Source organism: Phyllobacterium lublinensis (assembly GCF_020164435.1).
Taxonomy (GTDB): Bacteria; Pseudomonadota; Alphaproteobacteria; order Rhizobiales; family Rhizobiaceae; genus Phyllobacterium; species Phyllobacterium lublinensis.
In genome coordinates, this window is the sequence record NZ_JAIUDQ010000001.1 from 285,083 (window position 1) to 340,104 (window position 55,022).

60 protein-coding genes (2 of these 60 running past the window's edge) are annotated in these 55,022 nt (G+C 57.6%); 31 read left to right on the plus strand and 29 right to left on the minus strand.

From position 1 onward, the window contains the following. On the plus strand, nt 1-610 hold the 3' portion of the coding sequence (gene ttcA / locus K9U38_RS01350) for a tRNA 2-thiocytidine(32) synthetase TtcA (RefSeq protein WP_224492537.1). 233 nt of this gene lie to the left of the window's left edge; only the last 610 of its 843 coding nucleotides appear in the window; its start codon lies off the left edge, out of view; the stop codon is at nt 608-610. A 444-nt stretch (nt 611-1,054) separates the two neighbouring features. Here ttcA and K9U38_RS01355 read toward each other — a convergent pair whose 3' ends face one another. Together K9U38_RS01355 and grxD are read right to left on the minus strand one after the other, a co-directional pair. Beyond that, nucleotides 1,055-2,260 (minus strand): multidrug effflux MFS transporter, encoded by a 1,206-nt coding sequence (locus K9U38_RS01355; RefSeq protein ID WP_255606906.1) that lies wholly within the window; start codon nt 2,258-2,260, stop codon nt 1,055-1,057. 147 nt (nt 2,261-2,407) lie between these two features. Beyond that, nucleotides 2,408-2,740 carry a Grx4 family monothiol glutaredoxin gene (grxD, locus tag K9U38_RS01360; protein WP_224492538.1) on the minus strand — a complete coding sequence of 111 codons (333 nt, stop codon included), beginning with the start codon at nt 2,738-2,740 and terminating at the stop codon, nt 2,408-2,410. Between the two features lie 212 nt (nt 2,741-2,952). Between grxD and K9U38_RS01365 the strand changes: the two genes are divergently transcribed. Continuing rightward, on the plus strand, nt 2,953-3,663 hold the full coding sequence (locus tag K9U38_RS01365) for a phosphodiester glycosidase family protein (protein WP_224492539.1): 711 nt from the start codon (nt 2,953-2,955) through the stop codon (nt 3,661-3,663). Nucleotides 3,664-3,677: 14 nt separating this feature from the next. On the opposite strand, the gene K9U38_RS01370 is transcribed toward K9U38_RS01365, so the two are convergent. After that, nucleotides 3,678-3,911, minus strand: coding sequence for a BolA/IbaG family iron-sulfur metabolism protein (locus K9U38_RS01370; RefSeq protein ID WP_099998651.1), 234 nt, complete (start codon nt 3,909-3,911; stop codon nt 3,678-3,680). A 12-nt stretch (nt 3,912-3,923) separates the two neighbouring features. Then, the gene (gene purL / locus K9U38_RS01375; RefSeq protein WP_224492540.1) at nt 3,924-6,155 is read right to left on the minus strand and encodes a phosphoribosylformylglycinamidine synthase subunit PurL; all 2,232 of its coding nucleotides are present in this window, start codon (nt 6,153-6,155) and stop codon (nt 3,924-3,926) included. A 205-nt stretch (nt 6,156-6,360) separates the two neighbouring features. On the opposite strand from purL, the gene K9U38_RS01380 reads away from it, so the two are divergent. After that, a complete protein-coding gene (locus K9U38_RS01380; protein ID WP_224492541.1) occupies nt 6,361-7,125 on the plus strand; it encodes an SDR family NAD(P)-dependent oxidoreductase in 765 nt (254 codons plus the stop codon). 117 nt (nt 7,126-7,242) lie between these two features. Then, a complete protein-coding gene (locus tag K9U38_RS01385) occupies nt 7,243-7,569 on the plus strand; it encodes a DUF1330 domain-containing protein (protein ID WP_224492542.1) in 327 nt (108 codons plus the stop codon). Between the two features lie 9 nt (nt 7,570-7,578). Here K9U38_RS01385 and K9U38_RS01390 read toward each other — a convergent pair whose 3' ends face one another. The 3 genes from K9U38_RS01390 to K9U38_RS01400 form a co-directional block, all read right to left on the minus strand. Beyond that, on the minus strand, nt 7,579-7,860 hold the full coding sequence (locus K9U38_RS01390) for a helix-turn-helix domain-containing protein (RefSeq protein ID WP_224492543.1): 282 nt from the start codon (nt 7,858-7,860) through the stop codon (nt 7,579-7,581). Further along, nucleotides 7,860-8,183: a type II toxin-antitoxin system RelE/ParE family toxin gene (locus K9U38_RS01395; RefSeq protein WP_224492544.1), complete on the minus strand. Its 324-nt coding sequence runs from the start codon at nt 8,181-8,183 to the stop codon at nt 7,860-7,862. The genes K9U38_RS01390 and K9U38_RS01395 overlap by 1 nt, the downstream gene beginning before the upstream one ends. Before the next feature lie 112 nt (nt 8,184-8,295). After that, a complete protein-coding gene (locus tag K9U38_RS01400; RefSeq protein ID WP_224492545.1) occupies nt 8,296-9,711 on the minus strand; it encodes an aminotransferase-like domain-containing protein in 1,416 nt (471 codons plus the stop codon). A 92-nt stretch (nt 9,712-9,803) separates the two neighbouring features. Between K9U38_RS01400 and K9U38_RS01405 the strand changes: the two genes are divergently transcribed. Beyond that, nucleotides 9,804-10,037: a DUF1127 domain-containing protein gene (locus tag K9U38_RS01405; protein WP_224492546.1), complete on the plus strand. Its 234-nt coding sequence runs from the start codon at nt 9,804-9,806 to the stop codon at nt 10,035-10,037. Between the two features lie 67 nt (nt 10,038-10,104). Continuing rightward, the gene (locus tag K9U38_RS01410; protein WP_224492547.1) at nt 10,105-10,317 is read left to right on the plus strand and encodes a DUF1127 domain-containing protein; all 213 of its coding nucleotides are present in this window, start codon (nt 10,105-10,107) and stop codon (nt 10,315-10,317) included. A 53-nt stretch (nt 10,318-10,370) separates the two neighbouring features. Here the strand turns inward: K9U38_RS01410 and K9U38_RS01415 are convergent, their stop codons facing one another. From K9U38_RS01415 to purC, 6 genes are all read right to left on the minus strand, one after another. Then, on the minus strand, nt 10,371-10,802 hold the full coding sequence (locus tag K9U38_RS01415) for a hypothetical protein (RefSeq protein WP_370631799.1): 432 nt from the start codon (nt 10,800-10,802) through the stop codon (nt 10,371-10,373). A 72-nt stretch (nt 10,803-10,874) separates the two neighbouring features. Then, nucleotides 10,875-11,534 (minus strand): glutathione S-transferase family protein, encoded by a 660-nt coding sequence (locus tag K9U38_RS01420; protein WP_224492548.1) that lies wholly within the window; start codon nt 11,532-11,534, stop codon nt 10,875-10,877. Nucleotides 11,535-11,612: 78 nt separating this feature from the next. Continuing rightward, on the minus strand, nt 11,613-12,281 hold the full coding sequence (gene purQ, locus K9U38_RS01425) for a phosphoribosylformylglycinamidine synthase subunit PurQ (RefSeq protein ID WP_224492549.1): 669 nt from the start codon (nt 12,279-12,281) through the stop codon (nt 11,613-11,615). Beyond that, nucleotides 12,278-12,514 (minus strand): hypothetical protein, encoded by a 237-nt coding sequence (locus K9U38_RS01430; protein WP_224492550.1) that lies wholly within the window; start codon nt 12,512-12,514, stop codon nt 12,278-12,280. The genes purQ and K9U38_RS01430 overlap by 4 nt, the downstream gene beginning before the upstream one ends. A 20-nt stretch (nt 12,515-12,534) precedes the next feature. Continuing rightward, nucleotides 12,535-12,774, minus strand: a complete 240-nt coding sequence (purS, locus tag K9U38_RS01435; RefSeq protein WP_224492551.1) for a phosphoribosylformylglycinamidine synthase subunit PurS — start codon at nt 12,772-12,774, stop codon at nt 12,535-12,537. A 19-nt stretch (nt 12,775-12,793) separates the two neighbouring features. Continuing rightward, nucleotides 12,794-13,558, minus strand: coding sequence for a phosphoribosylaminoimidazolesuccinocarboxamide synthase (purC, locus tag K9U38_RS01440; protein ID WP_224492552.1), 765 nt, complete (start codon nt 13,556-13,558; stop codon nt 12,794-12,796). Between the two features lie 328 nt (nt 13,559-13,886). Between purC and K9U38_RS01445 the strand changes: the two genes are divergently transcribed. Together K9U38_RS01445 and K9U38_RS01450 are read left to right on the plus strand one after the other, a co-directional pair. After that, a complete protein-coding gene (locus K9U38_RS01445) occupies nt 13,887-14,204 on the plus strand; it encodes a DUF1476 domain-containing protein (protein ID WP_224492553.1) in 318 nt (105 codons plus the stop codon). 481 nt (nt 14,205-14,685) lie between these two features. Next, complete coding sequence (locus tag K9U38_RS01450) at nt 14,686-15,450, plus strand: HpcH/HpaI aldolase family protein (protein ID WP_224492554.1); 765 nt, start codon at nt 14,686-14,688, stop codon at nt 15,448-15,450. 20 nt (nt 15,451-15,470) lie between these two features. Here K9U38_RS01450 and K9U38_RS01455 read toward each other — a convergent pair whose 3' ends face one another. Continuing rightward, nucleotides 15,471-15,779, minus strand: a complete 309-nt coding sequence (locus K9U38_RS01455; protein ID WP_224492555.1) for a hypothetical protein — start codon at nt 15,777-15,779, stop codon at nt 15,471-15,473. Between the two features lie 167 nt (nt 15,780-15,946). Between K9U38_RS01455 and K9U38_RS01460 the strand changes: the two genes are divergently transcribed. Then, nucleotides 15,947-17,395: a LuxR C-terminal-related transcriptional regulator gene (locus K9U38_RS01460; RefSeq protein ID WP_224492556.1), complete on the plus strand. Its 1,449-nt coding sequence runs from the start codon at nt 15,947-15,949 to the stop codon at nt 17,393-17,395. Between the two features lie 13 nt (nt 17,396-17,408). Here the strand turns inward: K9U38_RS01460 and K9U38_RS01465 are convergent, their stop codons facing one another. Beyond that, complete coding sequence (locus K9U38_RS01465) at nt 17,409-17,957, minus strand: RBBP9/YdeN family alpha/beta hydrolase (RefSeq protein ID WP_224492557.1); 549 nt, start codon at nt 17,955-17,957, stop codon at nt 17,409-17,411. Between the two features lie 156 nt (nt 17,958-18,113). On the opposite strand from K9U38_RS01465, the gene K9U38_RS01470 reads away from it, so the two are divergent. Next, nucleotides 18,114-19,097 (plus strand): NAD-dependent epimerase/dehydratase family protein, encoded by a 984-nt coding sequence (locus tag K9U38_RS01470; RefSeq protein WP_224492558.1) that lies wholly within the window; start codon nt 18,114-18,116, stop codon nt 19,095-19,097. A 93-nt stretch (nt 19,098-19,190) separates the two neighbouring features. Here the strand turns inward: K9U38_RS01470 and K9U38_RS01475 are convergent, their stop codons facing one another. The 6 genes from K9U38_RS01475 to K9U38_RS01500 all read right to left on the minus strand — a co-directional run bounded on the left by K9U38_RS01475 (nt 19,191) and on the right by K9U38_RS01500 (nt 25,505). Continuing rightward, nucleotides 19,191-20,000 (minus strand): VOC family protein, encoded by an 810-nt coding sequence (locus tag K9U38_RS01475; RefSeq protein ID WP_224492853.1) that lies wholly within the window; start codon nt 19,998-20,000, stop codon nt 19,191-19,193. A gap of 520 nt (nt 20,001-20,520) precedes the next feature. Then, nucleotides 20,521-21,837: an adenylosuccinate lyase gene (gene purB, locus K9U38_RS01480; RefSeq protein WP_224492559.1), complete on the minus strand. Its 1,317-nt coding sequence runs from the start codon at nt 21,835-21,837 to the stop codon at nt 20,521-20,523. A gap of 102 nt (nt 21,838-21,939) precedes the next feature. After that, nucleotides 21,940-22,677 (minus strand): DUF2259 domain-containing protein, encoded by a 738-nt coding sequence (locus K9U38_RS01485; protein WP_224492560.1) that lies wholly within the window; start codon nt 22,675-22,677, stop codon nt 21,940-21,942. A 5-nt stretch (nt 22,678-22,682) separates the two neighbouring features. Continuing rightward, the gene (gene rpe / locus K9U38_RS01490; RefSeq protein ID WP_224492561.1) at nt 22,683-23,351 is read right to left on the minus strand and encodes a ribulose-phosphate 3-epimerase; all 669 of its coding nucleotides are present in this window, start codon (nt 23,349-23,351) and stop codon (nt 22,683-22,685) included. Between the two features lie 70 nt (nt 23,352-23,421). Then, entirely contained in the window at nt 23,422-24,429 is a 1,008-nt protein-coding gene (locus K9U38_RS01495; protein WP_224492562.1) for a P1 family peptidase, read from the minus strand. Then, nucleotides 24,429-25,505, minus strand: a complete 1,077-nt coding sequence (locus K9U38_RS01500; protein WP_224492563.1) for a branched-chain amino acid ABC transporter substrate-binding protein — start codon at nt 25,503-25,505, stop codon at nt 24,429-24,431. The genes K9U38_RS01495 and K9U38_RS01500 overlap by 1 nt, the downstream gene beginning before the upstream one ends. A gap of 226 nt (nt 25,506-25,731) precedes the next feature. Between K9U38_RS01500 and K9U38_RS01505 the strand changes: the two genes are divergently transcribed. From K9U38_RS01505 to K9U38_RS01540, 8 genes are all read left to right on the plus strand, one after another. Continuing rightward, complete coding sequence (locus tag K9U38_RS01505; RefSeq protein WP_224492854.1) at nt 25,732-26,187, plus strand: flavin reductase; 456 nt, start codon at nt 25,732-25,734, stop codon at nt 26,185-26,187. A 14-nt stretch (nt 26,188-26,201) separates the two neighbouring features. Next, nucleotides 26,202-27,128, plus strand: a complete 927-nt coding sequence (locus K9U38_RS01510) for an AAA family ATPase (RefSeq protein WP_224492564.1) — start codon at nt 26,202-26,204, stop codon at nt 27,126-27,128. Between the two features lies 1 nt (nt 27,129). Then, nucleotides 27,130-28,386 (plus strand): vWA domain-containing protein, encoded by a 1,257-nt coding sequence (locus K9U38_RS01515; RefSeq protein WP_224492565.1) that lies wholly within the window; start codon nt 27,130-27,132, stop codon nt 28,384-28,386. 17 nt (nt 28,387-28,403) lie between these two features. Continuing rightward, nucleotides 28,404-28,742, plus strand: a complete 339-nt coding sequence (locus K9U38_RS01520; protein WP_224492566.1) for an XdhC family protein — start codon at nt 28,404-28,406, stop codon at nt 28,740-28,742. Nucleotides 28,743-28,744: 2 nt separating this feature from the next. Continuing rightward, a complete protein-coding gene (locus K9U38_RS01525) occupies nt 28,745-29,458 on the plus strand; it encodes an XdhC family protein (RefSeq protein ID WP_224492567.1) in 714 nt (237 codons plus the stop codon). Beyond that, nucleotides 29,455-31,074: an NTP transferase domain-containing protein gene (locus K9U38_RS01530; protein ID WP_224492568.1), complete on the plus strand. Its 1,620-nt coding sequence runs from the start codon at nt 29,455-29,457 to the stop codon at nt 31,072-31,074. The genes K9U38_RS01525 and K9U38_RS01530 overlap by 4 nt, the downstream gene beginning before the upstream one ends. Before the next feature lie 10 nt (nt 31,075-31,084). Continuing rightward, nucleotides 31,085-31,960 (plus strand): alpha/beta hydrolase family protein, encoded by an 876-nt coding sequence (locus K9U38_RS01535; protein WP_224492569.1) that lies wholly within the window; start codon nt 31,085-31,087, stop codon nt 31,958-31,960. A gap of 118 nt (nt 31,961-32,078) precedes the next feature. Then, nucleotides 32,079-32,504: a hypothetical protein gene (locus K9U38_RS01540; protein ID WP_370631800.1), complete on the plus strand. Its 426-nt coding sequence runs from the start codon at nt 32,079-32,081 to the stop codon at nt 32,502-32,504. Nucleotides 32,505-32,553: 49 nt separating this feature from the next. Here the strand turns inward: K9U38_RS01540 and K9U38_RS01545 are convergent, their stop codons facing one another. Together K9U38_RS01545 and K9U38_RS01550 are read right to left on the minus strand one after the other, a co-directional pair. Beyond that, complete coding sequence (locus K9U38_RS01545; RefSeq protein WP_224492571.1) at nt 32,554-33,465, minus strand: diacylglycerol/lipid kinase family protein; 912 nt, start codon at nt 33,463-33,465, stop codon at nt 32,554-32,556. 90 nt (nt 33,466-33,555) lie between these two features. Further along, a complete protein-coding gene (locus K9U38_RS01550) occupies nt 33,556-34,848 on the minus strand; it encodes a glucoamylase family protein (protein ID WP_224492572.1) in 1,293 nt (430 codons plus the stop codon). A gap of 154 nt (nt 34,849-35,002) precedes the next feature. Between K9U38_RS01550 and K9U38_RS01555 the strand changes: the two genes are divergently transcribed. The 4 genes from K9U38_RS01555 to K9U38_RS01570 all read left to right on the plus strand — a co-directional run bounded on the left by K9U38_RS01555 (nt 35,003) and on the right by K9U38_RS01570 (nt 40,664). Beyond that, nucleotides 35,003-35,698 carry a fumarylacetoacetate hydrolase family protein gene (locus K9U38_RS01555; protein ID WP_224492573.1) on the plus strand — a complete coding sequence of 232 codons (696 nt, stop codon included), beginning with the start codon at nt 35,003-35,005 and terminating at the stop codon, nt 35,696-35,698. Between the two features lie 296 nt (nt 35,699-35,994). Continuing rightward, nucleotides 35,995-36,474, plus strand: a complete 480-nt coding sequence (locus tag K9U38_RS01560) for a hypothetical protein (protein WP_224492574.1) — start codon at nt 35,995-35,997, stop codon at nt 36,472-36,474. Nucleotides 36,475-36,666: 192 nt separating this feature from the next. Continuing rightward, complete coding sequence (gene mprF, locus K9U38_RS01565; RefSeq protein ID WP_224492575.1) at nt 36,667-39,291, plus strand: bifunctional lysylphosphatidylglycerol flippase/synthetase MprF; 2,625 nt, start codon at nt 36,667-36,669, stop codon at nt 39,289-39,291. Next, nucleotides 39,288-40,664, plus strand: a complete 1,377-nt coding sequence (locus K9U38_RS01570; RefSeq protein WP_224492576.1) for a virulence factor family protein — start codon at nt 39,288-39,290, stop codon at nt 40,662-40,664. The genes mprF and K9U38_RS01570 overlap by 4 nt, the downstream gene beginning before the upstream one ends. Nucleotides 40,665-40,684: 20 nt before the next feature. Here the strand turns inward: K9U38_RS01570 and K9U38_RS01575 are convergent, their stop codons facing one another. Beyond that, complete coding sequence (locus tag K9U38_RS01575; protein ID WP_224492577.1) at nt 40,685-41,656, minus strand: bile acid:sodium symporter family protein; 972 nt, start codon at nt 41,654-41,656, stop codon at nt 40,685-40,687. Between the two features lie 114 nt (nt 41,657-41,770). Continuing rightward, a complete protein-coding gene (locus K9U38_RS01580) occupies nt 41,771-42,505 on the minus strand; it encodes a DUF1868 domain-containing protein (RefSeq protein WP_224492578.1) in 735 nt (244 codons plus the stop codon). A 240-nt stretch (nt 42,506-42,745) separates the two neighbouring features. On the opposite strand from K9U38_RS01580, the gene K9U38_RS01585 reads away from it, so the two are divergent. The 4 genes from K9U38_RS01585 (at nt 42,746) to K9U38_RS01600 (ending at nt 47,266) form a co-directional block, all read left to right on the plus strand. Then, on the plus strand, nt 42,746-43,813 hold the full coding sequence (locus tag K9U38_RS01585) for an ABC transporter ATP-binding protein (protein ID WP_224492579.1): 1,068 nt from the start codon (nt 42,746-42,748) through the stop codon (nt 43,811-43,813). Nucleotides 43,814-43,933: 120 nt separating this feature from the next. After that, nucleotides 43,934-44,956, plus strand: a complete 1,023-nt coding sequence (locus K9U38_RS01590) for a Fe(3+) ABC transporter substrate-binding protein (protein ID WP_224492580.1) — start codon at nt 43,934-43,936, stop codon at nt 44,954-44,956. 42 nt (nt 44,957-44,998) lie between these two features. After that, nucleotides 44,999-46,672: an ABC transporter permease gene (locus tag K9U38_RS01595; RefSeq protein WP_370631801.1), complete on the plus strand. Its 1,674-nt coding sequence runs from the start codon at nt 44,999-45,001 to the stop codon at nt 46,670-46,672. Nucleotides 46,673-46,870: 198 nt separating this feature from the next. Beyond that, nucleotides 46,871-47,266, plus strand: coding sequence for a UCP034077 family protein (locus K9U38_RS01600; RefSeq protein ID WP_224492581.1), 396 nt, complete (start codon nt 46,871-46,873; stop codon nt 47,264-47,266). 24 nt (nt 47,267-47,290) lie between these two features. Here K9U38_RS01600 and K9U38_RS01605 read toward each other — a convergent pair whose 3' ends face one another. Both K9U38_RS01605 and K9U38_RS01610 read right to left on the minus strand, forming a co-directional pair. Beyond that, nucleotides 47,291-48,622: a PQQ-dependent sugar dehydrogenase gene (locus K9U38_RS01605; protein WP_224492582.1), complete on the minus strand. Its 1,332-nt coding sequence runs from the start codon at nt 48,620-48,622 to the stop codon at nt 47,291-47,293. Further along, nucleotides 48,519-49,013, minus strand: a complete 495-nt coding sequence (locus K9U38_RS01610; RefSeq protein ID WP_224492583.1) for a hypothetical protein — start codon at nt 49,011-49,013, stop codon at nt 48,519-48,521. Before K9U38_RS01610 ends, K9U38_RS01605 begins: the two co-directional genes overlap by 104 nt. 151 nt (nt 49,014-49,164) lie before the next feature. Here K9U38_RS01610 and K9U38_RS01615 point away from each other — a divergent pair, with 151 nt between their 5' ends. The 5 genes from K9U38_RS01615 to modC all read left to right on the plus strand — a co-directional run bounded on the left by K9U38_RS01615 (nt 49,165) and on the right by modC (nt 53,253). After that, nucleotides 49,165-49,728, plus strand: coding sequence for a L,D-transpeptidase (locus K9U38_RS01615; RefSeq protein ID WP_224492584.1), 564 nt, complete (start codon nt 49,165-49,167; stop codon nt 49,726-49,728). Between the two features lie 414 nt (nt 49,729-50,142). Further along, on the plus strand, nt 50,143-50,400 hold the full coding sequence (locus K9U38_RS01620; RefSeq protein ID WP_224492585.1) for a DUF982 domain-containing protein: 258 nt from the start codon (nt 50,143-50,145) through the stop codon (nt 50,398-50,400). 223 nt (nt 50,401-50,623) lie between these two features. Next, nucleotides 50,624-51,421: a molybdate ABC transporter substrate-binding protein gene (modA, locus tag K9U38_RS01625; RefSeq protein ID WP_255606874.1), complete on the plus strand. Its 798-nt coding sequence runs from the start codon at nt 50,624-50,626 to the stop codon at nt 51,419-51,421. Between the two features lie 57 nt (nt 51,422-51,478). Continuing rightward, nucleotides 51,479-52,180 (plus strand): molybdate ABC transporter permease subunit, encoded by a 702-nt coding sequence (gene modB / locus K9U38_RS01630; RefSeq protein ID WP_224492586.1) that lies wholly within the window; start codon nt 51,479-51,481, stop codon nt 52,178-52,180. Beyond that, nucleotides 52,177-53,253: a molybdenum ABC transporter ATP-binding protein gene (modC, locus tag K9U38_RS01635; protein ID WP_224492587.1), complete on the plus strand. Its 1,077-nt coding sequence runs from the start codon at nt 52,177-52,179 to the stop codon at nt 53,251-53,253. The genes modB and modC overlap by 4 nt, the downstream gene beginning before the upstream one ends. Here modC and K9U38_RS01640 read toward each other — a convergent pair. Together K9U38_RS01640 and K9U38_RS01645 are read right to left on the minus strand one after the other, a co-directional pair. Continuing rightward, a complete protein-coding gene (locus tag K9U38_RS01640) occupies nt 53,247-53,627 on the minus strand; it encodes a winged helix-turn-helix domain-containing protein (protein WP_224492588.1) in 381 nt (126 codons plus the stop codon). The two genes, modC and K9U38_RS01640, sit on opposite strands and share 7 nt — an antisense overlap. A 136-nt stretch (nt 53,628-53,763) precedes the next feature. Then, on the minus strand, nt 53,764-55,022 hold the 3' portion of the coding sequence (locus tag K9U38_RS01645; RefSeq protein ID WP_224492589.1) for a bifunctional diguanylate cyclase/phosphodiesterase. 958 nt of this gene lie beyond the right edge of the window; only the last 1,259 of its 2,217 coding nucleotides appear in the window; the start codon falls outside the window, past its right edge; its stop codon occupies nt 53,764-53,766.

Genomic DNA, 55,022 nt, shown 5'->3' on the forward strand with positions numbered 1-55,022 from the left:
TCTGTTGCCGGTGGAATTGCTCGCGTGCAATCTCGACCAGGGCCAGCCCAATTTTCCAAAACACATCCTGCCGGATTTCCTCAAAGCGCACGGCATCGAGCATCGCATCGAATATCGCGACACCTATTCGGTGGTGACAGACAAGATTGCCGAAAACCAGACCTATTGCTCACTCTGTTCGCGGCTGCGTCGCGGACATCTTTATCGTGTGGCCCGGGAAGAGGGGTGTTCGGCGCTGGTGCTCGGCCACCATCGCGAGGACATCGTCGAAACCTTCCTCATGAACCTTTTCCATGGCGGGCGCCTCGCTGCCATGCCGCCCAAACTCGTCAATGACGAGGGCGATCTGATGCTGCTGAGGCCGCTCAGCTATTGTGCCGAGGACGATCTTGAGAAATTTGCCGCGGCCATGCAATTTCCGATCATTCCCTGCGACCTCTGCGGGAGCCAGGATGGGCTGCAGCGCAACATGATGAAGGCGATGCTTGCCGATATTGAAAAGCGCATGCCGGGCCGCAAGGAAACAATGATCCGGGCCCTGGCCAATACCCGCCCCAGCCACCTGCTCGACCGCAGGATCTTCGACTTTGCTGGTTTGGGTGAGAAATAATCACCAGATCTGGCAAAACTGCCATTGCGTGGTTCGTAGCTCGACAGGCTCGCTATGATGAAGCTTACCATGAGGGAGGTGGTGGGCTCGTATTAGGGGAATAGTTTGACGATGGCTGCAATGGCCGCAACTGTTGCCACGGAAGTCTCAAAGAAAAACCCGCCCACGCGCACTGTAAGATGGAGCGTTAGCAACTCCAGCGCGGTATTGAGATCGGATTTCGTTACGAGTTCGGGATGATGAAATCCCTTGCGGCTTCTGCCTGCGCCTTGGCGAGAGCGGGGCTAAACCCGCCTTGTTCCAATCTCAACGCGTAACCCAATGTATCAAATGAGATCGTCCTGATCAGCCCTTCATAACATTTGTGTGTTAGGCAATGGACTTGCGGCCAGCAATTCAACCAAAGTCGGTTTTCTCAATCGTGGCTCGGATGCGGCCACAGTCTCAAACCGGCCTGTGGTGCGCCTGGAACAGTTTACCCCGCTCTGCGACCAGCACGAAGACCAGCGCGATCAGCGACAACACGAAAAAGCCCATGACCAAGGGCAGTGTCGTGCCATCGAAAGCCTGGCCGATCAGTGCGCCAATAGCGCCGCCGCCTGCCGTGCTCATGAAGCCCAATACGGAGGAAGCCGTACCCGCCACGTGGCCCAGCGGTTCCATGGCCAGCGCATTGAAGTTGGAGCCGATCCAGCCGAACTGAAACATTGCCAGGGCGAACAGCAGCAGGTAGAGCGCAAACGGTGTCGGATGCGGTCCGAACAGGGTCAGCAGCAGCCAGATCCCGGAGATGCCGAGGAAGGCAAGGAGTGCTCCATGTGACAGGCGCCGCATGCCAAAACGACCGACAAAGCGCGAATTCACAAAGGCGGAGAACGCCATCATGATCGCGACGGCGGAGAAGGCGACGGGAAACCAAACGCCGAGTTCATAGATGCCGACATAGATCTGCTGCGCCGAGTTTATGAAACCGAACAGGGCGCCGAAGATGAAGGAATTGGCCAGCGTATAGCAGAGCGCCACGCGATTGGTGAGGACGATCCTGAACCCCTGTGCCACTGATTTCAGCGTAAAGGGACGCATGTCCGCGGGGTCGAGTGTTTCCGGCAGCCGGAGACACACCCAGATCAGGACTGCAGTGGCAACGACTGCCATGAAGATGAAGATCAGGTGCCAGTTGCCAAACAGCATGACCGCCTGTCCGGTGCCGGGCGCTATGACAGGAACGATCATGAAGACCATCATGATGAGCGACATCACCTCGGCCATGCTACGGCCGCCATAGACGTCGCGCACGATGGAAATGGTGATAACGCGTGTTGCCGCTGAACCAATGCCCTGCAGCAGCCGGAAAAACAGCAACGACGTAAAACTGGGGACAAAGACGCAGGCGAGCGCCGAGACGACATAGACGATCAGCCCGGTGAACATCGGCACTCTGCGGCCGAACCGGTCGGAAATCGGACCATAGAACAGTTGTGATACGGCAAAGCCCATCAGATAGGCAGAGATCACGTATTGTCGGTGGTTTTCGCTGGCCACGCCGAGGCTGGCGCCGATCTGCTGCAGGCCGGGAAGCATGATATCGATGGCAAGGGCATTGATCGCCATCAGCATCGCCATCATCGCGATGAATTCAGCCTTGCCCATCCCCTTGAGGCGCGCGGCAGATGTTTCAGCGGAGGCATCCATGATCAAAACCTGCAAAAGCAAACAAAGACAAAGGCGTCGGAACGGCCGACGCCTTTCGAAACGAGGTTCCGGACCAATCCGGAACCAGTTGAATTTATTGCGTAATCAGGCGGCCTTGGTGGCGACGCCCTTTTCGCTGAGGAGGGTCTGCAACTCGCCCGCCTGGAACATTTCGCGGATGATGTCGCAACCGCCCACGAATTCACCCTTCACATAAAGCTGCGGGATGGTCGGCCAATTGGAATAGTCCTTGATGCCCTGGCGCAACTCGCTGGAAGACAGCACGTTCACGCCCTTGTAATCGACTCCGACGTAGTCAAGGATCTGCACGACCTGACCGGAAAAGCCGCACTGCGGAAAACCGGGCGTGCCCTTCATGAAGAGAACAACGTCGTTGCTCTTGACCTCGTTGTCGATGAATTCATTGATACCGCTCATTTCGGCAACCTTTCACCCCAGGTTGTGACGACTCGTCACTTCATGGTTCAATTGTTTTCTTCTTTTACAGATAGCGCTTCAATTTTGTCAAAACAAGGCTGGTCACGGTGTCATTTCGTATCATTGTCGCCGTTAGCGCATTCACTGCCACAGTTGCGGCGGGGCTATTCGCGATAACGGGGCATTGGCGGCCAGTTCCGTCCGGAGATTCCATGACTTCGCTTCCATTCGACCGCAAAGACCTGCCGCTTCCTTGCCGGACCCTCGATTTCGAGGGTAGTGGCCATGTCGTCTGCGAACTCGATCTTCGTTCATATGACATACGCCTTGCGCTCAACGGGATTGATGGCAAGCCCTATGGCTCGCTTGCTTCGTTCATCGCGGGGCAACGGCTATCAGCACCGCTTGTCCTTTCGATGAATGCCGGCATGTACGAGCCGGATATGAGGCCGGTCGGCCTTCATGTCGAGGACGGGCGAACCATCGCACCCCTCAACACCAATCCCGGGGAGGGCAATTTCTACATGGAGCCGAACGGCGTGTTCTTCGTCAGGCATGACGGCACGGCCGGTATTCTTTCGACCCGCGCCTATGCCAAGGATAGGCCCAACGCCCGCATGGCCACGCAGTCGGGACCAATGCTGGTTATCGAGGGCAAGCTGCACCCTCGCTTCGAGCCGAACGGCACGTCACGTTTCATTCGCAACGGCGTGGGCGTCCGCGATGTGCATACGATCATCCTCGCCATATCAACCGAGACGGTCAGCCTCGGACGTTTTGCGCGTCTGTTCAGGGACGAACTCGGTTGCTCCGATGCGTTGTTCTTCGATGGGATGATTTCTGCCCTGTCCAACGAGCGGAAGACGTTGATTGGCGGAGCCGATCCAGTTGGGCCGATCCTCGCGGTCTATGGAAAGGGGTAGGCGGAAGCCGTACTCTATTCCGGCGCGCTCGTCTGCAAGGCGAGCGCATGCAGAACGCCGCCCATGTTGCCCTTCAACGCGTCGTAGACCATCTGATGCTGCTGCACGCGTGATTTGCCGCGAAAGCTCTCCGCGACAACTTCGGCTGCATAGTGGTCGCCATCGCCCGCCAAGTCACGGATCGTTACTTTTGCGTCCGGAATGGCGTCTCGAATCATTTTTTCGATATCGCGCGCGTCCATTGCCATCTCGTTCTCTCCTCAGGCGGCCTGTGTCTTTTCGTCCGCCCGACCGCTCATATAGTCAGGGAACCACGATTCGTGTGCTTGTGTCAGGTCTGCTACAGATATGGAGAGCAGGCGCGCGATCGTCAATGCATTGCCGCCAACCGTTCCGAGTTTGCGGAACGGAACGCCGCATCCTTCGGCATTCAGAAGTACCGTATTGGCAATGTCGGGCGCGGCGGCGACGAGGTAGCGCGCCTGGTCTTCGCCGAAGAGCAACGCATGCGGTGCACCCTCGCCAATGTCGACATTAGCACCCTTGCCGGACGCGATGCACATCTCGCCGAGCGCAATGGCAAGGCCGCCATCGGACAGGTCGTGGCAAGCCGTCACCTGTCCGTTGCGGATGGCGGAACGGACGAAATTCCCGTTGCGCTTTTCGCACGCCAGATCAACCGTTGGAGCCGGGCCGTCCGCGCGGCCATGCAGATCGCGCAGGTAGATCGACTGGCCGAGGTGCGTGCCATCGCCGCCGAGTAGGATCAACACGTCGCCCTCCCGCATGCCGCCGATCTTTGCGGTCTTGCTCCAGTCAGGAATGAGGCCGACGCCGGCAATGGTCGGGGTTGGCAGGATTGCCTGGCCATTGGTCTCGTTGTAGAGCGAGACATTGCCCGAGACGATGGGGAAGGCGAGTGCACGGCAGGCATCGCCGATGCCGCCGACGGCCTTCACCAGCTGGCCCATGATCTCGGGCCGCTCGGGATTGCCGAAATTGAGGTTGTCGGTCGCGGCAAGCGGTTCGGCGCCGACAGCGGTCAGGTTGCGCCAGCATTCGGCAACGGCCTGCTTGCCACCCTCATAGGGGTCGGCCTCGCAATAGCGCGGCGTCACATCGGAGGAGAATGCCAGAGCCTTGGTCCTGTGGCCCTCGACACGTACCACGCCGGCATCGCCGCCCGGTACCTGCAGCGAATTGCCCTGGATCAGCGTGTCGTATTGCTCATAGACCCAGCGGCGCGAGGAAAGGTCGGGCGATCCGATCATCTGCAGCAGCGCTGCACCATAGTCTTCGACTTCCGGCACATTGGCGGCAGGCAGCGGCGCGTGCTTGCCCGGTTCCATCCAGGGGCGGTCATATTCGGGAGCCTGGTCGCCGAGATCCTTGATCGGCAGATTGGCGACTTCCTCGCCATCGTGCAGCACACGGAAGCGCAAATCGTCGGTCGTGTAGCCGACAATGGCAAAGTCGAGGCCCCATTTCCTGAAGATGGCCTCGGCCTCTTCCTCTTTTTCGGGCCGCAGCACCATCAGCATGCGTTCCTGGCTTTCGGAAAGCATCATCTCGTAGGCGGTCATGCGCTCTTCGCGCACCGGCACGGAATTGAGGTTGAGTTCGATGCCGAGATTGCCCTTGGCCCCCATTTCGACGGCCGAGCACGTCAGGCCGGCAGCGCCCATGTCCTGAATGGCGATGACAGCACCGGAGGCCATCAGCTCGAGCGACGCCTCGAGCAGGCACTTTTCGGTGAAGGGATCGCCCACCTGGACAGTCGGCCGCTTCTCGTCAATCGCATCATCGAATTCGGCGGAGGCCATGGTTGCACCGCCAACGCCATCCCGGCCGGTCTTGGCGCCGAGATAAACGACGGGGAGGCCAACGCCCTTGGCTTCCGACAGGAAGATCGCATCGGTCTTGGCAAGGCCGGCCGCAAATGCGTTGACCAGAATATTGCCGTTGTAGCGCGCGTCGAAATTGACTTCGCCGCCAACGGTCGGCACGCCGAACGAATTGCCGTAGCCGCCGACGCCTTCCACCACGCCGGAGACGAGGTGACGGGTCTTCGGATGCGACGGCTCGCCGAAGCGAAGCGCATTCATCGCCGCAATCGGCCGTGCACCCATGGTGAAGACATCGCGCAGGATGCCGCCGACGCCCGTTGCCGCGCCCTGATAGGGCTCGATATAGGACGGGTGATTGTGGCTCTCCATTTTGAAGACGACGCAATCGCCATCGCCGATATCCACGACGCCGGCATTCTCGCCCGGTCCCTGGATGACCTGCGGGCCCGTGGTCGGCAATGTCCGCAGCCACTTCTTCGAGGATTTGTACGAGCAGTGTTCGTTCCACATGGCGGAAAAGATGCCAAGTTCGGTAAAGCTCGGCTCGCGCCCGATCAGATCGAGGATGCGTTGGTATTCGTCCGGCTTCAGCCCGTGCGAGGCAACGAGTTCCGGCGTGATCTTGACAGTGTTGGAAATGGTCATGGGTCCTGGAATTTCCGTGCGCGGTTCGACTAGCTCACCTTAGGGGCGGCTTTTGCCCTTCTTTAACGCATGTAGTGCTGCGGCGCGACAGGAAAATGGGTGCAATCAACAAAGAGGGTTGCGGCGTAACGGAGCGGCCTTGCCCGGTTGGCATGGCGGGCATAAGGTCCACTTTCAGGGAGTATCGGGTGGAGGAGTTCGAAACATGGGCAGGCTGGCTGGCAAGGTGGCAATCGTTTCCGGCGGTGCGACAGGAATGGGCGGCGCAGCGTCAAAACTCTTCGCGGCCGAGGGGGCGAAAGTCGCCATTGTCGACCGTAATGTCCAGGCGGCCGCGGCAACCGTGGCAGAGATAACCGCCGCCGGGGGTGTCGCCGATTATTTCGTCGCTGACGTTTCCGATGAAGCGCAGGTGCAGAAGGCAGTTGCTGATACGGCGCGGAAGTTTGGCAATGTGACCGTTCTGTTCAACCATGCCGGCACGATCGTCATCAAGCCGTTCCTTGAAACCACGCTGGAAGAATGGGAGTGGCTGCACGCCGTCAATGTGCGCTCCATGTATCTGATGACACGCGCCGTCATCCCGCAAATGCTGGACGCCGGCGGCGGTTCGATCGTGTGCACCTCTTCCATTTCAGCGGTTGCTGCCACGCCGATGGAGGTGCTCTACGATACGACCAAGGGCGCGTGCCACATGTTCGCCCGGGCCATTGCGGTGGAGTTCCGCGACCGCAAGATCCGCTGCAACGCCGTTTGCCCGGGTTTCATACGCACGCCGCATGGCCTGCGCGAGGTCGACGAGCTGCAGAAGCGGGGCGTCGATGTCTCGGACGAGGCGATAATGGCGGCCCAGGGGCGGATCGGCGAGCCGGAGGAGGTGGCCCGTGCCGCATTGTTCCTGGCCAGCGACGAGGCAAGCTTCATTACCGGCACGCATCTCTTCGTCGACAATGGATTTACCGCGATCTGAGCAGGTTTCTGCACGTGGTACAGATCCGGTACTGGATAATCCCGCCCTTCTCGTGTGAAACTGTCATCGGGTCACCGGGAGTGCAGGTCGAAAGACCTGATCTAGGGAGAGACGACAATGCCAGCTTTCTTAATTGCTGACGTCAAGATAACAGATGATAAATGGGTGCCGGAATATGCAGCCGCAGTGCATGACATTGTTCACAAGCATGGCGGCAAGTATCTGGCACGCAGTGGCAATATCGAGGTTGTGGAGGGCAAGCCGCTGGAGACGACCCTCATCGCAATTTTGCAATTCCCCTCCACTGAAGCCGCACGCGCTTTCGCCAACGATCCTGACTATGCCCGCTTTGCCAAGGCTCGACAGGACGGCAGCGACAGCCGCTTCCAGCTCATCGACGATACGGACATTGCCGGAACAATCCCTTATCTTGGCAAGGGGTGAGTTGCCGGTTTAATCGGCCTCGAGCTGAACCCGCAGGCGCGAGCCTGTGGCTTCAGCGACCTTTGCCAATGATTTGGTAGAGGGCATCGTCGTGCCTCTCTCCCAACGAGCCACCATCGCTTGGGAAGAACCGATCCTGGCTGCCAGCTGCGCTTGCGTGAGATTCGCGCGATGGCGTGCTTCGGCAATCGCAAAGGCGATTTCCATCTCCGGCCCAATCTTGTGATAAGCTTCTCGAAATGCTGGATCAGAATTCCAGCGTTCTTTCAAAGTTTTGAACGGAATGGTCATCAGGTCACACTTTTCGCCCGTTCCTCCGCCAGATCAAGCCATCTTTGCGGCGTTTTTTGTCCCTTTTTTATGAATGCTGCAACAATCACGATTCGGGAACTTCTCGCGGTGACGTATAGAGCCCGCCCTTCCTTTCCGCTGGCACCGGGACGCATTTCCCATATTTTGCCACGGAGGTGTTTGACATGCGGCTCTCGCAATCTTGCCAGTCCCACCAACTCCATCCGTTCAACTATCCTAACAAGCGCGGCCCGCACATCGACCGGCCACGCATCAAGTTCGTCTGAAATGGCGTCGTTCAGAATTTCAACTCGCCATCTCATAGGGCAACATCTAATATCAAAAAAAGCATAAAGGCAATCTGGAAGAATCAAGTGCTTGTTGAAATCAATGCACAATAGCGATCAGGCTAATGTTGAACAATTAGCTGATAGTTCAAGAATAACTGTCGTAGCTCGCATTGTCCGTCTCCATGAGGCGTCGCAGGATTGTGAATCCTTGCTTCAACTCGTCGCGCGTCGTCGGAATGGTGATGCCCAGCCTTACGCGATGGAACACCTTCTCGGTACGTCCCGGCTTGAACTCGTCTTCATCGTCGATGAGCACGCCTTCGTTCAGCGCGGCGTTCTTGAACGTCCCTGAAAGCCATGGGTCAGGCAGCTTCATCCAGAGGAACGGAGCCAGCGGCTGCGACGTGAAGTCCATTCCGGCGAATGCCGACCTCGCAATCGCCTCGCGCACCACAATCTCCTCGCATACCTTGGTGCGGATTGCATCCGCATCGCCGGAATTGACGATCTCGGCGGCAAGTTCCGCCATCATGAATGGCATGCCGCCGGAAACCATCTTGTGGGCGGTCAGGACGCGTGCAGCAAGATGCGGCGGGCAGGCGACCCAGCCGCCGCGCACACCAGCAGCAACGGATTTTGACAGGCCGCCAATGTGGAATGTCCGCTCGGGCGCTAGATCGGCAATCTTGACGTGATCGTGCATCATCAAAGATCCGTAAATCTCGTCCTCGATGATCCAGACATTGTAGCGGCGGGCAATCTCGACAATCGCGCGGCGATCCTCCTCAGGCATGGTGGCAGCTGTAGGGTTGTGAAGCGATGGCATCAGGAAGACCAGCTTCGGGTGCTGCTGGGCACAATGCCGCTCGAAATCGTCCGGCGTGAGACTGCCATTTTGCGTCTGCATGATGATGCTGCGGCGGCCCATCAGGTTCACGCTTCGGGCTGCGGAACTGTAGGTCAGGTCCTCGAAGGCAATCCTGTCGCCAGGAACGGTAATTGCCGCGATCACGGCCAGGATCGCCGAATGCGCACCCAGGGTCGGCACGACGGAAGACGGTTCGGGCACCCAGCCGGCGGCTGAAAGCCATTTGCTGCCTGCCTGCTGCCAGGATGCGGGTAGGGTGCGCGAATAGCTGGCGATCTCGCTCGGATAACGCTTGGTAATTTCCGCCAGGAGCCGTTGCATGGTTGCCGATTGGCCAACCTCGATCGCCGCCGTGCTGTCCATGCGAATCCTGCCGGGCTGGATCGTGGCGCTACGGGTGCCGCCGAAGGGCTCCGTACGTGTGACGGGCAGAGCCAGCGACGTTTCCCTTGGGTCAGTCACATAGGTTCCGCGCCCTACCTCGCCGCTGACCAGACCGCGCTCGCGGATAAGGTTGTAGGCACGGCCGACCGTGCCGATCGTCACGCCGATATCGAAGGCGAGGTTGCGCTGCGGCGGCAGTTTAGTACCGGGCGCAAGAATGCCTTCGGCAATGTCGGTTTCAATTCGATCGGCAAGCTGCAGGTAAAGCGGGCCTTTGCCAGGTTCAAGTTCAGGGAGCCAATTTGTCATGGTGACAATTATAATATTGCGATTCCAATTGAGTCAATTCATATAACAATCGCACCCAAAAAAGTCAATGTGACCTCCCAAGGACAATGACAATGAGCACAATAGATACAATTAGAGCGTCGGATAGCGCTTCGACTGGCGTTCCTTCAACGGAAAATCGCGGATTGTTCCATTTGTCTTCCAGGCTGATTGAATGGTTGAACAATGCAATGGTCAAGCACCGGACACGCCAGCACCTTAGCGAATTGAGCGATGACATGCTTGACGATGTCGGGATTGCCCCATCGCAGGCTCGTCGCGAAATCAAGCGGCTGTTCTGGGATTGATGCCAGCAAAGGCCGGCCCCCTGCTTCACACCGATGAACGTTTATCGAGAATTCCATGGAGGCGAATATGGGTCGATATCTTGATCCCCCCAAGGCCCCTCATGCGGGGTTGGTACATACTGTTCACGGCGCCACATTTGGCCGTTTTGCCGGCTGGCTGGAGCGTGCGGCGTCTAGGCGCCGCACCAGGCTTGAGCTTGGTCGTCTCGGAGATGACGGTCTTAAAGACCTCGGCCTGACGCGCGACCACGTCGAAGCCGACCTTGGCAATTACTTCTAGAAGCTGGGGCGCATTTTCCGCACAATGCCAACGCATCATCTTTTGGTGCGGAGCTAAGCGCGTCCTCCGCAGGATGAATCGCCACCTGCCCAGCGGCGCACGTCGGCTGCAATGCGGTTGCCCGCAGGATTGCTCATCAGGGGGCCGAAGGCTTCGACCTTGGCTGGATTGCCTTCGGCGTGGACAACGAGCAGCGGACGTCCGCCTGGATTGCTCGCCGGCACGACCAGAATGCGTGGTCGTCCGGAAAATGAGTTCAGTTCCGGCGCAAGCCGATAGGGCTTGAAGCTTGAATCTCCGGATTTGAACCAGCAACTGTTGGCGGCAAGCGCGACGCGCTCCATAGTCGGAAGCGCAGCTTTGTCCGAACTGAACGCCAGCGAACCCGGGCCCGGCTTGCTGGCCGTCTGGCATCCGGTAAGTGCCGCAAGCGAAATCAATAGGGCTGCAGAGCACACTGCAGTGCCAGCAATTGGCATCTTCATTCTCATTCTCCACTCATGCACCGCGCGTCCCTCGGAAAACAAGGGACGCGGCGGCGCTGCAAAATCGGGGATTCACGCAGACTCGAGTTCACTCTCGAACACTTTGAGTCCGTCCGTCATTTCGTACCAGACCAGCGATAGCACCGGATCCTGAACAATCAGTTGCTGATAGGCATCAAAATTGGGGAATGGCTCGAGCAGGTCGTTGCGACCCGACAGCTTGCGGAAATTGTTGAAGACGAAACGGGTCGGGGTGAGCCAGGCATCGGCCAGCGTCATTTGCTCGCCGAGGGCGTAGGGGCCGTGACCAAGGCGTTTTTCGACCTCCGTCAGGCCAATCTCCATCTGCTTGTAAAGCTTGGAGATCCGCGCCTCATCCTTGGACTTGAAGTAAATCAGCTCGAACAGTTCCATGACCGGCGCAAGGACCTCAAGCTCGGCAGCGCGTGCCGTCATGCGCACGATGGCGCGATCCCGGGAATCGGCGGGCAGCAGCGACGGTTCAGGGAAATGTTCCTCCAGATATTCCGCGATCACCGAGGCCTCGATGATCGTGAGGCCGGAGCCCGTGATCAATACGGGGATCCGGTTGAAAGGCGATATGGCGCGAAATTCTTCCGGAATCGGGACACCCGGCGGCGGCGCAACGATCTTGATGGGGGCTTGTTTGTAATAGGCGATGCAGCGGACGATGGAGGAATAGGGAGATAGCGGCCGCGAGTACAGTTTCATTCCGGGGGTCCTCCATTTGAGCGCCGTTCCAACGCACTCCCCGTTGAAACGGCATTTTTCAAACGTATAGGATTTTGCTCAGGCGGCAACCCCAAGAACGCCAGCAAACAATGCACGCCCGTCGGTGCCGCCATGCGCAGCCTCGATCAAGTTCTCCGGATGCGGCATGAGCCCGAGAACGTTGCCGCTCTCGTTGATGATGCCTGCAATATCATTGATCGAGCCGTTCGGATTCGCGCCTTCCGCATAGCGGAACACGACCTGACCATTGCCTTCGATGCGCGCCAGGGTCTCTTCATCGGCAAAGTAGTTGCCGTCATGATGGGCGACCGGGGTGCGTATGATCTGGCCGTGCGAATAACCGCGGGTAAAGGCCGTGTTGGCGTTCGTCACCTCGAGCTTGACCTCGCGGCAGACAAACTTCAGCGAGGCGTTGCGCATCAACGCGCCGGGCAACAGGCCCGCTTCGACCAGGATCTGGAAGCCGTTGCACACGCCCATCACCATCACACCCTTGGCGGCCTTTTCACGGATCGCCTGCATGACAGGCATGCGGGCAGCAATCGCGCCGCAGCGCAGATAGTCGCCGTAGGAAAAGCCACCGGGGATGACGATCAGGTCGACATCGGGAATGTCCGTGTCTGTTTGCCAGACCGTTTGCGGCGCGACGCCGGAAATGTTGGTCAGCGCCGCGATCATGTCGCGGTCACGGTTAAGGCCGGGAAGGAGAACGACTGCTGATTTCATGGGTGTGGTTCAAACCTTGCTTGTGCTTCTGCGAGTTCCCGAAGATCGAGGCGATCTACAATTTGGCCGACAGTACCATGCAGGTTATTGACGTCACCCTGCAGCAAATGAAGATGATTGCGGATGCTGACATTATCCTGTCGCAGCTCGCGAACGTTACCCTTCAAATTGGATACATCGCCCTGAATATTCCTGAGAACCTCGTAAATCAAATCCTGCGTCACTTCGACCATGGCGAATCCTTGAAACGTCATCAATCAATGGCGAAACTATAATCTTCGATCACGGTATTTGCGAGGAGCTTTTCGCACATCGCCTTGAGGCTTTCCTCCGCCTTGGCGCGATCCTTCGTGTCGAGTTCGACATCGAAGACCTTGCCCTGGCGCACGGATCCGACGCCATCGAAACCAAGGCTGCCCAGCGCACCGACAATTGCCTTGCCCTGCGGATCAAGAACGCCATTCTTCAAGGTTACAGTGACACGTGCCTTCATCGACTTGTCTTCTCCAGTGCTATTTGACCAATACCGGTCCGGTCGGGCGGTTGAGTTCGTTTTCATTCATGATGCCGAGACGGCGCGCAACCTCCTGATAGGCCTCGATGAGGCCGCCCATGTCGCGGCGGAAACGGTCCTTGTCCAGCTTTTCGGCAGTCTGGCTGTCCCAGAGCCTTGCGGAGTCCGGCGAGAACTCATCGGCGAGCACGATGCGCATCAGGTCGCCTTCATAAAGACGGCCGCATTCGATCTTGAAGTCGACGAGCTGGATGCCGACGCCCAGAAACAGGCCACTGAGGAAATCGTTGACGCGGATGGCGAGCGCCATGATGTCGTCGATCTCCTGCGGAGCCGCCCAGCCGAAGGCGGTAATGTGTTCTTCCGACACCATCGGATCGTCGAGCTCGTCATTCTTGTAGTAGAACTCGATGATCGAGCGCGGCAGGACGGTGCCTTCCTCGATGCCCAGACGCTTGGCAAGCGAGCCGGCGGCAATGTTGCGCACGACCACCTGCAGCGGAATGATTTCCACTTCCTTGATCAGCTGCTCGCGCATGTTCAGCCGGCGGATGAAATGCGTCGGAATGCCCATGCGGTTCAACTGGCTGAAGATATATTCGGAAATGCGGTTGTTCAGAACGCCCTTGCCGTCGATGACCTCGGTCTTCTTGGGGTGAAGCACGGTCGTATCGTCTTTGAAGTGCTGGACGAGAGTGCCTGGTTCTGGTCCTTCGTAAAGGATCTTTGCTTTGCCTTCGTAGACACGGCGGCGACGGTTCATTGCGGATTCTCTGGTATTGGAGTTATCGGTCGGCCCCGGTTCTTAGGCGTGCCGTCATGTTGGCGCGCTAACTATCTTAAAAGCAAGCATTCTACAATCATCCTTTGTGGAGCACCCACGTTTTATGGGATATAGGCAGACTATGGTGCTTATACGACAATGTGACGTGGGCCCGTCGTTCCTGTATAATTTGAGACTTTCGATTTTCTGGAGAACGGCTATATGAAACTGGAGAACTATGAACATCGTGGGTCTGCCTGAAAAACGCCCAATGCCAGGATGTATATAGCAGTCGAATGACCCAATGATTTTGCGGGAGCAAGTGAGGATGACAATGGAAGATCGCAAGAACGCCTTTGAAAACAAGTATGCGCATGACGCAGAAGTGCGTTTCAGGGCGGAAGCCCGGCGGAACAAGCTTCTCGGCATCTGGGCGGCGGAAAAGCTCGGCAAGACTGGCGAAGAGGCCGATGCCTATGTGAAGGATGTCATCAAGGCGGACTTCCAGGAAGCCGGCGACGACGACGTCTTTCGCAAGATCCGTGCGGATTTCGATGCGGCCGGTGTCGACACGTCCGATCATCGCATCCGCCGCACGATGGAGGAACTGATGATCGAGGCAATCCGCCAGGTCGAAGGTTCCTGATCCTTTTTCACCTTGTACGACCATGCGAAAGCCGCCTTCCTTAGGCGGCTTTTTTCTTTTAAAAACATAGGCATAAAGTCGAATATTCACCGCCGTTAAAGGGTGCTACGTTCGATTCTGAGGGGCTGATCCCGCGTTATTTTTCAAGGAGTTAAAACCATGTCTGGCAGTATTTTTAAGGTTACTTAACTTGAGCGGGGACGGTCCGGACTACATGTTCCGCGTCAACGCCGTCGGATTGACGGCGAGCGACTTCAAACTTTAGTTATCAGTCCAACGATCGCGATGGTTGCTTGCCCGCCTGAGTTGGACGGGTCGTGACAGATAGCGCTTGACGTCTGCGGTTGCGGTTCGCAAAGTATCGCGATCCGCAACAGCAGCGATTCCAAGAAGCGCGAGAAGCGGTTTTCCCGGAATCGCCCAAACATGAAAAGATAGGGCAGTTCGTGCTCTCTGACGCGCAAATGCCCCTGGATAAGCCATGTCACTTGCATCACGCCTGAGGGCTGGAGAAATCATCTATTCGGGCTGGTCCAGCCTGACCGATCCACTGGTCATGGAAGCGCTCGCCCGTACACCGCTTGATGCCGTTCTCCTCGACATGCAGCACGGCGCGCATGATACGGCGAGCATCGTCTCGCTCGTCGGCATCCTCCGCTCTGCCCAGAAGCATGCCATGGTGCGCGTTCCTGTCGGACGTTTCGACATGGCGAGCCGCGCGCTCGATTTTGGCGCGGACGGGGTTGTCGCGCCCATGATCAACAGCGCGGACGATGCACGGCTCTTTGCCAGGGCGATGAAATATCCGCCGATCGGCGAGCGTTCGTGGGGACAATTGCGTGGCCGTCCCGGCAGCTATGGCTCGGGCGGGTCGGGCGGCTACCTGCGCGAGGTCAATGAGGCGACGCTTGCATTCGCCATGATCGAAACACGCACCGCGTACGACGCACTCGACGATATATTGGCCGTGGACGGCATTGATGGCGTTTTCGTCGGCCCATCGGACTTTTCCATTGCATGGAGCAATGGGCAGGAGGTTGATGCAGGTTCCGAGGCCATCATTGAACCCCTGTCCATGATTGCAGCCAAAGCGAAGGCAGCAGGCAAGCTGTGTGGCATCTATGGCGCAACCCCGTCGCTGGCCAAACGATTCGCCGGGCTCGGCTACAGCTATATCCCGCTGGCCGTGGACACCGCGTACCTCACCCTCGGCGTGCAATCACTGCTTGATGCAATCAAAAGCTAGGCCAGGACCGTGAACGGTCGTTAAAGCTCAGTCGCCGCTGGTCCGGCGTGCGGTTTGTCGCCGGCGTCCTCGGCGACGATTTGATATCCCTGAGCGATAAGTTGCAGTTTCATTTCCTCGAAATGGCGTTTGAAACCATTCTCGACCTGAACCTGCGGATAGCGCCATCCCTTTTCATAGGCCTGGATAAGCAGGTCGGCATAGGCGCGGGCGCTCCACATCCGGACTACCTCCTCGGGGATTGCCGGTTTGGGGTGGTTTGCTTCCTGTGGCCAAGCCGAGACCGGCGCCAGAATCAAGAGCATTGCTGCCAGAATTTGCGTTCTCATGGGACCCTCTCTTCGGCCGGTTGGGGCGGCAATAATCGGAGCCCCCTTGTTGGCGATGATACGGACAGGAGATCCTCGGCGGCATCGTGCAGATGTAGTGTTTTTAAGCCGGACATGGTGTATTTTGGCTTTTTGTGATCAGCGGGCGATTGGGGGATTGTAGCGCAGTGTCCAGCCACGACATCCAAACCGCTCCAAATGCGGAACTGTCGACGCGCGAGCTGGTGGTCGCGAAAAAGTTTGCCGAGGGAATGACCTACCGCGAAATCGGTACAGCGCTCTTTATCTCGCCTTCAACTGTCCGAACGCATCTGTCAGTCATCTATCAGAAGCTCGGTATTCACAACAAGCTGGCGCTTGCCAATCATCTTATGGGGCAACTGAAGCAAAACGCCACTCCAGCCGCTTCGGTTGTCCGGCTGAACAATAGCTCCGGGCCGCCAATCATAGCGGTGCTGCCATTTGAAAACCTGGGCAGTGGCGCGCGCTGGGCGCTTCTCGCGGATGGCCTCGCAACCGACATCATCGCCAATCTTGCGCGCTACCCCGACCTTGCCGTGATTTCCCGCATGACGATGTTGGCATTCAAGGGGCGGCGCGATGATCCGCGCGTGATCGGCCGTGAGCTGAATGCCGACTATCATCTTGAAGGGAGTCTGCAGGCCACTGAAAGTCAGGTGCGCATTGCTGTGCAACTTGTTGACAGCCATAGCGGTTCGTACCTGTGGTCGGCCCGCTACGACCGGCCCGCGGACGATCTTTTCGCCATACAGGATTCCGTCACTGAAAATATTGTCAATGTACTAGCCGGCTGCAGCGGCAAGCTCGCCCATCTTCGGCGAAACGTTGCCCGTCTCAAGCCGCCGGCGAGCCTCGGCGCCTATGAATGCCATCTCCTTGGCGTCGAGCAGCTCAACATTTGTTCCCGCGCTTCAAATGCGGAAGCGATCCGGCTTCTGTCACACGCCGTCATGATCGACCCCTGCCTTGCCCGGGCGTGGATGGAGCTGGGGTTCGCCTATGCGGTGCAGGGGAGCAACGGCTACGGGGATGATCCGGTATTATCGCTAACCAATTTCATCCACTGCGCCAACAAGGCCCTGTCGCTCGATCCTGGTGACAGTATCGCGCGCCAGGCGGTCGGGGACCTCCGTGCCTGCGATGGCGATTTTGCCGGTGCCGTCGAAGAAAATACAATGGCGCTTGCGGCCGCGCCGAATGACGGTGACATCCTGGCGCTCGTTGCCGGCAGCCGGGCGCTTGCAGCGGGCAATCCGGAAGAAGGCTATGACCTGATCAATCGCGCAATTACTATCAATGCACTGGCCCCGGCCTGGTATTTCAGCATGCTCGGCCGTGTAACCTTTGTGCTGGGACGCTACCGGGAAAGCGTGGCCGCATTCCGGCGGGCTCCCGATATGCCGTCTGGCTTCATGTTCCGGGCAATGGCACATGCCATGCTGGGGGAACAAGCTGAACTCGAGATATGCGTTAGCCGTCTGGTGCATGCATCTGCGGACCTTACGCCTGAAGACTTCATCACCGGCTATCCGGTGACCAATCCGCCCGCTTTGGTGGCGATCAGGCAGGGCGCGAAACGGGCCGGATTGGCCTGAGGTCGACCTGTCTCTAAAGCCGTGACAGGAACTGCGCGAAAACCATCGAGCCTTCCGGCCAGGGACCGTGTCCGCTTTCGGCGTTAAGGTGGCCGGATTCTCCGGCATCGATGATCATCGACCCCCAGGCGGCTGCAAGATCGTCCGCAACCTCATAGCTGCAATAGTGATCGTTGCGGCTGGCGACGACGATGGAAGGGAAGGTAAAAGGATCGCGCGGGTAGGGCCCGAAGGTCATGAGATGCTTCGGCCGGATTTTCGGGTTGGAAACGTCCGGCGGGGTGACCAGGAATGCACCTTTGACCTTGTCGCCAATCTCGGGAATGGCGTGAATGAAGGTAGGCACGCCGAGCGAATGGGCGACGACGACGACAGGCCGTGTTGCATCATTGATCGATTTGACAACTTCAGCGACCCAGTCCTCGCGCACGGGCTTCGTCCATTCCGCCTGCTCGACCCGGCGGGCCGTGGAGAGCTTTGACTCCCAGCGCGTCTGCCAGTGCTCGGGGCCGGAATTGGTGTAACCGGGAACAATGAGGATGTCTGCGTCTTTAACTTTCATGGGTCCGTATTTAGGAAGAATGAAAAAAGTTCGCAATACGCGCAATGGTCCCATGCGACGGTACGCCCCTCGAAACAGACTGTATGGCGCAGCTTACCTCGCGCCTTTGCGCGCACTCGATGGTAGAATCCGGTTGATTCTATCACGGAGACAAGCATGACGATCCTGGTCACAGGCAGTTCCGGTCATCTGGGTGAAGCGCTCGTCCGCTGCCTGCGGGAGAGAGGGCGCCCGGTTGCCGGACTCGATATCGTGGAGGGTCCGTTTACCACACATGTCGGCTCGGTTCTGGATCGAGCCCATGTCCGCAATTGCATGGAAGGCGTGACGACGGTCTTTCACGCAGCAACATTGCACAAGCCGCATGTTGCGACGCATGCGCGCCAGGAGTTCATCGACACCAATATTACCGGCACGCTCAATCTCCTTGAAACAGCGGCGGCGGCGCAGGTCCGCGCCTTCATCTATACCAGCACGACGAGCGTCTTCGGCGATGCCCTTGTGCCGCCGGATGATGCGCCGGCAGCGTGGATAACTGAGGATGTCACGCCGATCCCGAAAAATATCTATGGCGTTACCAAGGCTGCGGCCGAAGATCTCTGCCAGTTGTTCTACAGGAACCAGGGACTGGCGACGATGGTCCTGCGGACGTCGCGGTTTTTTCCCGAGGAGGATGACAACGCCAAAGCCCGCAGCGAAAGGTCCGACCAAAATATCAAGCTGGTCGAATTCCTCTACCGGCGGGCGGATATCGAGGACATCGTCAGCGCACATCTTCTGGCAGCGGAGAAAGCTCCCGAACTCGGCTTCCGCCGCTATATCATCAGCGCTACGACACCGTTTACGCGTGACGATCTGCGCGATTTGCGCGATGACGCCCCGCGCGTGGTGGGGCGCCGCGTTCCTGAATACGCGGCCGAGTTTGCGCGGCGCGGCTGGACCATGCTGCCCGGCATCGACCGCGTCTATGTCAATGAGCGCGCCCGCTTTGAACTGGGATGGGAGCCGAGATATGATTTCCCGTACCTGATCAAGCGCCTGAAAGCGGGCGAGGATATACGCAGTCCGCTGGCCCGGCTGATCGGATCAAAAGGCTATCATGCGGAGAGCTTTTCCGAAGGGCCGTACCCCGTAGAATAGGTGCGGTTCATGCACATATACTTGCCGGTGGCGGCGATCGATGCAGCCAACCCCGTCCCTCATGGTGAGCCCGTCACAATATGTAAGTCGAAGCTAACGTTTGGCGGGCACTATCCTGACGACATTGCCCCAGGGATCGACGATCTCCCGTTCGCTCTTGGCGTCGGCAGAACTGAACTCGGCCCAGGCGAGACCGGACCGGTCATTGTCGCGGCGGCCCGCGCCACGGCTCTGCCAGGAGTTGGCCGCGACGTGATGGTGATAGCCCCCGGTCGACATGAACACGGCGCTGCCGCCAAATCCTGCAACCGTCTGCAGGCCGAGCTCATTTTGCCACCAGCTTTCGGCTTCCTTGGCATCGCCGACGCGCAGGTGCAGGTGTCCGACCATCGTGCCGTCCGGTGCGGCGGCCCAGGGGACATCGCCGCCCGGTTCGCCCAAAAGGTTGCCGACGTCCAGTGCCTCGGTTCCCATCTGTATCGACGCGCCGTTCCACTTCCATTCCTGTTGCGGCCGGTCAGCGTAGATTTCGATGCCATTGCCCTCCGGGTCGGTCAGATAGATCGCTTCGCTGACGAGATGATCGGAAGCGCCGGTGATTGGAGTCTGCCGATCGATCGCGCGTCGCGCCCAGCGGGCAAGATCGGCGCGGGCCGGCAAAAGGAAAGCGGTATGGTAAAGACCGGCGCTGTGCGGATCATCGGCACGAACTGCCGAAGCCTGCTCGATCTCGAGCAGCGGCGTCTCGCCCGCGCCAAGAATGACCGACTGACCCTTGCGCGCAACTTCGCGCAAGCCAACGACATCCTGATAATACTTTGACAGCGTGTCGGCGTCCTTCGCCTTTATGCCTACCTTTGACACAAAGGTTGGAGCGGTGCCTGCAAAGGAAATCTTGTCCATTTTCGTCTCCGCGCGGGTATGTCCCGCCGTTACGGCCAGCGTGACAGCACCACCAACTACAACCCGCCGCGTGAGCTTCATGCATGTACCTTCGTAACATAATTGTTTCGTTGTACATAAGCTCGGCTTATTCCGTTTCGGAGACAAGCCCGGTGCGAGCGAACAGCTTGTTCAACAATGTTGAACGAGGCGTCGTGCATTGTTTACCAATGCAAGCCATTGCAAGGTTTGAATGAGAGCCACTAACCGGCCGCCAATCCGCTGCGTACCGTGTGGTACGGCGAGGCGCCCGAACATGTTTCGACATGGCAATTCACGGCCGGAAAGCTAATTTAACGATCGTTCAATTAACCTTGTGGCCTTCTGGCCTTTTACTGGCGGTTTGCGCCCATTTTGCCTGGCGTAGCCGCCACTCCGGCGGCTACTTCGACTAATACTGATCGAATTTGGCAGAGGATTCGTCGATTCTTGAGGAGAGATCGGCGAATTTCGACTGATTTTTTCAACCAGCAGCTTTGTTTCAGTTGTTGCCAGTTGCGCCAAACACGCGCTCGAAGATCGTATCGACGTGCTTGGTGTGGTAGCCGAGATCGAACTTTTCGCGAATGGTCTCCTCGGAAAGTGCAGCCCGGACATCGGCATCGCCGAGCAGTTCTTCCTGGAAATCCTTTCCTTGTTCCCAGACCTTCATGGCGTTGCGCTGAACCAGACGATACGAATCCTCGCGTGAAACGCCCGCCTGCGTCAACGCCAGTAGGACGCGTTGCGAGTGGATCAGGCCGCGGAACTTGTTCATGTTTTTCAGCATGTTGTCCGGGTATACCAGCAATTTCTCGATGACGCTGACCATGCGGGCAAGGGCGAAATCGAGGGTGATTGTCGCGTCCGGACCGATCATGCGCTCTACCGAGGAATGAGAAATATCGCGTTCATGCCACAGCGCGACATTTTCCATGGCGGGCAGGGCGAAGGCGCGAACCATGCGGGCGAGTCCGGTCATGTTCTCGGTCAGGACCGGATTGCGCTTGTGCGGCATGGCCGACGAGCCTTTCTGGCCCGGCGAGAAATACTCCTCGGCCTCCAGAACCTCGGTCCGCTGCAGGTGGCGGATCTCGACGGACAGCCGTTCGATCGACGAGGCGATAACACCGAGGGTTGCAAAGTACATGGCATGGCGATCCCGTGGGATCACCTGCGTCGAAACAGGTTCTGCCTGCATTCCCAATGCCTTGGCGACATGTTCTTCGACGCGTGGATCGATATTCGCAAAGGTGCCTACAGCGCCGGAGATGGCGCAGGTTGCAATTTCCGCGCGTGCTGAAACGAGCCTGGTGCGGCAGCGATCAAACTCTGCATAGGCCTGCGCCAGCTTGACGCCGAACGTCGTCGGTTCGGCGTGAATGCCGTGGCTCCGGCCGATGGTGACGGTGTCCTTATGCTCGTAGGCGCGCTTCTTCAACGCGGCCAGAAGCTTGTCCAGGTCCGCGAGCAGAATGTCGCTGGCGCGCATCAGTTGCACATTGAAGCAGGTGTCGAGCACGTCGGAGGATGTCATGCCCTGATGAACAAAACGGGCGTCCGGTCCGACGATTTCCGCCAAATGTGTCAGGAAAGCAATGACATCGTGCTTGGTTTCCCGTTCGATTTCATCGATGCGATCGATATCGAACGTGGCTGCGCCGCCCTTTTCCCAGATGGTTTTCGCCGCTTCCTTGGGGATGACTCCGAGTTCGGCCAGTGCGTCGCAAGCATGCGCCTCGATTTCGAACCAGATGCGGAACTTTGTTTCCGGGGACCAGATTGCGACCATTTCAGGCCGCGAATAGCGCGGGATCATATGTTTTCCTGTCGGCGATATATTGTGGGCTTATTGGGGGGTCTAGCAGACCGGAGCCGATCACTCAACGCTGCTTTTGACCGGCTTTGCAGAGTTGCGCCGCTATCGACGTTTCGTCACCGCCAGCCAACGATGGTTGGGGCCTTCGAAGCCCATCGCGCGGACTGCAATCATCACTGCGATCACCGGCTTGCCGCCCTCTGGGTAATAGGTCTGGACGGCGCCGATACTATACCCCTGCGGACAGCCACGACTTGCCGGAACTGTGGTGTCCGCATGCAGCAATTCGGGTTTCGCAGCTGGTGTTTCTTCCAGAAGCGTCAGGCGGAAGCCCTTGATTTCGCCAACGTTTTGGCAAGTCTCACTCGCGGGGACATCGACCTCTTCAAGTTGAATCGTCAGCGCCGGGTCGATCGCCGGAAAGACCGGGCGGGGATTGATCCGCACTTTGAAGGGGTCGGCCGACAGTTCGGTCACGGGGTTGACGGCGACGGTCTGTCCGGCGTTTGCGCGCAGTTCCTGATCGGTTAGAGAGGTGACACCCTGCGCATCCAGCCCTGCCTTGCCGCGAGCACTTTCCAGTGGGGCCGCTTCATCGTCCAGCCTAACCCGAACCGGGGTTTTTGGCAGGAAGGTGTCATTTGCCGTATCGATGTAGAACCGGTTGGCATAGGGGAAGCCGGAGCCATCCTGCACGCCATATTCCTCGAATGCGAAAACCCCTCCATCCTTGGAAAAACCAAGGATATCAAGCTTCGCGGCGTCGCCAGCCTGTGCGACCAGGGGCCAAGCGCCCATGAACAGGGCAACGATCATGGCTTGGCGGAGGCGGCGATACATCGTGCCTATCCTTTACATGCGTTGCGGATGAGGTCGATATTGGCGCGATAGGCGGTTTCCGTTCCGCCCTTGTAGACTGCCGAACCAGCGACGAGCGCGTTGGCCCCGGCGGCCGTGGCCAGAGGCGCCGTTTCGGCGGTGATACCGCCGTCGACTTCGAGGTCGATTGGCCGATCACCGATCATCTGTTTGATTCTACTTATCTTTTCCGGCATCCCGCTGATGAATTTTTGCCCGCCGAACCCGGGATTAACGGTCATGACAAGGATGAGATCGACGTCGTTGAGCACATACTCGATGGCCGATTCCGGTGTCGCGGGGTTGAGCGCGACGCCGGCCTTCTTGCCCAGGGCGCGGATGGCCTGCAAAGAGCGGTGCAGATGCGGTCCGGCCTCGGCATGGATGGTGATGATATCCGAGCCTGCCTTGGCAAAGGCTTCCAGATAGGGGTCGCAAGGCGAAATCATGAGGTGGGTGTCGAAGATCGCGTCCGTCAGAGGGCGGATCGATTTCACGACGTCGGGACCAAACGTGATGTTGGGAACGAAGTGCCCGTCCATGACGTCGATGTGGATCCAGTCGGCACCAGCCTGCAAGACGGTGGTCACTTCCGAACCGAGCCTGGAAAAGTCCGAAGCGAGTATGGACGGGGCGATGACGAGCGGACGGCTCATGGATAGGTCTCCGGTATGAATTTTGAGCGCCGGTTACCACGGGTAATGCGCTGGCACAATCGAAACCGCGTCAGAGACGGGACCGCCAAACGGGATGCGGGTCATTTTCGGCCGGTGTTGCAGCATACACGCCGCGCGCCACGGCACGTGACATGGTCGAAGCGGCGATGGCGCACAGATCAATGAATTCAGCAACTTCCGGCGTCCGGCCGCTAGCCCCTGTCGCCAGCGCAAACACAAGATCGCCATCGAAAGGCGTGTGAGACGGCCAGATGGCCCGCGCAAAACCGTCATGGGCGGCAATGGCAAGGCGCTTTGCCTGGCCCTTGTTCAGGATCAGATCAGTGGCAATGACGCCGATTGTGGTGTTCGCTTCCAGAGCCGTGTCGTCGAATTTGGTCCGTACCGCGACCGCATCGGCAGGCAATGGATGCGGCAGGCCAAGTCCACCGTATTCGTCGCCGATCTCAAACGGGGATGCCCAGAAGTGCCTGCTTTTGCCGACTGTTACCGAGCCCAACGCGTTGACGGCGACAAGAGCGCCAATAGTCGTGCCGCTTGCGAGCAATGACGAGGCCGACCCCAGGCCACCCTTTAGCCCGGCGACCGTGGCTCCGGTACCGGCGCCGACTGACCCAATTTCGAAGTCGCGCGAGGCGGCGTGCACGGCCGCGTGACCAAGCTCACGATAGGGAGGATATCTGCCCCATTCCTTATGACCGCCATTGAGCATATCGAAAAGGATGGCGGCTGGAACGATCGGGATGCGCTGCGTGCCCACCTCAAAGCCGATGCCCATTTCCCGCAGCGCCGCCTGGACTCCGGAAGCGGCGTCGAGCCCGAATGCCGATCCGCCCGACAGTACCAGGGCGTTGATCGCCTCGACAGTGTTATGCGGCTGCAGAAGATCGGTCTCGCGCGTTCCTGGAGCACCGCCAAGCACTTGTACCGCCGCAGTTGCAGGGCTGTCGCAGAGAATGACTGTCGTTCCGGATTTGACCTTGCTGTCCGAAGAATTGCCCACGCTCAGTCCTGCGACGTCTGTAATGAGATTGCGCGAACCCGCCCGGATTGCCATCAATTGGTCTCCAGCACGAACTGTGTGCCATCGTATTTCTGCAATCGATAGGTGTCGGCGATCCGTTCGCCAGCATTGTCGAATTGCATGGATCCGAGGGCGGTCTCGAAAACATTCTTGCGTAGCAGTTCCGTCAACGATCCGGCCTGTGACTGCGCCATCGTCAGCGCCTGTATTGCCACTTCCACGGCCGCAAAGGCGGGCAAAGTATAGCCTTCAGGGACTTTTCCAGCGAGTTCGATGGCATTCCTGGCATTGCGGGCACTTTCCAGCAATTGCGGTTCGCGTGGCGCGATCATGAGCGTTCCGATGGCAAGGCCATTGCCCATCGCATTGAGTGCCTCGCCACTCGCTATGACGAGGGGATAATCAAGCGCCACCGCGCTTCGGCCAATGGCTGCAACATCGTCGCGTTCACCGCCGACAAAGACTTGGGTAGCGCCGGCGCGCTTCAGTCGCCCGACAAGCGCGTTCTGGTTGTCCAGGCCGGGTCTGTAGGTATCGGCGAAAACCGGCTTCAGACCTTTTTCCTCAAGACGGGCGCGGACACCCGATGCCAGTTCACGGCCAAAGATCGTGCCGTCATCGATGATGGCGAAGGGCAAGGAACGCCAGCGGTCGGCAAGGATATCGCCTGTTTCCACGGCCTCGTTGCGGTCGGAGGGCGCAATCCTGAATACCGGGTAAGGCTGTTCGGAGCGCAATTCCGTCAGGGTCTGCGACCGGATGGCCGGCGTGATGACGGGAATTCCCTTTTGGCTGAGAATGGGAAGGGCGGCCTCGAGAGATTCCGCGCAAAGAAAGCCCACGACGATCACAGCATTGGCCTGGACCATTTGGGTTGCCGCTGCGGCGCCGCCGGCGGCATTGCACTGGTCGTCGGCTGCCGCGATCGATACGGGCTGGCCGTTCCTGTTTGTCGCAACTGCGATGGTTGCGCCGTCGAGCACTTGCGTACCAAGGCGCGCAAAGGAGCCGGAAAGCGGCGCAATAACACCAATCTTGTCTTCCGCATATGCGACACTGCAGAACAACAGGCAGAGGCCAAACGTTGCGGTGCGTATCATGGAACTCATTGCGAAAATGCCGTTTCCTCTTGAATGGTAAGCGCTTACTCGTTTTCGGTAACTGTTTCCTTCACTCTGCGCAATGCGGACCTATATAAAAGGAAACATATCGGAAAAAATATTCGGGCCCTATGGTTGCGGCGTGCGTTGAGATAGTGATGCTTTATGTAACGGAAACAAAATTGTGCTTATTGCCAACGATCAGAAAATAGAGCCGCTCGCATTTCGCAATGCCATGAGTCATTTTGCCGAGGCGGTGCATGTTGTGACCACCGACGGCCCGGCCGGTCGCCGCGGCGTGACGATCTCGGCAGTCTGTTCGGTTTCCGACAATCCGGCGACCATTCTTGTCTGCCTCAATCGCAGCCACGAATTCAATCACCTCTTCATCGAAAATCAGGTCTTTGCGTTGAATACTCTTTCGACTGGCCAACTGGCCCTTTCGGAAGCGTTTTCCGGCAAAGGTGATTTGTCGCAGCAGGACCGGTTTGCGTTGGGACGCTGGCAAACGTTGCAGACAGGTGCTCCTGTACTGACAGATGCGCTTGCAAGTTTCGATTGCCGCATCATTGCGACGCACGAAGTTGCAACGCATTATGTCATCTATGGCAAGGTGACGGCCCTCAGCATGGGCCAGCCAGGCCAGTCGTTGATCTATCTCAACCGCAGTTATCACAGCGCGGGCGATTAGACCTAGGAGCCATCATGGCTGGAAAGAATGATCCTTCCCTGCCGCAATCGATCGAGGATACGCTGGCGCTGCTTGAAAGCGGCGGATACATGGCCGATCGCGCGCTGGCGACGGTGCTGTTCCTGAGCCTGCGTATGAAGCGCCCTCTCTTCCTCGAAGGCGAGGCTGGCGTGGGCAAAACCGAAATAGCCAAGGTACTTGCCACGACGCTGGACCGGCCGCTGATCCGCTTGCAATGCTATGAAGGGCTTGACGTCTCGTCGGCAGTCTATGAGTGGAATTACGCTGCACAGATGATCGAGATCCGACTGGATGAAGCCAGCGGCAAAGTCGACAAGAAGGCGGTCGAACGCAATGTCTTTTCAGAAAAGTTCCTGATCCGCAGACCAGTGCTCCAGGCTCTTTCCGGCGAGCCGGGAAAAGCACCGGTGTTCCTGATCGATGAGCTTGATCGTACCGACGAAGCCTTCGAGGCATTCCTGCTTGAAGTGTTGTCGGATTACCAGGTTACTGTCCCCGAACTCGGTACCATTCGTGCTGCCGAGCCGCCGCTTGTCGTGATCACGACCAACCGGACGCGCGAAATTCACGACGCACTCAAGCGCCGGTGCCTCTATCACTGGGTCGATTATCCCTCTGCCGAGCGCGAGCTCGAGATCGTTCGCCGCAAGGTACCTGCAGCCAATGAGCGGCTTTCCGACGAGATCGTCCGGTATGTGCAAAAATTGCGTGACGTCGACCTGTTCAAGCTACCAGGGGTTGCCGAAACCATCGACTGGGCAGCGGCCCTGACGGAGATGGATAAGCTGGCACTCGATCCGGAAACAATCTCCGATACAATCGGCGTCCTTCTCAAATACCAGGATGATATCGCCAGAATCGCTGGTGGCGAGGGGCGGCGCATACTTGACGAAATCAAGGCGGAGTTGAGTGCCGCGTGACATGGAAACATTCACTTCATCGCCAGAAATAGTGCGCAGTGAAAGTCGGCTCGCCGACAATATCGTCTTTTTTGCCCGGACACTGCGCAAAGCAGGATTGCGGGTTGGTCCTGCCTCGGTTCGGGATGCGATAGAGGCCGTGTTGGCGGGCGGGATTGGTTCCCGTGATGATTTTTACTGGACATTGCATAGCGTGCTCGTCACGAGGCACGAGGATCATGCCACTTTCGACGAGGCGTTCCGGCTCTATTGGCGTTCCCGCGAACTGATAGAGAAAATGCTTGCCATGTTCTCGCCTGTCGCGACGGCCAGCCAGCGGCCACAATCGAGAGCTGCCGAAACGCGCGTGGCAGAAGCGCTGTTCAAGGGTAGCTCGCGCAATGAGCCGGGGGAGCGACCACCGGACATAGACGTCGATGCGCGCTTTACCTTCTCCGACAGGGAAGTCCTCCGTACCAAGGACTTTGCCCAGATGTCAGCGGACGAACTGAGCCAGGCACGCCGAGCGATGGATGAACTCGCGCTGCCCGCCGACAGGGTCGAAACCAGGCGCTTTCGCAGCAATCCCAAGGGCGCCCGTATCGATCCGCGTGCGATGATGCGTGCCAGCCTGCGAACAGGGGGCGACCTCATCTTGCCGAAATTCCGCTCGCGCCGAGTAGAGCATCCGCCATTGGTTGTGCTTGCGGATATTTCCGGCTCCATGAGCCAATATACCCGGATCTTCCTGCATTTCATGCACGTCATGATGGCCAAGCGGCGGCGCGTTCACTGTTTCGTCTTCGGCACGCGACTCAGCAATATCACGCGACCGCTGCGGCATCGCGATCCCGACGATGCGATCTCCCGTTGCGTCGGGCTCGTCAAGGACTGGTCGGGCGGCACGCGCATTGGCGAAACGCTGCGAGAATTCAACCGCCAATGGTCGCGGCGGGTACTCGGGCAGGGCGCGGTAGTCCTGCTGATTACCGACGGGTTGGAACGCGACGACACGAGCAGTCTTGAAGCCGAGATGGAACGCCTGTCGAAATCCTGTCGTCGATTGATCTGGCTCAATCCCCTGTTGCGATTTGAAGGCTTCGAGCCCCGCGCACGCGGCGTCAGGGCCATGCTGCCTTATGTCGACGATTTTCGAGCTGTGCACAATCTCGATGCGCTGGCGGATCTATGTCAGGCCCTGAGCAGACCCGGTGAGGAGAACGACACATCAAAACGCCGGTCGAGACCTTTTCACGAAGGTGAATTGCACCCATATTAGGGCCGGAGGTCCCCACCATGATATCCCACAATGCACCCGAACAAATTCTCGATCCTTTACTGGTCGCCGAAGGTTGGATGGCCGAGGGCCGCGATGTGGCCATCGCTACGGTTGTCGAAACCTGGGGGTCGGCACCGCGGCCCGCCGGTAGCCATCTGGTTATCGATGAACAGGGTAATTTCGAGGGATCTGTTTCGGGCGGGTGCGTTGAAGGATCCGTGATTGCCGAGGCCATGGAGGTGATCAAGCAGGGTCAACCGCGTATGCTGGAATTCGGCGTCGCAGATGAAACGGCATGGCAGGTTGGCCTCTCCTGTGGCGGCCGCATCAAAGTGTATGTGGAACGGTTGGGCTGAGCGTGGATCCCTATTGCCTCAAGAAACTCAATCAGGAACGATTGGCCAGACATGCCGCCATTTTACTGACCGATCTCGGCGACGGGCGCGACAGGGTAGTCAGGGAAGGCGACCCGGTCGCCGGGCCACTCCGGGACGCGATCAACCAGGCGTTCCTGTCGGGCACATCGAAGGTTGTCGAGATCGAGGGCCGGAGCTTTTTTCTCAATGTGCACCTGCCGCCGCCGCGTCTGGTCGTGATCGGTGCAGTGCATATCAGCCAGGCGCTGGCTCCCATGGCAAAGCTCGCCGGCTACGACATGGAAATCATCGATCCGCGGACTGCCTTTGCGACTCCGGAACGGTTTCCGGATGTCCGGCTCTTCGCAGAGTGGCCTCAGGATAGTCTGCAGGCGCGTCCTTTCGATCGTTATACGGCCGTTGCGGCCGTAACGCATGATCCGAAAATTGATGATCTGCCGTTGGAGCGGGCATTGAGGGCGGGATGCTTTTACGTCGGGGCGCTGGGCAGCCGCAAGACGCACGCAAAACGAGTGGAACGGCTCAAGACGCTTGGCCTGAACGATGAACAGATAGGATCCATTCACGCGCCCATCGGTCTCGACATTGGCGCGGCAAGTCCCGCTGAGATTGCCGTTTCGATCATGGGTGAGGTCATCAAGGCATTCCGCGCGCGGAGTGTGCAAACCGCGCTACGACTGGAAAAGACAGCATGATTTTTGGCGATACTCCCCTGGAGGATGCGCTTGGCGCAATTCTCGCGCATTCGACACATGCGGGCGACCTTAAGCTGAAGAAGGGCCACGTGCTTACGGAAAGTGACATCCGCCGGCTGCGCGAGGCCGGGCTGACCAGAATTATTGCCGCCCGCTTGCACGAAACGGATATCGAAGAAAATGCTGCTGCACTCAAGATAGCCGACGCGCTGCAATGGTTCGGGGTACGAGCCGGGCCGGCTTCGACGGGCAGGGTCAATTGTTACGCGGAGACAGCGGGTCTCTTCTTTGTTGACGTCGAGATGATCAAGGCAATCAACTCAATCGATCCATCTGTGACGATCGCGACGTTGAAACCATTTGAAAGGGTCGAGCCGGAGCAGATGGTTGCGACCGTGAAGATCATCCCTTTTGCTGTAGCTACCACAGTTCTCGACCAGACAAGCCGGCTCGCCGGTGATGGCCAAGCATTCGGCGTACACGAATTTGCCGGTTCGCGCATTGGTTTGATCCAGACGACACTGCCCTCGGTGAAGCCCAGCGTTCTCGACAAGACTCGGCGCGTGACCGACGCACGCATTGCGGCAAATCATGGGTTGTTGACATCCGAGCTTCGTCCGGCACATCAGGTTGACGCCCTTGCGGGCGCGATCCGTGACCAGCAGCAATCCAACGATATCGTCATTGTCTTCGGAGCGTCGGCTGTAGTGGATCAGGACGATATCGTACCCGCTGCAATCAGGAAGGCGGGGGGCATCGTTCATCATGTCGGTATGCCGGTTGACCCTGGTAACTTGCTCGTTCTCGGTGAACTCGAAGGGATACCGGTCATAGGCGCGCCCGGATGCGCGCGGAGCCCCAAGGAAAACGGCTTTGATTGGGTGCTCGAACGACTGATGGCGAATGTACCTGTCACCAGGGCAGATATTGTCGGATTGGGCGTTGGCGGGTTGTTGATGGAAATTCCGTCGCGTCCGCAGCCCCGTGATCCGCGTCCCCCGGTTACAAGGTCGGACGTAGCCATTGCCTTGCTTGCCGCCGGTCAGTCTACGCGCATGAACGGACCCAACAAGCTGCTGGCAACCTTTGACGGCGTTTCCTTGATCCGGCGTTCGGCCCTGACTGCGATCGAGGCGGGGGGCAAACCTGTCATTGCGGTGCTTGGCCATATGGCGGAGCAGTGCAGGGCGGCGCTTGCTGGTCTCGATCTTGTCGTGGCACTGAACAAGGATTACGCCAGCGGGCTCGCGTCATCCCTGCAAGCTGCCATCGGACACGTGCCGCCATCGGCTAATGGGGTCATGATATTGCTGGCCGATATGCCCGCCCTTACGGCCGGGGACTTGCGGACCATGCTCACCCGGTTTCAGGAAGATGGCGGGCAATCGGTGGTCAGAGCGACATTCAAAGGTAAGCGCGGCAATCCGGTCGTGTTGCCTCGCATCCTGTTCGATGAGGTGTTTACGCTTGCTGGCGACGTGGGCGCGCGGCATCTGATCGAACGCGGGGACGTCCCGGTGATCGATGTTGAACTTGGTGAAGCAGCAGCTCTTGATGTGGATACGCCGGACATGTTGAATCGCGCGGGCGGAACCATCACCGAAACAATCCGGTAAGGACTTGCATTTGATCAGGACATTCTTTCTTGGCGCTCTCGCCTTCGTTTGGCTCGTCGGTGCGGCTTCTGCTCTGCAGCTTGAACCCTACAAGGACGAGCTGTTCGCCTATCCCGGTATCCTGAACACCGGCGACGGCGGTGATTACGTTGTCGTGGACTACAATGAAATGCGCGATATCAACGGCCGGGACCAGGTCCCGGAACGTCGCGTCAGACAGAATTACGTGTCGCTTCAGCCGAAACGGACACAAAAAGACCTTGTTGTCACAACGGACAAGGGAACCGTGAAGGTTGTCGCTGCGGGTAAGCTCGACGGCGCTTCTGTTATTACCGTGTATCTGCATGGACAGGGCGGCAGTCGCCAGCAGGGAATGAATGATTTCACCTTCGGCGGCAACTTCAATCGGCTCAAGAACCTGATGGTCCGCAATGATGGGCTTTATGTCACTCCAGACTTCAGCGATTTCGGTGACAAGGGAGAGGCCGAAATCGCCGGTCTGATCAGCTATCTGAAGTCGCAATCGCCTCAGGCCAAGATCTTCGTCGCCTGCGGATCAATGGGAGGCTCGCTGTGCTGGCGGCTCGCCGAGGATGCAAAGGCGGCCGCGAACATCTCGGGCCTGATCATTCTCGGTTCGCTATGGGATGATGGGTTCATTGGGTCGCCTGCCTTCACGCGCCGCATACCGGTCTTCTTCGGCCATGGCAGCCGTGATCCTGCCTTTGGTGTCGACAAGCAGGAAGCGTTCTACCGGAAAATCCGGCAAACCTCCCGCAGCTATCCGGCGCGCTTTCATCGTTTCGAGAACGGCAATCACGGCACCCCCATCCGTATGACAGACTGGCGGAACACCTTGAACTGGATGTTGTCTATCGCACCCTGAACGGTTGTGGCAATAAAGTCCCAATGTGGCCGTTGTGCCACTAGACAATTAGCCAAAACCGAATAGTTTCCGGCCATATCCAGTCCTGCGATAAGTCTTAGTCTTTGCGGAGAGAGTCATGCGCCTGCATACCCGAATTTTAAGCCGAGCTGCCTGCCTGGCAGTTCTCATTCCCATGGCCGCATGTTCCACCACCGGCGAACCGAGCATGGTACCTACGCTTCCGACGTTTGCGCCAATCCGCCCGCCGGTCAATTCCGTGCTAGCGGAACCATGCGTCTCGGCAGCTGCGGCCAAATACTTCCTGTCGGAAAGCAACATCAAGGCCATTGATGCAGAACCCATTGGCGGTGGTGTCAACCAGGTTCGTCTGAAGGCCGACCTGCGCGACGCCATGTGCACAGTGACAGACAAAGGCAAGGTCCGTTCGGTCGTCGACACGATGCCGAAGAGCGCGGATCAGGCAGCCGCGGAAGCGGCGGCAGCGCAGAAGGCCGCAAATCCAGCTCCGGCTGCACCCAAGAAAACCAAGAACCAGAGCTGACGCCGACGCAAGGCGGTGTTCAACGGCGCGGCCCAGACCCGCGCCGTTTTTATTTTTCTTGAGCTTCGGCGGGTACGAGAACCTTGAGCTCGCTCGCGTGAATGGCGATCTTTACGTCCTTCTGCAGGGGAATGAGCTCGCCATCAATAGTTGCCTTGGCGCTGCGTCGCAGATGCGGAAAATGCAAGACCACCTCCTTGGCAGGAATTTCATCAACGTCGGGATTGTTGCGCCATGATCCCGTCAGAACTGTGAATGCCAACTTCATCAAGGCAATCGGCGTCAGGCTACCGGCGATATAGACGCCAAGCTCACCACGATCGGCAAAGTCAAAAACCGGCAGCATGCCCTGGCCATAAGGATTATTGGCGATGGAGATCGCCGATACGGTCCGTTCCGTTTTTACGCCATCTATCTGCAGACGCACGCGGAAACGCGGCGGATTGCCCATGGCCTTGGTGAATGCCCGCAAGCTGGCGAGCCGCTTGCCCCAGCGCGAGCGAAACTCGAGTGTATTGCGCAGTTTGATCATTTGTGGCTGGAAACCGATCGAGAACTGATGAACGAAGCTCTCATCATTGGCTGTGGAGATATCGACAGACTGTATCTTGCCAGTGGCCAGACTTTCCAATGCAGCGTTGAGCTCCAACGGTATCTTCAATGCGCGGGCAAAGAGGTTCATCGTGCCGGCAGGCAATACGGCGAGCGGTACCCCGGTCTTCCAGGCAATGTCGGCGGCAGCCGATATTGTGCCATCGCCGCCACCGGCCATCAGCACATGCTCGCCTTCTTCTGAAGCAGCATGCTTCAATGCCTTCACAATGTTCTTGCCAGCAACAATCTCGCTCTCGAACGAGTGTCCATGCTTTTCAAACGTGGCCTGTGCCATCTCGGCAAACGCCTTCATGTCCATGGTACGAAAAGTGCCGCCATCGCGGTTGAAAACGGCATGGACTTTCATGGGTGATCCTTGGTTGCGGAAGGCAGGAAGGCGCAGGGCATGGTCTGGTCTTGATCGGAAGATGATCAATTGCTCCTTGGAGGCAATGCCTCATGAGCTGTTTGGTTCCGTCGTCGGGGTCAAGCATGGACTGGTAAAGCCAAGTTTCGCAAGAGATGCCCGGATTTCGGGGGCGCTCATGAACAGTCTCCATAACAGGCCGCTACGGTGGTTCTCAATCATCGCAATGATTGGACCCTGGTTGATGGCAAGATACGTTCTGGCGAACCATTTCCTTGTCGGTGAGAAAGCGTCGACGAAGCCAAACCGCCCTGCAATCTTGCCGGCAGGCAGCGTCATGAAGTGCCGCAACGCGCGCATCGACTCCTCCGGCAGATAGGGCAGGCTGCTGAGTGCCGCCGTTGGCGCAACCAATCCAAGGTCCAGGCCGGGTGAGCTTGCGGCATAGCCGCTGGGGCCGTGGCTTGAGGTCAGTCCCCAGCATTCGCGCCCATATCCCGGGTAGCCGTGTGGATTATGCAGGCTGTGCAGATAATTGATGCGGGCATGGTTGCAATTCTGTTCCCAGTAATCGGCATAGCGGTCTACGAGCCCGCGCGGATCAAGTCCGCAAAACGAATAATGTGCGAAGAACAGCGGCCCACCATAGTCGGGACCCAGAGGCAGCTTTACGCCATAGTAATCGCGGCCATTGCGGAAGGCTCCGTTCGCGGCAAAGCCGTAATGATAGATATCGTTTTCAATAGCGAAACCGGGCGATGCGGCTGCCAATACGTAAGTGATGAGCGCCTCGTTCCAGCCGCGTATCGGCACGTTCCGCTTCCAGCCGAACTTAGGACTGTGATGCCAGTACAGTACTTTCTCGTTGTTCCTGACGTGCGAGTTCCATTGAACCCTATGCCACAAACGATTGATGCGATCGCGGATCGTCAGCTCACCGGCCAAGGAAAAATATTGCCGCACGCAGATCAGCCCCTGAAACAGTAGGGATGTTTCAACGAGGTCGCCTCCGTCATCGAACCGCGAGAAGGGCACCGTAGAGCCGTCAGCGCCATTGATGAAATGTGGAAAGATGCCGTTGTAGCTCTCTGCAGACTCGAGCGCCGACAGCATTTTTTCGATGCGCGCCCTAGCATCAATACGGGAAATCCAGCCGCGTTCGGTCGCGACCAAGAGACCCATGAAGCCAAAGCCGGACCCGCCTATTGTCACAAGGTCATTGTTCGGGTCGGCAGTACGGCCCGACCTGTCGCGCGCCAGGCCGCTTTGAGCATGAGCGCCTTCCCAGAAATAGCGAAAGCATGCACGCTGAACCTGTTCCAGGACCGTATCGTCGTCATTTCCCGCGATGAAAGGACTTGGTGGTTCAACTCTAAAGTACATGCGGAGTTGGGGTTCCTTTGGAAAGGGCATTATGCCGCTGCATATGCCGGGTTGCATCGGATGAGCGTCTGCTCTCTATACGGTGTAATACGCGTGGCGTTGCTTTAGAAGGCGTATTCGGGTTTGACCCACAATCTGAGAGGAAGGCGGTGCTATGCAGAAAGATCAGTTCATTTTTGACCCGCTCCCACAGCCAGCCCTGCAGGTGGTCGGCTCGGAGAAGCTGTTTCCTGTCCACCGCATTTACTGTGTAGGCCGCAATTATGCCGACCACGCGATTGAGATGGGTCATGATCCGAACCGCGAACCGCCCTTCTTTTTCCAGAAGAACCCTGATTGCCTTGTCACCAACGGGCGCGATTTTCCTTATCCGCCAGCGAGCAACGATGTCCACTTCGAGATGGAAATGGTCGTTGCGCTAGGAAAAGCAGGCGCTGGCATCGCTGTGGAGCGCGCACTCGAACATGTGTTCGGATATGCGGTTGGTCTCGACATGACCCGCCGAGACTTACAAGGTGAAGCAAAAAAGCTCGGAAGGCCTTGGGAAGTGGGCAAGGCTTTCGAAGCATCGGCACCGTGTTCGGCCATCGTGCCAGCATCCCGTATCGGGCATCCAACGAGCGGTGCCGTCTGGTTGACCGTTAACGGGACCGAGCGTCAACGAGGCAACCTTGACCAACTGATCTGGGATGTGCCTGAAACCATCTCCTATCTTTCCACCTTGTTCACGCTGCAGCCAGGCGATCTGATCTTCACCGGTACCCCCGCGGGGGTCGGAGCAGTTGTCTGCGGCGACGAAATGCATGGCGGCGTCGAGGGAATCGGGGAGATACATGTGCGCGTCATTTGACAGGTCGTCGGCACTTTGCCGACGAAGCCAACAGTTTGCGCCATTCAAGCCGAGAAAAAATTTGGAGCGCGAATGCGCGGTCGACGCCCGTGAATCGACTGACCAGATACTGGATTGAACGCAAAATGCATCGATCCTCCAGGAATTGAGTGCCGTTTCATTTAATTGCAATGATGATAACCCGGCTAAGTAAAAACAGCTCGCAATTCTGTGAAGAACGGCAGTGTTGTCTTTGAAAATAAATAGTCTATTGAGATTCATTCCACTGTCATCTTTTGTCATAAAGCCATCGTTCAATGAACCACCGCATCCTGTTTGGCTCTTATCCAATCCCGCGTTTTGCCGGCATTGCCAGCCATAACTTCGTTGTCTGGACCGATGACAGTGGCAAGCCGCTCCACGAGATCAACGGGGGAGCGGCCAACGAGGATGGCAGTTTCAACTATTGTGCGATCAGTGGTCCATTGACGGCAGTCGTCACGGACTATGCCAAGCGTAATCTCGTTTATTTTCCGGAATTCTACGTGCGCCCGACATCGCGCACGGTGTTGCTGATCGAAGGAAGCCTTGCGTCCATCGCAGCGCGTTGGCGTGCCGCTGTCAGCGTTGCGGAGCGTGTGAGGCATTCCAACCTGCGCTATTCATTCCTGATCCAGAACAGCAATTCGGTCGCGACTGCCATTACCCAAGGTATGGGGCTCACCCCGCCATCAACAGCTGTCGGACGGGTCAGGGCGCCAGGAAGTCATCGCCAATTGATGCTCGATCCTGCTTGAATGAATGTTCTACGTATCATCCGTTTGTAATAACAGCGCGGATATATACCGCCCTGCTTAGAACCCTTTTTGTTTGACCTTGCCCTTGTCCAAGGCGCAATCCCGCCATCATTGCAGTGCTAATGACGCCTCCTGAGATTTCTGGTGAAATTGGCCATTACCGAATCTGTTTCTGACTCCGGATCTTCGTCGATGACGTCTATTCCTACCCACGAGAAGCACCTGCAAAGGCTCGAAGCCCGCGCGCAGTCGAGATTGCCCTGGTGGGGCAAGAAAACCAAATCGGCACTATTCGCATTTTTCGGTATTGCCGTGGCGGTAATCAGCTTGCTCGTCCTTAGTCATTTGTCGAGCGAAATTTCACTGCATGATGTCAAACAGGCCCTGCATGCCATACCAAATGGTGTGCTCCTGACCGCGCTGTTTTTTACGACAGTGAGTTTTACGGCAGTTGCCCTCTACGACGTTATTGCGGTTGAAACCATTGCGCCTGGGCGGGTTCCCTACCACATCTCGGCAATGGCAGGCGGCGCCGGCTACGCGATTTCCAACGCCTTGGGATTTTCGCTGCTGACAGGCGGTGCGCTCCGTTACAGGGTCTATGCTGCCGAGGGCATCGACATCGCCGATATCGGGCGCATCATTGGCACGTCCTGGCTGGCAATCTGGTTTGCCTTCACGATCCTGATCGCAGTTGCGCTTGTCATCGATCCGAGCAGGATTCCGTGGGTCGTTTCCTTTGGGCCGCTGTTGGACCAGATAATCGGCGCGTCAATCCTGGTGGCAGTGGCAATCCTGCTCTATTGGCTTGCACGCCGTGAACGCACCCTTCAGCTGGGGCGAATGTCCGTAAGATTGCCGTCGTCGCAAGGCGCCCTGATGCAAATCGTGGCTGGCCTTGTCGACGTCGCCGCCGCAGCGGCAACGCTTTATGTACTGCTGCCTCAGGGATCCGTCAGCAGCATACCAGCCTTTGCCCTTGTTTATATTGTGGCTGTTGCCCTTGGCATTATCAGCCATGCGCCCGCCGGCATAGGAGCGTTTGAGGCGACGATCATAGCGGGACTAGGTCTCGGACAAGATCCGGGAGCAATTGCTGCACTTGTTGCCTATCGCGTCATTTACACGCTCATCCCGTTTCTTGTGGCGATTGCCGGTTTCGTCATTTCGGAACTGCTTCGAAAGCGCCATGTACTCGCCGGCCCGACAATTCGGGCGGTCAGGATATTCGAGCCGCTGATTCCGCCGCTCTCGGCGGGCATCGCATTTCTGGGCGGGATTGTTTTGTTGATCTCGGCGGTCATTCCGGATTTGCATCAGCGGCTGGAAGTGCTCGCAGACGTATTGCCAATGCCATTTCTGGAAATGTCGCATCTTGGTGCAAGTTTTGTGGGCGTCGCCCTGCTGATCGTGGCAAGAGGACTTGCAAGACGGCTCTGGCGCGCATGGCTGGTTGCACTTGTCCTTTTCAGCCTCGGGGCCATGTTCGCACTCGCGAAGGGGCTTGCGTGGGAGGAAGCTTTGATACTGAGCCTGATGGCTGGCACACTGTTTCTTTTCCGCGATTCATTCTATCGCAAACCATTGGATGAGCGTTTCACCCTAACCTGGGGTTGGCTAGCAAGCATTGGAACGACAGCGTTCGCCGTCCTGTGGCTTGGTTTCTTTGCCTATCGTCACGTCGAATATGCCAATGAACTCTGGTGGCAGTTCGCCTGGGACGCCCAGGCATCACGGTTCCTTCGCGCGTCGGTGCTGGTCCTGACGCTTCTGGCCGCCTTGACGATCAATACGGTGATCAACGGAGTTGGTCGCGGCAAGTTGCGGGCCCAACCCATTCCTGAACAAGTGCCCGATCTTGTCGCTGCGTCTCCGAGGGCTTCGGATGCCTTGGCTTTGCTGGGCGACAAGCGCTTCCTGATGGACAAGGAGGGCAGGGGCTTTGTCATGTATGCGCGTTCGGGCGGCAGCCTTGTTTCGATGGGGGAACCGGTGGGTAGCGATGCAGCTGTCAGCGATCTGGCCTGGGCGTTCCGGGGGTTGGCCGATCAGACAGGGGCGAGAACGGTGTTCTACGGCGTGGGCCCGGAGAGGCTACCGTTGTTCTTGGACATGGGATTGACGGCCTTGAAACTTGGCGAGGTCGCACGGGTGGACCTCAACGACTTTTCCCTGGAGGGCTCCAAGCGCCAGCCGTTGCGCTATGCGGCCCGGCGGCTGGAGAAAGAAGGGATTACGTTCGAAATCATTCCCAAGGATCAGACGCGCGGCATCATGGATGAACTGCGTCTGATTTCCGATGCCTGGCTTGAATTGAAGTCCGGCTCCGAGAAGCGCTTTTCGCTCGGCTCGTTCGAGCATGCATATCTTGCGAATTTCGATATCGCGGTCCTGCGCAAGGAGGGCGCGATCGTCGCATTTGCCAATGTATGGCGCGGCGCTGCCAACCAGGAGATCGCAGTGGACCTGATGCGACATCTGCCCGATGCCTCGAGTGTTATCATGGACGGACTTTTCGCCAACCTCTTGATGGCAGCAAAGGCGGAAGGATATCGCTGGTTCAACCTGGGTGCAGCGCCGCTTTCAGGTCTGTCGGACAGCCATCTTGCGTCGCGGTGGAACCGGATCGGTTCGTTTATTTACCGGCGTGGCGCCGACTTTTATCGGTTTGACGGTCTGCGCGCTTTCAAGGATAAGTTCGGCCCGAAATGGACACCCTATTACCTGATCTGTCCCCCCGGCCTTGCAACACCCCGATCGTTGATTGATGCGACAAATCTGGTGAGCGGCAGTCCTTTCGAGGTTTTCAAACGATGAAGTCTTTGCGCCGACCCTATCTTCCAGTTTTGCTTGCTCTTGTTGTTGTCAGCCTCATCCTGTCTGCCGTGCTTCACTATCTTCCCCGTTTCTGGTCCACGAGCAATCAGCTTCTCGTTTCTGCAGAGCGGCTGAACGATGTGCCGCTTTTGCAGCCCGATGGCAAGCCAACGGGCATTGCGATCCTGGTATCACAACGGGGCGGCCTCGCTACCGATGATGAAGCCATGACGAAGCTGCTGCTCGATCGCAAATTTCTGGTGCTGACGGTCGATCTCGAGAATTGGCGGAAGGAACTTGATCAGGATACGGGAGAGTGCACCTATTTCGTTTCCGATCTCGAGGGTGTGGCCAAGGAAGCCCAGCGCATGATTTCCGTTGATGCCTATATGCACCCGGTGGTCATTGGCATTGGGGAGGGCGGCGTCATGTCCTACGCGTCGGTTGCCGACGCTCCGGCGGCGACGCTTGCCGGTGCTGTGGCGGTTGATCCCTCGTCCGCCCTGAAGACCAAGTTGCCATCCTGTGAGGGCGCGGACTACGAAGCTGTGGCAGGCGAAGGATTCAGTTACTCCTACGACGCAGATTTGCCAAATCCGGCGACCATAGTCCGGGAGACGCCCGATCCAGACACCAAGGGTCCTCCAAGTTCGGGGTTTTTTCTGGCGCAGGAAAAAATCGGAGCGACGCGGTCGGAGCGCCTGGAAATTGCGGCCAATGCCGCGGTTGACATTGCCCGGGAGGACGCGTCCGAGGAATCCCTGCCGATCATCGATATTCCTGCCGGAAACGGGCCCGCGAAATATTTGGCCGTGTTCTTTTCGGGCGATGGCGGGTGGAGAGATATCGACAAGTCCGTCGGAGACATCATCGCAAAAGAGGGTGTTCACGTCATCGGTGTGGACTCGCTGCGTTACTTCTGGACGCAGCGCCAGCCGGAAGATATCGCCAAGGACATCACAAGGATGGTGGCGAAAGCCGATCCTACAGGTAGACTTCCGGTCAGCCTGCTTGGCTATTCGTTTGGTGCGAATACCATACCATTCGCATGGCCCTATCTTTCGAAGCAGCTTCAAGACCGAATAACTCTGGTAGGCCTGATCGGCACCGAGGAAACCACTCCGTTCCAGGTTTCCGTTGGTGCATGGCTTGGCCTTGGCGGTGACAATGAGGTGGCGCCGGCGGTGGCGAAACTGCCGTCAGACAGGGTGCTTTGCGTTTATGGCTCCCAAGAAGACGACACCGCCTGTACAGCCCCATCCTTGGCCTCGGTACAGAAGATCGAACTGCCCGGAGATCATCATTATGACGAAAAATACGATACGCTTGCAGCCAAGATCATGGAGGCCATAGTTGCCCGGCAGCCAAAGTAGTGGGACGTCTACGACCGGATTTATAACTGTGCTTCCTTCGCTGCTGCGGCGTATTTTTGCGCCAGGACCGCGCAGACCATGAGCTGAATCTGGTGAAACAGCATGAGCGGCAATACAATGCTGCCAATGCTTTGGCCCGCGAATATCACCGTCGCGATCGGGATACCGCTTGCCAGACTCTTTTTGGACCCGCAGAAGGTGATCGCAATCTCATCCTGCTTGGAAAACCCTGCCCAACGGCTGCCGAACATGGTCACGGCTAGCACGATAGCCAGAATGAGCGCGTCGACGACGATGACAACAACCAGGTCACGGATCGAAATTCGTTGCCATAAGCCTTCAGTCACCGAATCACTGAAAGCCAGATAAACGACCATCAGGATTGAACCGCGGTCCACCGGCATCAGCAGCTTTTTCTTGGCCCGCATGAAATCGCCGATCCATGGCTGCAAGATTTGCCCAAGGATGAATGGTGCCAGCAGTTGCAGCAGGATCGACTCGAGTGCGTCGAGGGAGAATTCGGCATGCCCGCTGGCTGACAGAAGCACTCCAGCCAGTAGTGGTGTCACGAACATGCCGAAAATATTGGAAGCTGACGCGGAACAGATTGCGGCAGGGACATTGCCACCGGCGATGGAGGTGAACGCAATCGATGATTGCACCGTCGATGGCAGCACACAAAGGAACAGGATTCCGGCATACAGCGCCGGCGGAAGGATGCCCGGTACAAGAACTCCGGTGCAGAGTCCGAGAAGTGGAAAAAGCACGAAGGTCGCTGCCAAGATAGTCAGATGCAGTTTCCAGTGCAGAAAACCGGCGATAACCACATCGCGCGACAGTCGCGCGCCATGGAGGAAGAACAGGAGGCCGATTGCACCGTTGGTCGCCAGTCCGAAATAGTCTGCTGCGACGCCGCTGATCGGGAAAAATGATGCGAGTATGACTGTCGCGACCAGCAATATTGTAAAGGTATCGGGCAGAAAACGGGGCATGGGCCTTCCAGCTGCAATGACATTAGCCGGACGACCGTCTAACACGATATCGGGATTGATCCTATCCAGCGTCTGGGATCACCAGACACTGGCAAGTTTCCGAGGTTGGATCGCCTACGCTGCCGCTTCCTGATCGGTGCCGCAAAGTATCAGCAGTTCTTCAAATTGGTTCATGTCGTTGAAACGGCAGAATGCCGGTGGGCGGATCTCGATGACGGGTGCCTCGTGCTGAAGAAATTCCAAACTACTTTCCAACAGTTCTTGCCATGCTGACAGCCTCTCATCTGGCAACCAGCCGATGGGGTAAGCGAACGTGATATGAAACACATATGTATCGTGGTCAGGGTGGCGGTAACCAAATGGAATTGACAAGGCGTCCCGCCACGCCTTGATTGTGGCATCATCTTCGTCGGTAACCCCAGCAACAGTCAGACCAACAGGCGAAACATCAATCACCTTGATCCTGAACGCTCCCTGATTCTGGAGTCCGTCCAGACGCTCCAGATAGATGCTTGTCATGGCATCGATACTGGTGTCCAGCGGCACGTCATCCGGCCAGTACGGCAGTGCTCGCCGATATTCGATGATGCCCTGGAACAAGGTCATGTGAAGGCTGGAGGCCGGTGTAAAGGTCAGCCGGCCGGCGTCGGGCACCGACATCATGCGCTTGCGCACTTCGAGGATTGCTCGCTCGGAGTCCGAGCCTCCCACGAGGTGGCATACAACCGTATTGCCGGGTTCCTTCAGGAAAGTGCCGTTGGCATCATAGCGCGTCCCCAAGTGTCGTGGCGCGACGGAGTTATGGCTGGCGGCATAGCGGGCGAGAGAGGCTTTGATGGAGAGGGACATATTAACTCCAGAGGCACTGCGTGCGCATTCAGAAAATGAGTGGGGAGAATCGGTTGGAAATCGCAGTGTGGCATGCGTATTTGTCAGGGATTTGAACGGACAGTTCCATTTATATCGATTGGACGTGGTCGTATTCGACAGGCATCTGGTCGGGCGGGTGCATCTTTTTTTGACATCAAACCTGATTTGCGCGATCAAGAAATGAAAGCGGGCTAAAATCAGACTCTGGTGGCGATGGAAATGGATGCAAGGGTAGCTTCAAAACCGGCAAATGCAGTGCTGAAGCTTAACAACATAAGCCGTCGCTTTGGTATCACCGACGCGCTCCGCGATGTCTCGCTTGCGATTGTCCCCGGGGAAATTATCTGCCTTGTGGGGCAATCGGGATGCGGCAAATCCTCCCTGTTGAGGATCATAGCAGGGGTGGATACCCCGGATAGCGGCGTCCTTATGCTCAAGGACGAAGAGATCGCCGGACCCAGTCGCTTCGTCGAGCCGGAAGCCCGCAATATCGGATTTGTTTTTCAGGACTACGCCTTGTTTCCACATCTGACTGCCGAGCAGAATGTTCTGTTCGGACTGAAGGGTATGCCGAAGAAGCAGGCCCGTGAACGTGCGGCGGAAATGATCGACCGTGTCGGACTATATCCGCTCATGAAACGCTATCCGCACATGCTTTCGGGCGGGGAACAGCAGCGTGTCGCACTGGCGCGTGCACTGGCTCCGAATCCGAGCATCCTGCTCATGGACGAACCATTCTCAAGCCTCGACCGCGGTCTGCGGGAAAAAGTGCGCGATGAGACCCTAGCCCTGCTGCGGGCACTTGGTACGACGGTGATCATGGTGACGCACGATCCCGAAGAGGCGCTCTCGGCCGGGGACAGGGTGGTCTTGATGCGCAAAGGGGAGATTGTGCAGACCGGCACCGGCTATGATCTTCACGATCGGCCCAATTGCCCCTATGCAGCGGATTTTTTCTGCGCCTTCAACAAGGTTCCAGGCATCTTCAGGAGCGGTGGAATCAGAACGCCCATCGGTACGTTTGCGTGCGAATCCATCCTTGCGGAAGGGGACGCGGCAGTTGCCTACATCCGTCCACAGGCCATCTCTGTGGCACAAGACAAAGGGAATATATCGGGACGCATCAAGGGCCGCCTTTTCCTCGGAGAAGTTGAACAATTGACCGTCCAGGTTGATGGGTTGTCTGAGCCGCTGGTGATACGGACGATGGCACGGCTGCCTGCTGATGCTGACGCTGTTCGACTCACCATGCCGGAAGGAAGAGTGCTTGCGTTCGAGGCACAGTGAGTCGTCTGCGATCAATTCTTTATGATCGGCAGGGGACTATCCGTAATTAAACTTGATTGCTTTACTCTTATATGTTTCAGCACTGTGATATTTGTCCAGAAATTAAGGGGGGTATGTACGATGAACAGGTTTGCCATAACCAAGTCGATATTGGTCGCGGGGTCGGTCGCGCTGATGGGCGGCACCGCTGCGGCGGCTGAAGTCAATATCTACACGACGCGTGAGCCCGGACTGATCCAGCCGCTTCTCGATTCCTTCAAGACTGCGACAGGCATCAACGTCAATACCGTCTTCCTGAAAGACGGGCTTGCCGAACGCGTCGCATCCGAAGGCGAGAGCTCGCCGGCTGACATCCTTATGGCAGTCGATGCCGGCAATCTGGTTGACCTCGTGGAAAAGGGCGTCACCCAGCCTGTCACTTCGACCGTGCTGAACGAATCCATACCAGCGCAGCTGCGTGACCCGCAGGGCAATTGGTTCGCCCTTTCGATGCGCGCGCGTGTCCTCTATGCCGCAAAAGACCTCGACCTCGAGTCCTTCAATTATGAAGATCTTTCAGACCCCAAGTGGAAAGGCAAGGTTTGCATTCGCGCCGGCCAACATCCTTACAACACTGCGCTGTTTGCCGACTACATAGCGCACCATGGTGTTGAAGATGCGGAAGAGTGGCTGACAGGATTGAAGGCCAATCTCGCACGCAAGGCAGCCGGCGGCGATCGTGACGGGGCCAAGGATATCATGGGTGGCATATGCGACATTGCCATTGCAAATTCCTATTATGTCGGACTGATGCGGTCGGGCAAGGGCGGCCCTGAACAGGCTGCCTGGGGCGAGGCCATCAAGATTATACTGCCAACGTTCAAGGAAGGCGGCACGCAGGTCAACATCAGCGGCGCTGCAGTAGCCAAGCACGCGCCCAACAAGGAAGAAGCGATCAAGCTTCTGGAGTATCTCGTCTCCGACGAAGCCCAGGGCATCTACGCCAAGGCCAACTACGAATATCCGGTGAAGCCGGGAGCGCCAACGGACCCGATCATTGCAGCGTTCGGCGAGCTCAAGATTGATCCAACGCCTCTGATCGAAGTCGTGAAATTTCGGAAGCAGGCGAGCGAGCTGGTCGACAAGGTCGGCTTCGACAATTGATGACAGGCGGGTGGCGCCTGGCTCCACCCGCTGTGTCCGCCGATGACCGCAAATCTGACCGATACTCCGGCACAAAGCCGGGCTTACCGACGCTCCGGAACGGCCTGGCTGGTGTCGGCCGGGCTTATAGCCATGCTTGTGCTGCTGCCGGTTTTGGCCCTCGTCTTCCAGGCACTGCAGGGCTCCGCCGGGCTATGGTCGCATCTGATCAGCACGATCCTTCCGGTCGCGTTGAAGGATACCGTCATTCTACTGTGCGGGGTGGGCCTGCTGGCGGCAGTGCTCGGCACGACAACCGCCTGGCTGGTCACTGCCTATGATTTTCCCGGCCGCGGCGTCCTCGAATGGGCGTTGCTCCTGCCCCTTGCCGTGCCAACATACATCATCGCGTACGCTTACCTCGACATCCTTCATCCGGTCGGCCCTGTCCAAGGGGCGATCCGCTGGCTGTTGGGTTATTCCAGTCCTCGCGAATTCCGACTACCCGACATTCGGTCCATAACCGGCTGCATCTTCCTGCTGGGCTTCGTGCTTTACCCATACGTCTATATTCCAACCCGGGCGATGTTCCTTACCCAAACGGCTAACCTGATCGAAGCATCACGGACTCTGGGCATTTCGCGGCGCAGGGTGTTCTGGCATGTAGCCCTTCCGCTTGCGCGCCCCGCGATCGCCGTGGGGATCAGCCTGGCGCTCATGGAGACTTTGAATGATATCGGTGCCTCCGAGTTTTTGGGGGTACGCACGCTGACCGTCTCGATCTACACGACATGGGTGACGCGGGGGGATTTGCCCGGTGCGGCACAAATCGCGCTGTCGCTGCTTTTCGTGGTGGTGGCGCTGATTGCGTTGGAGCGCTGGGCACGGCGCGAACAGCGCTATTCGATCAGTGCGCAAAGGAGCCGCTACTTCGAGCCCCATAGGGTCACTGCCACAAAGGGCTTGCTTCTGTTTTGTCTGGGCCTGCTTCCCGTCGTCATTGGTTTTGTCGCACCCGCGAGCTACCTTGTGACCCATGCGTGGTCACGCTTCCTGTTTGCGGGCCTATCTCCCCGATTTCTGTCAGAGGCGATCAACACGGTCGTGGTTGCGGCAGCGGCCACGGCAATCACCCTGCTGTTTGGCCTTGTCGTGGCATATGCAATGCGCCTGCAGCCCGGGCGAATGTCGATCTGGTTCTACCGGCTCTCAACAATGGGCTACGCGGCGCCTGGTACAGTGGTTGCCATCGGCGTTCTGGTTATACTGGCAATGGTCGACCGCCTTATCGACCAGGCCGCGATTGCCTGGTTCGGACTGTCGACCGGCTTGCTGTTCATAGGTTCTGGAGCAGCGCTGCTATATGCCTACACCGCAAGGTTTCTGGCCATATCTGCAGGCGGAACCGAGGCGGGGCTGGCGCGAATACCGCAGTCTTTCGACCATGCTGCGAGGACGCTCGGGCAGACAACCGAAGGCACGTTCAGATATATCCATCTCCCGCTGTCAAAGGCAGCTCTGACGGCCGGAGGTCTGCTGGTGTTTGTTGATTGCGTCAAGGAGTTGCCTGCGACGCTACTTCTGCGCCCTCTCAACTTCGAGACATTCGCCACGCATCTCTATGGAGAGGCGGCGCGTGGTACCTATGAAGAGGCAGCGATCGCTGCCCTGGCTATCGTGATCATCGGCATAATCCCCGTCATCCTTCTGTCGAAAGTCGGACGGCCCAAGGCCTGAACCGCGTCCTATTTACCCTCCGTTACTGTAAATATCGATCTGGCATCGGATTGGTGATATTCTATTGTATTCTTGGTTGTGGAGGTGCTGAATCAATTCAGCTCGCCGGTGTTCTGGTGAAAATGGCGCTTGTAACGCCGGAGATGCTTCGACTTTTAAATAAATTGTAGCATCCAAGGGTAGGGTAGGAGTATTGAAATGAGCAATTTCAAATCTTTTGCTATCGCAAGCGCGGTCCTGATGTGTTTGGCAACGCCATCCGAAGCTCAGGCGCTCAAGACAATGGATGATGTGGGGCGTGTCATCGCGTCTTGCTGGAACGCCCCTTCGGATTCGAAGGGCACTGTGACATTGAGTTTCAGCTTCAAGCGCGATGGAAGCTTGCTAGGGCCGCCGCGGCCAACGGCCATCGCGGTCGAGGGGGACGACAAAGCTCGCAAACAGTTCATCGCATCGGCGATCGATGCGTTGAGCAGCTGCATGCCGCTGACATTCTCGTCCGGACTGGCGGAGGGTATCGCAGGTCAGGTATTTACCATGCCGTTTACCGCGCCAAAGGACGACGACGGCAGTCCCATGGTCAATACGCAGTGAATCCTGGACGGTCCTCGCTCCGGCTCAATCGGGAACGACGCGCCAGATAGTGTTGCCCACATCGTCTGCAACCAGCAGGGCGCCGGACTTGTCGATTGCAACGCCGACCGGGCGGCCGCGAGCCGTGTCTGCATCACTGATGAAGCCGGTGAGTATGTCTTTCGGGGCACCATTGGGCTTGCCGTTTGCAAATGGCACGAAGATGACCTTGTAGCCGCTGCGGGGCTTCCGGTTCCATGAGCCATGCTGGCCGATAAAAGCGCCGTTCCTGTATTCCTGGTCGAACAGCATACCGGTGTTGAACGTCAGGCCAAGGGAGGCGGTATGGGGCCCGAGCGCATAGTCCGGCTTGATTGCCTTTTCAACAAGATCCGGACGAGGAGGCTTCGCTCGTACATCGACGTTCTGACCGAAGTAGCTGAAAGGCCAGCCATAGAATCCGCCGTCGCGAACGGACGTCAGGTAGTCAGGTACCAGATCGCTGCCGATCTCGTCGCGTTCATTGACTGCTACCCATAACTCCCCGGTCTCGGGGTTCCACGACAGCCCATTGGGATTGCGCAGGCCCGAGGCGAAGACCCGGATGTTGCGCGTCGCAAGGTCGATTTCAAGGACGGCTGCCCGGTTCCTTTCCGCATCAGGTCCATTCTCACCCACATTGCTGTTCGAGCCGACTGTTGCATAAAGTTTTAGCCCGTCCGCACTGGCGATGACATCCTTGGTCCAGTGATGATTGATGGGCCAGGCTGGCAGATCGACGATCTTTTCCGGGGCTGCGGAAATTTCGGTGTCGCCGTCGGTATAGGGAAACGCAACGATGGCGTCAGTGTTCGCCACATAGAGTTTCCCATCGGACAGGGTCATGCCAAAGGGTGAATTCAACCCCTCAAGAAATGTCTCGTGGATCTCGGCGACGCCATCATGATCAGCGTCACGCATTAACGTGATACGGTTGGCACTTGTAGCGTTTGCACCAGCGCGTTTCATGACGACGCTGCTGATCCAGCCACGAATGCTGAAGCTTGGGTTTTTGTCGGCAGGGTTGTTCGATTCAGCAACGAGCACATCACCATTGGGCAGAACATGCAGCCAACGCGGGTGATCAAGGTTCCTGGCAAAAGCATTCACCTTTAACCCTTGGGCCGCAGTCGGAGTTACTCCCTCTGGCCAGGAATCGGCCGGTGCGATATTGACTGTAGGTATCGGTTTGGGATTTGGCGGGGGAAGCGTCGGGTTGGGGCCGTACCCCTCTTCAATAGGGATGGTTGCGGATTCGCGCGAATACAATCGAACGCCGGCAACCACCAGCAGTGCAAGCACGACGATCGTTGAGATGCCAAGTGCCAAGGCTTTCATTTGCGATCCTATTACATTGCCAGAATTCATACAGATGGTCGGATTGGATCATATTCAGTTGCTGATGACACCCCATCAAATGATTGATCGATAACGAAATTTTGAAAACATTGTTTACCCATTGCGAACCGGGCGGCGTTAAGACACCGCCATGTTCGAACGATTGACTCGATTCCTGCTCAGAATTGCCACGCTGGCCTGTATTGGCCTGCATGGCATTGTCCATGCTGCGCCCGGCCTCCCTGGTGGCATGGCCGCGGTTGCCGGATGGCAGCAGCGCCTCGATCCAGCTACCGACAGCAATGACACCACTTTGACGGCCGGTGTCGGAGCTGATTGCCCGGCCCGCAAGCAAATCTGCCATGGTGACTGGTTGGAGACCGCGGCCCATCGCTCGATCCGGATGGCTCAGGCAATGTGCCCGCCATTGGGGGAAACTGTACCGCAGGCCAGTTCCTGGGTTCCTGACGTGCTGCAGAAACCACCTCGAATCTGATTTTCCGCTCGCGACACAGACCTGAACATCAGAAAACGAGGAAGAAATGATTACCAGACGTTGGTTTGCCGCTGGGTTGGCTGCGACAGTACTTGTGCCCGGGACAGCATCGGCCCAAGCGAAGAAAAAGTCCTATCAATTGGATTCAATCTATCAGCCGCAAAGCGTAGCCTACCAAAGCGATTTGCCTGCCGGATCGGTTGTTGTCGATCCGAAGAACAAATTCCTTTACCTGGTCGAGAGCAGCTCCAGTGCTCGCCGCTATGGTATCGGTGTTGGTCGGGCCGGTCTCGAATGGTCAGGTAAGGCGCTGGTGGGCCGGAAGGCAACCTGGCCACGGTGGATCCCGACCAAGGACATGATCAAGCGCGAGCCCGCCAAATATGCGAAATACGCCGTAGGCGTCGATGGTGGCCCCACGAACCCGCTCGGAGCGCGTGCCCTCTATCTTTATCAGGGCGGCCGCGACACCTATTACCGGATCCATGGCACCATACAACCGTGGACCATCGGGCAAAGCATCTCCAACGGGTGCATCCGCTTGACCAATGACCATGTCATCGATCTTTATGAGCGCGTTGGCGTCGGCGCAACTGTCGTGGTTCTTTGATCATTGCGAGTGGCGGCATGCACCGGTGCCGCCACCCCTATTTTTGGCAGTTCAGGGTGTCCGCTTCGGGCGTTGCCAGCGGCATGAGTCCAAAGATACTGCCTATATCCGCCGAATTGAGTATTGCAGTTGCAGCTCAAATCTGAGATCGTTAAACAGCCCTGAAAAGCAAATAAAAACGAATGGGGTGTAGGGTGGAAACATAGTTTGCAATTCACTTGTGTGGAGTTCAACTATGCTTTCAAAATTTAGTCATACCAAAAACATTCCGTCGTCTAAGGTTCAGCAGCATTTTCCTGCACAAAGCGGGAGCGAATTCTTGTGTCTAGAAAACGCGCTACCGCACAGATCGGCGCAGTTTTGTCGAACCTCCAAAAGTTGCATTCAGGGCCTCGGGTACAGGGGGTGGATGTGATGGAAGACAAGACTTTTGCAACGCCGGTAATGGTCAGCCTTGGTGCCATGGGGCTCCGGTTTGTCGCTTCCGCGTGGGAAGCTTTGGAGTGCCTCCGCAATCAATGGCCGCAGCAGGAAGGTGTCGAGTACAAGCGCGCTGTCCGCATCTGCAAAGATGCGCTTGAAGGATGGATGACGGCCGCCAAAGCAAGGCAGGCATTTGTCAGGGCAGCGCGACGCGCGGGCGTTCTTGTCGACAACCCGTCGGCAAAATAGCGGCCTCCTGTGGAAACACCTCTGTTCTATCTGAGACCTTCACCCGTCAGGGTGTGATCGCGCCCTGCGCTACATGCTGCTGCGATTGGTCACGCTCAATCGTCGCTTGCAGGGACGGCCCAGCGAATTGAGTTTCTATGTATCCTCAAAAATATAACGCTGGATATCTTACGCCCGGCGATATATTCAGGCAAACATCTCGATGCCAGAACCGGAGGATAATATGGGTATTCAACGTCGTCTTTGGATAAAATTGACTGTTGCCGCAATAGCGGGCATGTGGCTCGGCATACCGTCTGTCAGTGCACCGGCGGAAGCTGCAGAAAAAGTAACCGTCTTCGCGGCAGCCAGCCTCAAGAATGCACTTGATGACATCACTGCAGCTTGGCAGAAAGAGACCGGCAAGGATGCCACGATATCTTATGCCGCAAGTTCGGCTCTGGCAAAGCAGATCGAATCCGGAGCGCCCGCTGACATCTTTATATCTGCTGATCTCGACTGGATGGACTATGTCGAAAAGAAGAGTCTGATCAACGCAGATACGCGCACGAATCTGTTGGGCAACCGCATCGTGCTCGTCGCTTCCAAGGACAATGTTGAGCCTGTCGAAATCAAAAAAGGTTTCGACCTTGCCAAGCTTCTGGGCGACGGCCGCCTTGCGATGGGTGCAGTGGATACGGTTCCAGCCGGCAAGTATGGCAAGTCCGCGCTTGAATCGCTGGGCGTTTGGTCGTCGGTTGAGAGCAAGGTTGCCGGAGCCGAGAGTGTGCGCGCTGCGCTGCTGCTCGTATCGCGCGGCGAAGCGCCTTATGGAATCGTTTATCAGACCGATGCCGCAGCCGACAAGGAAGTGAAAATAATCGGTACCTTTCCGGAAGACAGCCACAAGCCGATCATCTATCCGCTTGCAATACTCAGCGAGAGCAAGAATGCCGATGCGGTGTCGCTGTTTGACTACATCAAATCGGACAAGGCTGTGCCATTCTTTGAAAAGCAAGGTTTCACAGTACTCAAGCAATGACACTTGCTTCCGGGCGGCAACCTGGAGCCGTTTTAATCAGGGTGGGGGCCTGACGTCTTGAACTGGTTCTCACTCACCAACGAAGAATGGACCGCTGTCCACCTTACCCTGCGCATAGCGTCGGTGGCGATGCTTGTGAGCCTGCCTTTCGGCATTGGGGTCGGCTGGTTGCTGGCACGGGGCAAGTTTTGGGGAAAGTCCGTTCTCAATGGGCTCGTTCATCTACCGCTGATTCTGCCGCCGGTGGTGACAGGATTCATCCTGCTACTCCTGTTTGGCAGGCGCGGTCCGATCGGTGCATTTCTCGACGAATATCTCGGCATCGTCCTGTCGTTCCGGTGGACTGGCGCTGCCCTTGCCTGTGGGGTGATGGGATTTCCCCTGATGGTTCGCAGCATCCGCCTATCGATAGAGGCGGTCGATCGCAAGCTTGAGGATGCGGCCGGGACACTCGGCGCGAGCCCCTTTTGGGTTTTCGCGACGGTGACATTGCCATTGATCCTGCCCGGGATCATCGCCGGCATGATCCTTTCCTTTGCCAAAGCCATGGGCGAGTTTGGTGCCACGATCACATTCGTCTCCAATATTCCGGGAGAGACGCAGACCTTGTCTGCCGCCATCTACACATTCACGCAGGTGCCTGGCGGCGACGCGGGTGCTTTTCGCCTGACGATCATCTCCGTCATCATTTCCATGATAGCGTTGATGGCGTCGGAATTCATGGCCTATCTGGTCGGTCGCCGGGTGGATATCGAATGAGCCTGCATTTCGAAGCAAAACACAGACTCGGCAAATTCGCACTCGATGCCAACTTCACGTCCGACCGAGGCGTTACCGCACTGTTCGGACGTTCCGGTTCCGGCAAGACTTCGATCATTCGTATCATCGCAGGCCTGACCCGACCCGATCATGGAAGAGTTGAAGTTGACGGCGATGTGCTTGTGGATACCCAAAAGGGCATATTTGTTCCCAAGCACAAGCGCCGCTTTGCGACCGTATTCCAGGAGGGACGCCTGTTTCCGCATCTTACGGTTCAGCAAAACCTGAACTATGGGCGCTGGTTTGCACCCAAGACAGGGGACGCCGGCAACCTGTCAAAAATTGTCGATCTTCTCGGTATCGAGTCCATACTGGCCAGGCGTCCCGAAAAACTGTCGGGTGGCGAAAAGCAGCGTGTTGCCATCGGCAGGGCCTTGCTTTCGTCGCCGCGGCTTTTGCTGATGGATGAGCCACTCGCGGCACTTGATGGTGCACGGAAGATGGAAATTCTTCCGTATCTTGAGGCGCTGCGAGACGAAGTGAAAGTGCCGATCGTTTATGTCAGCCACTCGGTGGCAGAAGTTGCCCGGCTCGCCGACCGTGTAGTCGTCGTCAGCGACGGCAAAGTGGCGATGACGGGAACCGCTGCCGATGTTTTGAGCCAGCCCTCTCTATCGGACGCAGCCAATCGCAGGGAAGCGGGTTCTCTCATTGAGGGCAGGGTGAGCGCCTATGATCCAAGGCACCGACTTGCGACGATTGGTTTCGAGTCCTCGCAAATTTACGTCTCAGGCATGGAAATCACAGCGGGTAAGGCGGTTCGCGTCCATATCCTTGCCAAGGACGTGATGCTGGCGACTGTAGGGCCCCAACAACTGAGCGCGCTCAATGTGTTGGAGGGTACAATCAGCGAAATCAGTTCAAATCAGGCAGGCACTGTCGACGTTCGCGTCGATTGCGGGGGAACGCCTATCCTCGCGCACATTACGGCATTGTCCTGCGACCGGTTGGGCCTCAAGCAGGGAATGACAGTTTTCGCGATTATCAAGACGGTGGCGCTGGAGCATCACTGATCATCGGCGCGGATGGTGCCGCTGCGATTTTCGTTGAGCCAATCAAGATCGGATGCGACGGCCCGTTCGAGTTTCTGCTCCATGGACCGAAAGCGACTGAGCAGCTCTTCGCCGAATTCGGTCACGATCGCACCGCCGCCCTGTTTGCCACCACGCTGGGAGTCGACGACCGGGTGCGAAAACATACTGTTCATCGCGCTGACCAGAAGCCATGCCCTCCTGTACGACATGTCCATGGCACGCCCCGCAGCGGAAATGGATCCTGTCGTCTTGATGTGGTCCAGCAACTGCATTTTTCCCCGGCCGATTCTCTCCTTGTTCGGAAAATCGATGCGGAGAACCGTTTTCAGGTCGTTTTTTGAAGGTGAGTTCATGCCATGACCAAGTTTCATCGGGCTCTTGGAAACATCTATATCAAGCCTCGTGGCCCTGTACACCTGCTGTCATCGTCCACCCTGTTGATCTGTGGTTTGCTTCGCCTTTGAGGGGTGCGCCAGAACGGCAGCGTGGTTAGCCGGTGGTCGAAATCGCTCCGAGCGAACCTGATGTTCGCAAAAGCCGCTCAATATCCCGGCCCGGCGCCGGACGTGCCAGAAGGAAGCCCTGGAGATCGTCGCAGCCTATACCACGCAAATATTCGCTCTGCTCGGTCGTCTCCACACCCTCGGCGGTCGTGCGCAGACCTTTCGCATGCGCCAGGTCGATAATTGCCCGGACGATCGCCTCATCGTTTGTCGAACGGCCAAAGCCTTGAACGAAGCAGCGGTCGATCTTTATGCGGTCGACTGCCAGTTGCTGGAGTCGCCCCAGTGAGGAAAAGCCGGTACCGAAATCATCGAGCGCAATGGTGATGCCGAGTGCGCGAAGTGACTTTATATTGTGTTCGCAATGCCCCGCACGATCCGTCAGTGCGCTCTCTGTAACCTCCAGCTCAAGCCGTGTTGGATCCATACCTATGGAAAGCAGAATTTTCGCGACCTTCATAGCATAGGCGGGATTGCGCAGTTCCACGGCGGATACATTCACGGCTACCGTTTCGATTGGCCACGACATCGCGTCCAGGCAGGCCTGACGCAAGACACGTTCGCCGAGTGCTTCGATCATGCCCGCTTCTTCTGCAATGGGGATGAAAACATCCGGAGCAATCCAGCCGTGCAGGGGATGCTTCCAGCGTAGCAGGGCTTCCACACCAGTAATCTTGGTGTTGCGGGCAGAATAAAGCGGCTGATAATGGACCTGAATTTGTGTGTCGGATGAAAGCGCCTCACGCAGCTCGCGCTCGAGAGTCCGACGCTGCTGCAGCATTGTGTCCATTTCGGTGCCGAAGACTGCAAATTGGCCCCGTCCGGCGGTTTTGGCATGGTACAGCGCGATGTCGGCCTTTCTCACCAGCTCCGTACGCTCGGTCCCGTCGGCAGGTGCCATGGCAACACCGATGCTCACGCCAATGAAAATATGATTTCCGTCAATATCGAAAGGATGGCGAACGACAGTGATGATGTTCTCGCAGAGCGTTTCAATTGCCAGCAGTCGCGTTGCTTTCGGCACGATTACGATGAATTCGTCCCCGCCAAGCCGTGCAATAAACCCCTTGTCCTCGATAACGCCCTTTAGTCGTGCGGTGAATTGGCGAATGAGTTCGTCCCCGACCGGGTGTCCCAGTGTATCGTTGACATGCTTGAAGCGGTCGAGGTCCAGATAAAGAACAGCCAGGGGAGCCGCCTTGGTGGCCGAGAGCGCCGCGTCCAAGCGGTCGTTGAAATGAACCC

Excerpts from the sequence above, each read along its gene's own strand:
- K9U38_RS01390 (WP_224492543.1), bottom strand. The coding sequence starts at position 7,860 with ATGACCATTCCGTTCAAAACTTTGAAAGAACGCTGGAATTCTGATCCA.
- K9U38_RS01380 (WP_224492541.1), top strand. The coding sequence starts at position 6,361 with ATGGGCAGGCTGGCTGGCAAGGTGGCAATCGTTTCCGGCGGTGCGACA.
- K9U38_RS01505 (WP_224492854.1), top strand. The coding sequence starts at position 25,732 with ATGAGTCATTTTGCCGAGGCGGTGCATGTTGTGACCACCGACGGCCCG.
- K9U38_RS01550 (WP_224492572.1), bottom strand. The coding sequence starts at position 34,848 with ATGTACTTTAGAGTTGAACCACCAAGTCCTTTCATCGCGGGAAATGAC.
- K9U38_RS01495 (WP_224492562.1), bottom strand. The coding sequence starts at position 24,429 with ATGGCAATCCGGGCGGGTTCGCGCAATCTCATTACAGACGTCGCAGGA.
- K9U38_RS01445 (WP_224492553.1), top strand. The coding sequence starts at position 13,887 with ATGACAATGGAAGATCGCAAGAACGCCTTTGAAAACAAGTATGCGCAT.
- K9U38_RS01520 (WP_224492566.1), top strand. The coding sequence starts at position 28,404 with ATGATATCCCACAATGCACCCGAACAAATTCTCGATCCTTTACTGGTC.
- K9U38_RS01605 (WP_224492582.1), bottom strand. The coding sequence starts at position 48,622 with ATGAAAGCCTTGGCACTTGGCATCTCAACGATCGTCGTGCTTGCACTG.
- K9U38_RS01510 (WP_224492564.1), top strand. The coding sequence starts at position 26,202 with ATGGCTGGAAAGAATGATCCTTCCCTGCCGCAATCGATCGAGGATACG.
- K9U38_RS01540 (WP_370631800.1), top strand. The coding sequence starts at position 32,079 with ATGCGCCTGCATACCCGAATTTTAAGCCGAGCTGCCTGCCTGGCAGTT.
- K9U38_RS01530 (WP_224492568.1), top strand. The coding sequence starts at position 29,455 with ATGATTTTTGGCGATACTCCCCTGGAGGATGCGCTTGGCGCAATTCTC.
- purL (WP_224492540.1), bottom strand. The coding sequence starts at position 6,155 with ATGACCATTTCCAACACTGTCAAGATCACGCCGGAACTCGTTGCCTCG.
- K9U38_RS01555 (WP_224492573.1), top strand. The coding sequence starts at position 35,003 with ATGCAGAAAGATCAGTTCATTTTTGACCCGCTCCCACAGCCAGCCCTG.
- K9U38_RS01385 (WP_224492542.1), top strand. The coding sequence starts at position 7,243 with ATGCCAGCTTTCTTAATTGCTGACGTCAAGATAACAGATGATAAATGG.
- K9U38_RS01615 (WP_224492584.1), top strand. The coding sequence starts at position 49,165 with ATGATTACCAGACGTTGGTTTGCCGCTGGGTTGGCTGCGACAGTACTT.
- K9U38_RS01610 (WP_224492583.1), bottom strand. The coding sequence starts at position 49,013 with ATGGGCCGCGGTCTCCAACCAGTCACCATGGCAGATTTGCTTGCGGGC.
- K9U38_RS01475 (WP_224492853.1), bottom strand. The coding sequence starts at position 20,000 with ATGGACAAGATTTCCTTTGCAGGCACCGCTCCAACCTTTGTGTCAAAG.
- K9U38_RS01500 (WP_224492563.1), bottom strand. The coding sequence starts at position 25,505 with ATGAGTTCCATGATACGCACCGCAACGTTTGGCCTCTGCCTGTTGTTC.
- purQ (WP_224492549.1), bottom strand. The coding sequence starts at position 12,281 with ATGAAATCAGCAGTCGTTCTCCTTCCCGGCCTTAACCGTGACCGCGAC.
- K9U38_RS01365 (WP_224492539.1), top strand. The coding sequence starts at position 2,953 with ATGACTTCGCTTCCATTCGACCGCAAAGACCTGCCGCTTCCTTGCCGG.
- K9U38_RS01640 (WP_224492588.1), bottom strand. The coding sequence starts at position 53,627 with ATGAACTCACCTTCAAAAAACGACCTGAAAACGGTTCTCCGCATCGAT.
- K9U38_RS01545 (WP_224492571.1), bottom strand. The coding sequence starts at position 33,465 with ATGAAAGTCCATGCCGTTTTCAACCGCGATGGCGGCACTTTTCGTACC.
- K9U38_RS01485 (WP_224492560.1), bottom strand. The coding sequence starts at position 22,677 with ATGTATCGCCGCCTCCGCCAAGCCATGATCGTTGCCCTGTTCATGGGC.
- purC (WP_224492552.1), bottom strand. The coding sequence starts at position 13,558 with ATGAACCGTCGCCGCCGTGTCTACGAAGGCAAAGCAAAGATCCTTTAC.
- K9U38_RS01410 (WP_224492547.1), top strand. The coding sequence starts at position 10,105 with ATGGGTCGATATCTTGATCCCCCCAAGGCCCCTCATGCGGGGTTGGTA.
- modC (WP_224492587.1), top strand. The coding sequence starts at position 52,177 with ATGAGCCTGCATTTCGAAGCAAAACACAGACTCGGCAAATTCGCACTC.
- K9U38_RS01560 (WP_224492574.1), top strand. The coding sequence starts at position 35,995 with ATGAACCACCGCATCCTGTTTGGCTCTTATCCAATCCCGCGTTTTGCC.
- modA (WP_255606874.1), top strand. The coding sequence starts at position 50,624 with ATGGGTATTCAACGTCGTCTTTGGATAAAATTGACTGTTGCCGCAATA.
- K9U38_RS01590 (WP_224492580.1), top strand. The coding sequence starts at position 43,934 with ATGAACAGGTTTGCCATAACCAAGTCGATATTGGTCGCGGGGTCGGTC.
- K9U38_RS01455 (WP_224492555.1), bottom strand. The coding sequence starts at position 15,779 with ATGAGAACGCAAATTCTGGCAGCAATGCTCTTGATTCTGGCGCCGGTC.
- K9U38_RS01430 (WP_224492550.1), bottom strand. The coding sequence starts at position 12,514 with ATGGTCGAAGTGACGCAGGATTTGATTTACGAGGTTCTCAGGAATATT.
- purB (WP_224492559.1), bottom strand. The coding sequence starts at position 21,837 with ATGATCCCGCGCTATTCGCGGCCTGAAATGGTCGCAATCTGGTCCCCG.
- K9U38_RS01575 (WP_224492577.1), bottom strand. The coding sequence starts at position 41,656 with ATGCCCCGTTTTCTGCCCGATACCTTTACAATATTGCTGGTCGCGACA.
- grxD (WP_224492538.1), bottom strand. The coding sequence starts at position 2,740 with ATGAGCGGTATCAATGAATTCATCGACAACGAGGTCAAGAGCAACGAC.
- K9U38_RS01395 (WP_224492544.1), bottom strand. The coding sequence starts at position 8,183 with ATGAGATGGCGAGTTGAAATTCTGAACGACGCCATTTCAGACGAACTT.
- K9U38_RS01405 (WP_224492546.1), top strand. The coding sequence starts at position 9,804 with ATGAGCACAATAGATACAATTAGAGCGTCGGATAGCGCTTCGACTGGC.
- K9U38_RS01465 (WP_224492557.1), bottom strand. The coding sequence starts at position 17,957 with ATGAAAGTTAAAGACGCAGACATCCTCATTGTTCCCGGTTACACCAAT.
- K9U38_RS01400 (WP_224492545.1), bottom strand. The coding sequence starts at position 9,711 with ATGACAAATTGGCTCCCTGAACTTGAACCTGGCAAAGGCCCGCTTTAC.
- K9U38_RS01595 (WP_370631801.1), top strand. The coding sequence starts at position 44,999 with ATGACCGCAAATCTGACCGATACTCCGGCACAAAGCCGGGCTTACCGA.
- mprF (WP_224492575.1), top strand. The coding sequence starts at position 36,667 with ATGACGTCTATTCCTACCCACGAGAAGCACCTGCAAAGGCTCGAAGCC.
- K9U38_RS01450 (WP_224492554.1), top strand. The coding sequence starts at position 14,686 with ATGTCACTTGCATCACGCCTGAGGGCTGGAGAAATCATCTATTCGGGC.
- K9U38_RS01580 (WP_224492578.1), bottom strand. The coding sequence starts at position 42,505 with ATGTCCCTCTCCATCAAAGCCTCTCTCGCCCGCTATGCCGCCAGCCAT.
- K9U38_RS01585 (WP_224492579.1), top strand. The coding sequence starts at position 42,746 with ATGGATGCAAGGGTAGCTTCAAAACCGGCAAATGCAGTGCTGAAGCTT.
- K9U38_RS01355 (WP_255606906.1), bottom strand. The coding sequence starts at position 2,260 with ATGGGCAAGGCTGAATTCATCGCGATGATGGCGATGCTGATGGCGATC.
- K9U38_RS01515 (WP_224492565.1), top strand. The coding sequence starts at position 27,130 with ATGGAAACATTCACTTCATCGCCAGAAATAGTGCGCAGTGAAAGTCGG.
- K9U38_RS01470 (WP_224492558.1), top strand. The coding sequence starts at position 18,114 with ATGACGATCCTGGTCACAGGCAGTTCCGGTCATCTGGGTGAAGCGCTC.
- K9U38_RS01570 (WP_224492576.1), top strand. The coding sequence starts at position 39,288 with ATGAAGTCTTTGCGCCGACCCTATCTTCCAGTTTTGCTTGCTCTTGTT.
- K9U38_RS01415 (WP_370631799.1), bottom strand. The coding sequence starts at position 10,802 with ATGAAGATGCCAATTGCTGGCACTGCAGTGTGCTCTGCAGCCCTATTG.
- K9U38_RS01600 (WP_224492581.1), top strand. The coding sequence starts at position 46,871 with ATGAGCAATTTCAAATCTTTTGCTATCGCAAGCGCGGTCCTGATGTGT.
- K9U38_RS01370 (WP_099998651.1), bottom strand. The coding sequence starts at position 3,911 with ATGGCAATGGACGCGCGCGATATCGAAAAAATGATTCGAGACGCCATT.
- rpe (WP_224492561.1), bottom strand. The coding sequence starts at position 23,351 with ATGAGCCGTCCGCTCGTCATCGCCCCGTCCATACTCGCTTCGGACTTT.
- purS (WP_224492551.1), bottom strand. The coding sequence starts at position 12,774 with ATGAAGGCACGTGTCACTGTAACCTTGAAGAATGGCGTTCTTGATCCG.
- K9U38_RS01620 (WP_224492585.1), top strand. The coding sequence starts at position 50,143 with ATGGAAGACAAGACTTTTGCAACGCCGGTAATGGTCAGCCTTGGTGCC.
- K9U38_RS01420 (WP_224492548.1), bottom strand. The coding sequence starts at position 11,534 with ATGAAACTGTACTCGCGGCCGCTATCTCCCTATTCCTCCATCGTCCGC.